Source organism: Paraburkholderia dipogonis (genome assembly GCF_046027395.1).
Taxonomy (GTDB): Bacteria; Pseudomonadota; Gammaproteobacteria; order Burkholderiales; family Burkholderiaceae; genus Paraburkholderia; species Paraburkholderia dipogonis_A.
This window is the reverse complement of record NZ_JAQQEG010000033.1, coordinates 54,536-109,572: the sequence shown is the minus strand read 5'-3', so window position 1 is coordinate 109,572 and position 55,037 is coordinate 54,536. Positions and strand designations below refer to the sequence as shown.

Annotated in this window: 69 protein-coding genes and 1 pseudogene (1 of these 70 cut by a window edge); 45 read left to right on the top strand and 25 right to left on the bottom strand. The window is 58.7% G+C overall.

Going from position 1 to position 55,037, the window contains the following annotated elements:
• The 18 genes from PQR32_RS29870 to PQR32_RS29785 all read left to right on the top strand — a co-directional run.
• A partial coding sequence (locus tag PQR32_RS29870; protein ID WP_408235534.1) for a hypothetical protein occupies positions 1-494 on the top strand: 494 nt, incomplete at its 5' end.
• Positions 491-1,036, top strand: a complete 546-nt coding sequence (locus tag PQR32_RS29865) for a hypothetical protein (RefSeq protein WP_408235531.1) — start codon at positions 491-493, stop codon at positions 1,034-1,036. The genes PQR32_RS29870 and PQR32_RS29865, both read left to right, overlap by 4 nt.
• 3 nt (positions 1,037-1,039) lie before the next feature.
• On the top strand, positions 1,040-1,921 hold the full coding sequence (locus PQR32_RS29860; RefSeq protein ID WP_408235528.1) for a hypothetical protein: 882 nt from the start codon (positions 1,040-1,042) through the stop codon (positions 1,919-1,921).
• On the top strand, positions 1,918-2,544 hold the full coding sequence (locus PQR32_RS29855) for a hypothetical protein (protein ID WP_408235525.1): 627 nt from the start codon (positions 1,918-1,920) through the stop codon (positions 2,542-2,544). The genes PQR32_RS29860 and PQR32_RS29855 overlap by 4 nt, the downstream gene beginning before the upstream one ends.
• Positions 2,545-2,553: 9 nt before the next feature.
• A complete protein-coding gene (locus PQR32_RS29850; protein ID WP_408235522.1) occupies positions 2,554-3,015 on the top strand; it encodes a defense against restriction DarA-related protein in 462 nt (153 codons plus the stop codon).
• Between the two features lie 329 nt (positions 3,016-3,344).
• Positions 3,345-5,021, top strand: a complete 1,677-nt coding sequence (locus PQR32_RS29845) for a hypothetical protein (protein WP_408235519.1) — start codon at positions 3,345-3,347, stop codon at positions 5,019-5,021.
• Between the two features lie 64 nt (positions 5,022-5,085).
• Complete coding sequence (locus PQR32_RS29840) at positions 5,086-5,538, top strand: hypothetical protein (protein WP_408235516.1); 453 nt, start codon at positions 5,086-5,088, stop codon at positions 5,536-5,538.
• 12 nt (positions 5,539-5,550) lie between these two features.
• A complete protein-coding gene (locus PQR32_RS29835; RefSeq protein WP_408235513.1) occupies positions 5,551-7,404 on the top strand; it encodes a hypothetical protein in 1,854 nt (617 codons plus the stop codon).
• 9 nt (positions 7,405-7,413) lie between these two features.
• Positions 7,414-8,070, top strand: coding sequence for a hypothetical protein (locus PQR32_RS29830; RefSeq protein WP_408235510.1), 657 nt, complete (start codon positions 7,414-7,416; stop codon positions 8,068-8,070).
• 61 nt (positions 8,071-8,131) lie between these two features.
• Positions 8,132-8,923 (top strand): hypothetical protein, encoded by a 792-nt coding sequence (locus PQR32_RS29825; protein ID WP_408235507.1) that lies wholly within the window; start codon positions 8,132-8,134, stop codon positions 8,921-8,923.
• Complete coding sequence (locus PQR32_RS29820) at positions 8,920-9,702, top strand: hypothetical protein (RefSeq protein ID WP_408235504.1); 783 nt, start codon at positions 8,920-8,922, stop codon at positions 9,700-9,702. The genes PQR32_RS29825 and PQR32_RS29820 overlap by 4 nt, the downstream gene beginning before the upstream one ends.
• The gene (locus PQR32_RS29815) at positions 9,674-9,886 is read left to right on the top strand and encodes a hypothetical protein (RefSeq protein ID WP_408235502.1); all 213 of its coding nucleotides are present in this window, start codon (positions 9,674-9,676) and stop codon (positions 9,884-9,886) included. The genes PQR32_RS29820 and PQR32_RS29815 overlap by 29 nt, the downstream gene beginning before the upstream one ends.
• A 36-nt stretch (positions 9,887-9,922) precedes the next feature.
• Positions 9,923-10,252 (top strand): hypothetical protein, encoded by a 330-nt coding sequence (locus PQR32_RS29810; RefSeq protein WP_408235499.1) that lies wholly within the window; start codon positions 9,923-9,925, stop codon positions 10,250-10,252.
• On the top strand, positions 10,249-10,479 hold the full coding sequence (locus tag PQR32_RS29805) for a DUF7940 domain-containing protein (RefSeq protein ID WP_408235496.1): 231 nt from the start codon (positions 10,249-10,251) through the stop codon (positions 10,477-10,479). The genes PQR32_RS29810 and PQR32_RS29805 overlap by 4 nt, the downstream gene beginning before the upstream one ends.
• Entirely contained in the window at positions 10,469-10,981 is a 513-nt protein-coding gene (locus PQR32_RS29800; protein WP_408235493.1) for a lysozyme, read from the top strand. Before PQR32_RS29805 ends, PQR32_RS29800 begins: the two co-directional genes overlap by 11 nt.
• A gap of 1 nt (position 10,982) precedes the next feature.
• Entirely contained in the window at positions 10,983-11,564 is a 582-nt protein-coding gene (locus PQR32_RS29795; protein ID WP_408235490.1) for a lysis system i-spanin subunit Rz, read from the top strand.
• A gap of 53 nt (positions 11,565-11,617) precedes the next feature.
• Positions 11,618-12,067 (top strand): hypothetical protein, encoded by a 450-nt coding sequence (locus PQR32_RS29790; RefSeq protein ID WP_408235487.1) that lies wholly within the window; start codon positions 11,618-11,620, stop codon positions 12,065-12,067.
• Between the two features lie 9 nt (positions 12,068-12,076).
• Positions 12,077-13,810, top strand: coding sequence for a hypothetical protein (locus PQR32_RS29785; RefSeq protein WP_408235484.1), 1,734 nt, complete (start codon positions 12,077-12,079; stop codon positions 13,808-13,810).
• Positions 13,811-13,842: 32 nt separating this feature from the next.
• Here PQR32_RS29785 and PQR32_RS29780 read toward each other — a convergent pair whose 3' ends face one another.
• The 17 genes and pseudogenes from PQR32_RS29780 to PQR32_RS29700 all read right to left on the bottom strand — a co-directional run bounded on the left by PQR32_RS29780 (position 13,843) and on the right by PQR32_RS29700 (position 24,441).
• Positions 13,843-13,968: a hypothetical protein gene (locus tag PQR32_RS29780; protein WP_408235481.1), complete on the bottom strand. Its 126-nt coding sequence runs from the start codon at positions 13,966-13,968 to the stop codon at positions 13,843-13,845.
• A gap of 6 nt (positions 13,969-13,974) precedes the next feature.
• Positions 13,975-14,400: a hypothetical protein gene (locus PQR32_RS29775; protein ID WP_408235478.1), complete on the bottom strand. Its 426-nt coding sequence runs from the start codon at positions 14,398-14,400 to the stop codon at positions 13,975-13,977.
• Positions 14,393-14,809: a hypothetical protein gene (locus PQR32_RS29770; RefSeq protein ID WP_408235475.1), complete on the bottom strand. Its 417-nt coding sequence runs from the start codon at positions 14,807-14,809 to the stop codon at positions 14,393-14,395. Before PQR32_RS29770 ends, PQR32_RS29775 begins: the two co-directional genes overlap by 8 nt.
• Before the next feature lie 58 nt (positions 14,810-14,867).
• Positions 14,868-15,455: a hypothetical protein gene (locus tag PQR32_RS29765; RefSeq protein ID WP_408235472.1), complete on the bottom strand. Its 588-nt coding sequence runs from the start codon at positions 15,453-15,455 to the stop codon at positions 14,868-14,870.
• The gene (locus PQR32_RS29760) at positions 15,452-16,051 is read right to left on the bottom strand and encodes a hypothetical protein (protein WP_408235469.1); all 600 of its coding nucleotides are present in this window, start codon (positions 16,049-16,051) and stop codon (positions 15,452-15,454) included. Before PQR32_RS29760 ends, PQR32_RS29765 begins: the two co-directional genes overlap by 4 nt.
• Before the next feature lie 334 nt (positions 16,052-16,385).
• A complete protein-coding gene (locus PQR32_RS29755; protein ID WP_408235466.1) occupies positions 16,386-17,378 on the bottom strand; it encodes a hypothetical protein in 993 nt (330 codons plus the stop codon).
• Positions 17,375-17,758: an ASCH domain-containing protein gene (locus tag PQR32_RS29750; RefSeq protein WP_408235463.1), complete on the bottom strand. Its 384-nt coding sequence runs from the start codon at positions 17,756-17,758 to the stop codon at positions 17,375-17,377. The genes PQR32_RS29755 and PQR32_RS29750 overlap by 4 nt, the downstream gene beginning before the upstream one ends.
• A gap of 92 nt (positions 17,759-17,850) precedes the next feature.
• The gene (locus tag PQR32_RS29745; RefSeq protein WP_408235460.1) at positions 17,851-18,525 is read right to left on the bottom strand and encodes a hypothetical protein; all 675 of its coding nucleotides are present in this window, start codon (positions 18,523-18,525) and stop codon (positions 17,851-17,853) included.
• Positions 18,526-18,578: 53 nt separating this feature from the next.
• Positions 18,579-18,749: a hypothetical protein gene (locus PQR32_RS29740; protein WP_408235457.1), complete on the bottom strand. Its 171-nt coding sequence runs from the start codon at positions 18,747-18,749 to the stop codon at positions 18,579-18,581.
• A complete protein-coding gene (locus PQR32_RS29735) occupies positions 18,736-19,116 on the bottom strand; it encodes a hypothetical protein (RefSeq protein WP_408235454.1) in 381 nt (126 codons plus the stop codon). The genes PQR32_RS29740 and PQR32_RS29735 overlap by 14 nt, the downstream gene beginning before the upstream one ends.
• Positions 19,113-19,571, bottom strand: a complete 459-nt coding sequence (locus PQR32_RS29730; protein WP_408235451.1) for an RNA methyltransferase — start codon at positions 19,569-19,571, stop codon at positions 19,113-19,115. The genes PQR32_RS29735 and PQR32_RS29730 overlap by 4 nt, the downstream gene beginning before the upstream one ends.
• Positions 19,568-19,858, bottom strand: coding sequence for a hypothetical protein (locus PQR32_RS29725; protein WP_408235448.1), 291 nt, complete (start codon positions 19,856-19,858; stop codon positions 19,568-19,570). Before PQR32_RS29725 ends, PQR32_RS29730 begins: the two co-directional genes overlap by 4 nt.
• On the bottom strand, positions 19,855-21,270 hold the full coding sequence (locus PQR32_RS29720) for a hypothetical protein (RefSeq protein WP_408235543.1): 1,416 nt from the start codon (positions 21,268-21,270) through the stop codon (positions 19,855-19,857). Before PQR32_RS29720 ends, PQR32_RS29725 begins: the two co-directional genes overlap by 4 nt.
• 123 nt (positions 21,271-21,393) lie before the next feature.
• A pseudogene (locus PQR32_RS29715) lies at positions 21,394-21,606 on the bottom strand (AAA family ATPase); the annotation flags it as partial.
• Between the two features lie 60 nt (positions 21,607-21,666).
• A complete protein-coding gene (locus tag PQR32_RS29710) occupies positions 21,667-22,758 on the bottom strand; it encodes a recombinase family protein (protein WP_408235445.1) in 1,092 nt (363 codons plus the stop codon).
• Between the two features lie 183 nt (positions 22,759-22,941).
• Positions 22,942-23,862, bottom strand: a complete 921-nt coding sequence (locus PQR32_RS29705; RefSeq protein WP_408235442.1) for a PD-(D/E)XK nuclease family protein — start codon at positions 23,860-23,862, stop codon at positions 22,942-22,944.
• Between the two features lie 114 nt (positions 23,863-23,976).
• Positions 23,977-24,441 (bottom strand): helix-turn-helix domain-containing protein, encoded by a 465-nt coding sequence (locus PQR32_RS29700; protein ID WP_408235439.1) that lies wholly within the window; start codon positions 24,439-24,441, stop codon positions 23,977-23,979.
• A gap of 611 nt (positions 24,442-25,052) precedes the next feature.
• Between PQR32_RS29700 and PQR32_RS29695 the strand changes: the two genes are divergently transcribed.
• The 6 genes from PQR32_RS29695 to PQR32_RS29670 all read left to right on the top strand — a co-directional run bounded on the left by PQR32_RS29695 (position 25,053) and on the right by PQR32_RS29670 (position 30,847).
• On the top strand, positions 25,053-25,385 hold the full coding sequence (locus tag PQR32_RS29695) for a hypothetical protein (RefSeq protein WP_408235436.1): 333 nt from the start codon (positions 25,053-25,055) through the stop codon (positions 25,383-25,385).
• A 417-nt stretch (positions 25,386-25,802) separates the two neighbouring features.
• The gene (locus PQR32_RS29690) at positions 25,803-27,059 is read left to right on the top strand and encodes a hypothetical protein (RefSeq protein WP_408235433.1); all 1,257 of its coding nucleotides are present in this window, start codon (positions 25,803-25,805) and stop codon (positions 27,057-27,059) included.
• Positions 27,060-27,113: 54 nt separating this feature from the next.
• The gene (locus tag PQR32_RS29685) at positions 27,114-27,926 is read left to right on the top strand and encodes a BRO family protein (protein WP_408235430.1); all 813 of its coding nucleotides are present in this window, start codon (positions 27,114-27,116) and stop codon (positions 27,924-27,926) included.
• A 172-nt stretch (positions 27,927-28,098) separates the two neighbouring features.
• Positions 28,099-28,404, top strand: a complete 306-nt coding sequence (locus PQR32_RS29680; protein ID WP_408235427.1) for a hypothetical protein — start codon at positions 28,099-28,101, stop codon at positions 28,402-28,404.
• Positions 28,404-28,685 (top strand): hypothetical protein, encoded by a 282-nt coding sequence (locus PQR32_RS29675; protein WP_408235425.1) that lies wholly within the window; start codon positions 28,404-28,406, stop codon positions 28,683-28,685. The genes PQR32_RS29680 and PQR32_RS29675 overlap by 1 nt, the downstream gene beginning before the upstream one ends.
• Positions 28,682-30,847, top strand: a complete 2,166-nt coding sequence (locus tag PQR32_RS29670) for a DNA cytosine methyltransferase (RefSeq protein WP_408235422.1) — start codon at positions 28,682-28,684, stop codon at positions 30,845-30,847. The genes PQR32_RS29675 and PQR32_RS29670 overlap by 4 nt, the downstream gene beginning before the upstream one ends.
• A gap of 11 nt (positions 30,848-30,858) precedes the next feature.
• Here the strand turns inward: PQR32_RS29670 and PQR32_RS29665 are convergent, their stop codons facing one another.
• Complete coding sequence (locus PQR32_RS29665) at positions 30,859-31,464, bottom strand: hypothetical protein (RefSeq protein WP_408235419.1); 606 nt, start codon at positions 31,462-31,464, stop codon at positions 30,859-30,861.
• Between the two features lie 31 nt (positions 31,465-31,495).
• Here PQR32_RS29665 and PQR32_RS29660 point away from each other — a divergent pair, with 31 nt between their 5' ends.
• From PQR32_RS29660 to PQR32_RS29605, 12 genes are all read left to right on the top strand, one after another.
• On the top strand, positions 31,496-31,810 hold the full coding sequence (locus PQR32_RS29660) for a hypothetical protein (protein WP_408235540.1): 315 nt from the start codon (positions 31,496-31,498) through the stop codon (positions 31,808-31,810).
• Positions 31,696-32,832, top strand: coding sequence for a DNA methyltransferase (locus tag PQR32_RS29655; protein WP_408235416.1), 1,137 nt, complete (start codon positions 31,696-31,698; stop codon positions 32,830-32,832). Before PQR32_RS29660 ends, PQR32_RS29655 begins: the two co-directional genes overlap by 115 nt.
• Positions 32,829-33,173, top strand: coding sequence for a hypothetical protein (locus PQR32_RS29650; protein ID WP_408235413.1), 345 nt, complete (start codon positions 32,829-32,831; stop codon positions 33,171-33,173). Before PQR32_RS29655 ends, PQR32_RS29650 begins: the two co-directional genes overlap by 4 nt.
• Positions 33,170-35,020: an SNF2-related protein gene (locus PQR32_RS29645; protein ID WP_408235410.1), complete on the top strand. Its 1,851-nt coding sequence runs from the start codon at positions 33,170-33,172 to the stop codon at positions 35,018-35,020. The genes PQR32_RS29650 and PQR32_RS29645 overlap by 4 nt, the downstream gene beginning before the upstream one ends.
• The gene (locus PQR32_RS29640; RefSeq protein WP_408235407.1) at positions 35,020-35,499 is read left to right on the top strand and encodes a hypothetical protein; all 480 of its coding nucleotides are present in this window, start codon (positions 35,020-35,022) and stop codon (positions 35,497-35,499) included. The genes PQR32_RS29645 and PQR32_RS29640 overlap by 1 nt, the downstream gene beginning before the upstream one ends.
• A 414-nt stretch (positions 35,500-35,913) precedes the next feature.
• Entirely contained in the window at positions 35,914-36,570 is a 657-nt protein-coding gene (locus tag PQR32_RS29635; RefSeq protein WP_408235404.1) for a helix-turn-helix domain-containing protein, read from the top strand.
• A gap of 25 nt (positions 36,571-36,595) precedes the next feature.
• Positions 36,596-36,847: an acyl carrier protein gene (locus PQR32_RS29630; RefSeq protein ID WP_408235401.1), complete on the top strand. Its 252-nt coding sequence runs from the start codon at positions 36,596-36,598 to the stop codon at positions 36,845-36,847.
• Between the two features lie 4 nt (positions 36,848-36,851).
• Entirely contained in the window at positions 36,852-37,208 is a 357-nt protein-coding gene (locus tag PQR32_RS29625; RefSeq protein ID WP_408235398.1) for a hypothetical protein, read from the top strand.
• Between the two features lie 196 nt (positions 37,209-37,404).
• A complete protein-coding gene (locus tag PQR32_RS29620; protein ID WP_408235395.1) occupies positions 37,405-37,764 on the top strand; it encodes a hypothetical protein in 360 nt (119 codons plus the stop codon).
• On the top strand, positions 37,761-37,982 hold the full coding sequence (locus PQR32_RS29615) for a hypothetical protein (protein ID WP_408235392.1): 222 nt from the start codon (positions 37,761-37,763) through the stop codon (positions 37,980-37,982). The genes PQR32_RS29620 and PQR32_RS29615 overlap by 4 nt, the downstream gene beginning before the upstream one ends.
• Positions 37,979-38,314 carry a hypothetical protein gene (locus PQR32_RS29610; RefSeq protein ID WP_408235389.1) on the top strand — a complete coding sequence of 112 codons (336 nt, stop codon included), beginning with the start codon at positions 37,979-37,981 and terminating at the stop codon, positions 38,312-38,314. The genes PQR32_RS29615 and PQR32_RS29610 overlap by 4 nt, the downstream gene beginning before the upstream one ends.
• The gene (locus PQR32_RS29605) at positions 38,311-38,835 is read left to right on the top strand and encodes a hypothetical protein (RefSeq protein WP_408235386.1); all 525 of its coding nucleotides are present in this window, start codon (positions 38,311-38,313) and stop codon (positions 38,833-38,835) included. Before PQR32_RS29610 ends, PQR32_RS29605 begins: the two co-directional genes overlap by 4 nt.
• A 545-nt stretch (positions 38,836-39,380) precedes the next feature.
• Here PQR32_RS29605 and PQR32_RS29600 read toward each other — a convergent pair.
• Entirely contained in the window at positions 39,381-40,901 is a 1,521-nt protein-coding gene (locus PQR32_RS29600) for a hypothetical protein (protein WP_408235383.1), read from the bottom strand.
• Between the two features lie 302 nt (positions 40,902-41,203).
• Here PQR32_RS29600 and PQR32_RS29595 point away from each other — a divergent pair, with 302 nt between their 5' ends.
• Both PQR32_RS29595 and PQR32_RS29590 read left to right on the top strand, forming a co-directional pair.
• Positions 41,204-42,292, top strand: a complete 1,089-nt coding sequence (locus tag PQR32_RS29595) for a terminase small subunit (RefSeq protein WP_408235380.1) — start codon at positions 41,204-41,206, stop codon at positions 42,290-42,292.
• Positions 42,293-42,301: 9 nt separating this feature from the next.
• Entirely contained in the window at positions 42,302-44,281 is a 1,980-nt protein-coding gene (locus tag PQR32_RS29590) for a Hint domain-containing homing endonuclease (RefSeq protein WP_408235377.1), read from the top strand.
• 71 nt (positions 44,282-44,352) lie between these two features.
• Here PQR32_RS29590 and PQR32_RS29585 read toward each other — a convergent pair whose 3' ends face one another.
• Both PQR32_RS29585 and PQR32_RS29580 read right to left on the bottom strand, forming a co-directional pair.
• Positions 44,353-45,333 carry a hypothetical protein gene (locus PQR32_RS29585; protein ID WP_408235374.1) on the bottom strand — a complete coding sequence of 327 codons (981 nt, stop codon included), beginning with the start codon at positions 45,331-45,333 and terminating at the stop codon, positions 44,353-44,355.
• Between the two features lie 368 nt (positions 45,334-45,701).
• Positions 45,702-46,007, bottom strand: a complete 306-nt coding sequence (locus PQR32_RS29580; RefSeq protein ID WP_408235371.1) for a hypothetical protein — start codon at positions 46,005-46,007, stop codon at positions 45,702-45,704.
• A 32-nt stretch (positions 46,008-46,039) separates the two neighbouring features.
• On the opposite strand from PQR32_RS29580, the gene PQR32_RS29575 reads away from it, so the two are divergent.
• Positions 46,040-46,408 (top strand): hypothetical protein, encoded by a 369-nt coding sequence (locus tag PQR32_RS29575; protein WP_408235368.1) that lies wholly within the window; start codon positions 46,040-46,042, stop codon positions 46,406-46,408.
• 112 nt (positions 46,409-46,520) lie between these two features.
• Positions 46,521-46,880, top strand: coding sequence for a hypothetical protein (locus PQR32_RS29570; protein ID WP_408235365.1), 360 nt, complete (start codon positions 46,521-46,523; stop codon positions 46,878-46,880).
• A gap of 343 nt (positions 46,881-47,223) precedes the next feature.
• Here PQR32_RS29570 and PQR32_RS29565 read toward each other — a convergent pair whose 3' ends face one another.
• Positions 47,224-47,862, bottom strand: a complete 639-nt coding sequence (locus PQR32_RS29565; protein ID WP_408235362.1) for a recombinase family protein — start codon at positions 47,860-47,862, stop codon at positions 47,224-47,226.
• An 11-nt stretch (positions 47,863-47,873) separates the two neighbouring features.
• On the bottom strand, positions 47,874-48,533 hold the full coding sequence (locus PQR32_RS29560; RefSeq protein WP_408235359.1) for a hypothetical protein: 660 nt from the start codon (positions 48,531-48,533) through the stop codon (positions 47,874-47,876).
• 692 nt (positions 48,534-49,225) lie between these two features.
• Between PQR32_RS29560 and PQR32_RS29555 the strand changes: the two genes are divergently transcribed.
• Positions 49,226-49,489, top strand: coding sequence for a KTSC domain-containing protein (locus PQR32_RS29555; protein WP_408235356.1), 264 nt, complete (start codon positions 49,226-49,228; stop codon positions 49,487-49,489).
• A 962-nt stretch (positions 49,490-50,451) separates the two neighbouring features.
• Here the strand turns inward: PQR32_RS29555 and PQR32_RS29550 are convergent.
• Positions 50,452-51,234 (bottom strand): eCIS core domain-containing protein, encoded by a 783-nt coding sequence (locus PQR32_RS29550; protein WP_408235353.1) that lies wholly within the window; start codon positions 51,232-51,234, stop codon positions 50,452-50,454.
• A 1,607-nt stretch (positions 51,235-52,841) separates the two neighbouring features.
• Between PQR32_RS29550 and PQR32_RS29545 the strand changes: the two genes are divergently transcribed.
• On the top strand, positions 52,842-53,462 hold the full coding sequence (locus PQR32_RS29545) for a hypothetical protein (RefSeq protein ID WP_408235350.1): 621 nt from the start codon (positions 52,842-52,844) through the stop codon (positions 53,460-53,462).
• Positions 53,463-54,017: 555 nt separating this feature from the next.
• Here PQR32_RS29545 and PQR32_RS29540 read toward each other — a convergent pair.
• On the bottom strand, positions 54,018-54,221 hold the full coding sequence (locus PQR32_RS29540) for a hypothetical protein (RefSeq protein WP_408235347.1): 204 nt from the start codon (positions 54,219-54,221) through the stop codon (positions 54,018-54,020).
• 151 nt (positions 54,222-54,372) lie between these two features.
• Here PQR32_RS29540 and PQR32_RS29535 point away from each other — a divergent pair, with 151 nt between their 5' ends.
• The 3 genes from PQR32_RS29535 to PQR32_RS29525 form a co-directional block, all read left to right on the top strand.
• Positions 54,373-54,591, top strand: a complete 219-nt coding sequence (locus tag PQR32_RS29535) for a hypothetical protein (protein ID WP_408235344.1) — start codon at positions 54,373-54,375, stop codon at positions 54,589-54,591.
• A gap of 161 nt (positions 54,592-54,752) precedes the next feature.
• Complete coding sequence (locus tag PQR32_RS29530) at positions 54,753-54,977, top strand: hypothetical protein (protein WP_408235341.1); 225 nt, start codon at positions 54,753-54,755, stop codon at positions 54,975-54,977.
• On the top strand, positions 54,950-55,037 hold the 5' portion of the coding sequence (locus tag PQR32_RS29525) for a hypothetical protein (RefSeq protein ID WP_408235338.1). Its footprint extends 359 nt past the window's final position; 88 of the gene's 447 nt are visible here — the first part of the coding sequence; the start codon lies at positions 54,950-54,952; its stop codon lies beyond the right edge, outside the window. The genes PQR32_RS29530 and PQR32_RS29525 overlap by 28 nt, the downstream gene beginning before the upstream one ends.

Below are 55,037 nucleotides of genomic sequence, written 5' to 3'. Positions count from 1 at the left end.
AGATGACCGTCTCAAACGCGACATACCTGAAACAGATTTACGACACGGCGAATGCGATCGGCCAGAAGGCCATTTCCAGCGACGCCATGATCGAGTTCGCTGGCTTCGAATCCATGGCGCTCATCGTCCAGGGCTTCCCGTGGCCGGTTCTGACCAGCGGCGGTGAAATCGAAGTGGCAATGCCGCTCGGCATCGCACAGCAGATCCCGCAACAGGCCAAGGTCAATCAACAGGGTGCGGTCACGATTCAGGAAACCGTCGCTGGCTCGGGTGCGAACATGCTGCTGCAGATGATCGCTGCCGGCGGCCGATTCAACGGCAAGGTGTACAACGGCACCACCGACCAGTATCGCTTCTACCTCAACATCGTGGACTGCTTCCTGTCGTGCGAGCCGGCGGAGCGGAACTGGGAGAACCGTGGGTCGATCCTCACGTTGTCCGGCACCCTCTTCTACCACTACTTCGGCGAAGTAGTGCCGGGGAACATCACGTGACGGATAAGACGCTCGCCACGCTGGCGAGCGAATTTCTCTCGACTGATCGCCCACTCGGCACCGTCCTCGATCCGGCGATCGTCACCCAGCAGGCGATTGTGGCCGCTCGCAAATACGCGGGCTACGGTCCAATTGCCAGCTTGCTGCCGCTCGACCCGCCCACGCCAACTCCACCTCCGAATTGCGAAGCGCCCAACTGGGGCGAGGACGCACCGGGGACGATCGACGAGTATTTCACGCCGGCCGTATATGGCCTGCCGTTCGGGTTCGGGCGCGTCGATCCCCCAATTGTGGCAGGCTCGCCACTCGCGCCGGTCGACTGGGTCGATGGAACGACAATCATCTCGCAGAGCGAGTGGTCGGTGATCCGCCCGCTCTTTCTGCTGTATGTCGAGCGCGAACAAGCGCTGTATCTGGAGGCGACACGCGCATTCGGGTCTGATGTCTATGGGCGATCGAGTTCCGAGATAGACGGCGATATCGAGCGGGCCGAACTCGCGCTTCCCGGAAACGCCTTCGTCCAGCCCGTCATCTCGGTGTAGACCGTGGATATCATCATCGGCGGGAAACTGGTGCGCGGCGACCTGATTGTGTCTGCCGTGATTCGAAGCTCCCTTGAGCCGGTTCCGATGACGCTCGAATGCACGCTGCGTGTGGATGCCTCCACCGCGGTCAAAGAGGGAGATACCGTTGTCGCCGGCCGTGACAACGTCGAGTTTCAGGTCATCAAAACGCACGACAACAATAATGTATCGGCGGTACAGGGTTCACGACCTTACGCGACGTCCTCCTTCATTGCAGCGATTAAGACGTGCGCCGGCGTCTGCTTTCAGCGTCAGACAGCCGTAATCATGTCCTCCACGTCGCTGAGCGCGATCTATCGCGCATGCGGCGCGGGCGTTCAGGTCAATGCCGATTTCACCATCGATCGATTTGCCTGCTACACGGGCAGTGTTCCGAGTTTTGCAATTGCGCAGGTGCTTCAGGAGGAAGGCGGCGTCGTCTTCTGGACCGGGCAGCAGTTGAAATTCATCCGCCTGGATGACCTGATGAAGCAGGCACCGGTAAAGAAGCTCATCACCGATACAACGACGGATCTGCAGAGCAGCTTCCTTCAGCGCCACGAAGTGCCGTTCTTCTACTCGACTGACGACACTGGCAATTTCGCCTATGGCAATCGCACCAAAGCGCGGGCGGCATTCTACATGCCGCGTCAGGACGTGCGAACTCTTGCCAACATGACAAAAGTCCTGATCATGCGAAGACAGTTCAAGTCGCCCTATGCCCCCGCGATCAATGCAGGACAGGTCATCACTGTTGTTGACACCCCTTTCGCAGTCGTTACCGCGGCGCACGTCTACCAGACTGGCTCGGACGGAAGCGGCGCCAATGCGTATTCGAAGTTTTGGCTCGGGGGTCTCCAATGAGGTTGCCCGAACGCGTCCCCGGCGTAGTCGCGAGTTACAACCCCGACACGCGGATATGTACTGTCGAGATACCAGGAATCACGGACGGCGCGACTCAGTTGCCAGAGGCCGAGATTGAATATCCGATCGGGGATAAGTCCGCGAACAGCGCGCACAACACTGAAATCGAGATCTTGGCCGGCGATCCCGTCTGGCTCGCATTCGAGAATGGCGACGCGCGGTACCCGATCATCACCGGCTATCGCAACCCGCGGTCTGGAAACCCGAGCGGAACTCGTCGTTGGCATCATGCCAACATCGAACTCAACGCAGATACGCAAGTTCATGTGATCGCAGGCGACAACATGGTGATCGATACGAAGACGCTCACGATCAATGCGTCGACGCAACTCATCGTGAACACGCCGGTTGCCAAATTCAGCGGCCAAGGAATCTTCCAAGGGCTTCTGTCGTTCCTGTCCGGGATGTTCGGATCGGGTACCGGCGGCGGATCAACGAACACATCCGATATCGACGGCGACGTTGGATTCACTGGCGCATTGAAGAACAACGGCGTCAACGTCGGTTCGACACACAAGCACAAGGAAAACGGTACAGGAAGCCTTACCGACGATCCGCAATAAGGAACCCTCATGGGCACTCTCATATTTAACTTCGAAGACCTCGACAGCAGTGCTGCCGAACAAGCGCTTTCACTCTATTTCAAAGGCGCCGGCGAGCAAGTCGTGCAGACGACAGTCGATCCGCAGATCCGGACATCGTCTGACATTGCCTACAAGACGATTGACGTCACTTTCGCCGACGGCCAGAAACTTACTCTGCTCGTCAAGGAAAGCGGCGACATATTCTCGGTGCTGCTGAACGGCAAGGCCCTGCCTCTCAAGGCCCAAGACGACCAAGAGGCCGCAATGGCCGAGATGGTCAAGGCCATGGACGACGGGCGCGCCGCGTTTCAGGACGCGTTGACCAAGACGCAGGCAGTTGTCCCCGCCACCATTCGCATGGCTGCGCCGAAAGTCGAGGCCGCATTGCGGGCCAGACTGGCGTCGCTCAATGAGTCGATCGCGATGGCTAAACAGGAGTTGGAAGCCTGATGCCAGACCTAGGAGATCAAGCCGAGGGGCTCACCGAGCTCACGCTCGAGTGCGCCCTCTCGCGCCAACGCTCAGTGCCAAAGCTACCCGATAGCAAGGGCATGTGTCTCAATGAGTGCGGCGAGTCCATCGCACTCTCTCATCACTTTTGCTGCATTGAATGCCGCGACGATTACGAACGCATTCAAGCTGCAAAACGCCGAAACGGCACCCGCTAGGAATCGGAAAAAGCGCGCAAGTAAGGCATGTCGCACTGCTGACAATGGTCTGGCAGAACGCGCGGGTAACGCCTGCGCTATAGGCGAACCCACCTTCCATAGAGGAACGACATGCCACGCGCAATTTACAGCAATGACGCCACCCGCAAGATCGAAGACTTCGTCGACGGTTTGCGCGGAACGCAGAAGGGCCCGACCTTCGACTCGGCCGCAGCGGATGAATTCGTTGCTGGTGCAAAGAGTGAATCGGGTCGCGAAGTCCCGAAATCGCTCGGTGCGATTTTCGATGAACTCCCGAAAGAGACAGAAGGCGCATTGCTGCGCGGCATTCTCGACGGTTGCAACTCCTACGAACGCCAGCACGGCGTCGCGCCGACGGCCGATGTGATCGAGTGGGCCTTGCATCAAGGCTACGCCACGACGGACGCCGCTGCCAAGAAATACAGCCTCGACTCGGCATCGTCCGTCCGCGGCGATCCGCTCTCCCTGCAGCCGAACCGCGCCGTGATCGCAATCACGGCAGCGATCGCCGAAGCGATTCCGGTCGCGAACTATCTGCCGACAGACATTGGGTCGAACGAAGCGAAGCTCATCATCGTTTCGCACTCGGCCGGTCAGACGTACGGCCAGTACGCGGCCAACGCCAACATGGACGGTATCAACAGCGGCGGCATGTACGCATCCGCACAACGCGTCCACACCCTCACGCTGGAAACGTCCGGTGCGAACTCAGGTTCGTATGATGGCCTTCTCACGACGGTTCAGACGGATTCGGAACACTGCAATCAGGCTTCCCCGGCTGCAACGTTGCTGCGCGGTCGCATCATCGGTTACGTGAATGGTCTGCCGTGCGTTTCCGAGATGCCAGTGGACGGAACCCCGGCGACAGGTACGCTCGTGGGCTCGGTGACCATCGCTGGCACGACCTACAACCTGACCGGTTCGATCACGTACGCGACCGGCGCCGTCATCATCACACCGAGCGCCGCGCTCCCCGCGAATACGCCCGTGGTCGTCGAAGGGTTCATGGACTATGAACTTGCGCCGGACCTCGTGCCGTACATCAACACGAATGCAACGGCGTTCAAGCTGTACGCCAGCCCTTGGCGCGTCCTGACGCAACAGTCGGTCGATAGCCGTACGCAGTTCGCAAACGAACTGGGACTCGACCCGGCTGCGGAATCCCTGATGGCGGTCCGCAACCAGGCGGCAAACGAGCGGCACTACAACGTGTTGCTCAAGGCCATGCGCATCGCGTCGCAGCTGACGCCGTACACGTTCAACTTCTCATGGACCACGTTCGGCGAGCAGAAGACCCGCGCGCAAGTCTGGCAAGACTTCTCCGCGGTCCTCGGAGCAGCCGACCAGGACATGGCGAACAACACGATCGACCATGGCATCACGCACATCTACGTGCCGACCAACGTGATGGCGCAGATCATCGCCCTTCCGCGCGAACTGTTTGAGCCGTCGGGCATCGTCGCCAAGCCGGGCATCTATCGCCTCGGTCGCCTGTTCGGCAAGTACGAAGTCTATTACGCACCGAAGGTTGTCGCAGGCGCTGCCGGTTCGCCGACCGCGCAAATCCTGTGTATCGGTCGCTCGACGCAAGTCGCGCGCTGCCCGTTTGTTCTGGGCGACGCCGTACCGCCGACGGTGATCCCCACCGCCTTCACGAAGCAATACGTGTCGGGTAACGCGTACTACGCGCGCAGCTTTACCAGCGTGAACCCGCATGGCCCGTCGTCCCTGGGTGTTGCGCTGATCACGGTCTCCAACCTGTTCTAACCGTCATCGGCGAAGTGGCCCGGTCGCAGTCAGGCCGGGCATACGTACACCATTTGGAGCAGATATGTCCCGTACCAAATCCGTGAAGATTGGCACGACCACGCAGAACGCGACGCCCGATGCGACCGCCGATCGCGACGCGGTCGAAGCTCTTTCGTTCCCGCGCAAGCTGCGCGTGACCAACCAGATGCCGATCGCACTTGTCTTCGCAGAGCTCGGCATGTACCTGATCGGTAACACGCGCGTACCGAAAGATGGTGAGAAGAACTCCGACGAATTCAAGTTCGCAAACGAAGACCAACTGAAGCGGCTGGAAGCAGACGCCGAGGCCCTCGCGAACATCCACAAGTACAACCCGGCGGTCCTGATCGAAGAGATCAGCGAAGACGCGGCACCTGCAGTCGTCGAAGCGGCGACAGCAGCCGGCGAAAAGCAGACAGAAGATCCGGCGCAAGACTCGGCGCCGGTGCCGCCTGCAAATGAAAACACTGCGGGCGCTCAGTCGCCGGCGGCATAAGGAGAGGATCACATGGCCGCACCCTTCGTCCGCCAGCTTGGCGCACAACCGGGAATTCAACTCAACCCGGTCCTCGACAATTCCGACGGCTTCGCGCCCACCAACACGGACCAGATCTTCGGTACCGTGATGCGCGCCACGCGCGGCCGGATCGACAAGCCGTTCTATGTCGACGCCGGTACCGTCAGCGCAAAACTGGGCCCGGGTGAGTCGATGCGTGTCACGCCTCTGAACGAGGCATACGTCCATGTTGTCGAAGCCCTGAACAATGGCGCTACGCGGGCGGCAATCCAGCGTTTGGTGCCGGCATCTGCAGTTCTCCAGATGATGGTTGCTGTCACCGCCGCAGTAGGTTCTGGTGCCGTCCTCGTCGCGACGATCGCTGCGGGTGCCGTCACCGGTGGGACTGTTACAAACGGCGGCACGAACTATCCGGCAAACACCACCATTCAGATCGGTGGGCCGGGTACGGGCGCTGTGCTCAAAGCGACGGTCGTGGCAGGCGTCATTACTGCGTTGACGCTCATCGCCGCCGGTACTGGCTATACGTCAGCGCCGCCGCTAACGGCAGTCGGCGGCACGACTACGACGTATTCGGTCGCCGCGACAGAGCCGGGCAGCTTCCTGTTCTCCGTCAGCCATCTCGAATGCTACAACGACGGCGCGAAGATTTCGTACCACGCCGACGAGTTGACGGACGACAACGGGAACCCGATCGCGAATCCGTCGATCACGTTTCGGCTGCTCGATCCGAACGACGTCAATATCTTCGGCGACATTCAAGCGTCGCTGGACCCGACGGCAGTCGACGACTTTGGCAACAGCCTCTACCTGCCGGACGTGGTTACGGCGTTGACTGACGCCATGGTGATCGTCGTCGGTGCCGGCGCAACCGTTGTACCCAATTCAGACGCTTATGGCCGGGACGTCAACGGACTAGACCAGTGGTCCACGTCGGACGTGCTGGAGTACTTCAACGAGGGCGGCTTCACGTATGCGACGTCTGACTATACGAAAGCTGTGAACGCCCTGCAGTTCACGCCACTCGATTACGGCTACATCGCATCGTGCGGCTCCCAGGCGGTCGCTCTGCTCTCGCAGTTGAGCAATCTTGCGTACAACGTGAACACTTGCTTCAAACTCGACGTTCCGGGCACCCTGACGCCGGCGCAGGCAATTGCGTGGGTTGCACAGTTGAGTCTTGTCGGGACGAAAGACTACTACTGCCATGTGTACTGGTCGCCGATCAAAAGCGCAGACCCGACCGGAATCAACGGAAATTCGGTATTTGGCACCTCGACGTTCAATATTGCCCGCTCGTGCGCTCGCAACGCACAGACGGACGCGAACGGCTTCGCGCCCAAGAACTATCCGATCGCGGGCAAGGCATGGCCGCTGAATCGCACGAACATGTCGCAGATCTATACGCCGAGCAACAACGAACTGAGCGACCTCGCAGCCGCGAAGATCAATCCGGTCCTGTTCACGAAGTACAACGGCGGCGGACTGTATGTCTTCACCGATTCGTTGACCTCCGCGACGACGACCGTGTCGTACAAGAAGCTGATCTCGGTCGCTGAAATGTCTTCGAGCATCGACGAAGACGTCGTAATGGCCGGCCGGGAGTTCATCCAGCTTCCGATGGCGATCTGTATCAAGAAATACAACGACTATCTGAAGGCGAAGTTCGAAAATGCCCAGACGGCCGGCTGGTTGAAGCCGAGTGCTGCCATGAACGGTGCCGCCTTCCAGTACTCAGTGGTTCCGAACGCGCTCAAGCCGGCCGACGACGTCGACGTGAAATACACGCTTCGCTATGACGGCGTCGCACGCCAGATCACGGTTACGCAAACCATCTCTAAGTAAGGCGAGATCATGCACGAAATGACTGACTTCATTCGGGGCCTTGCCAAACCAAAGGCAGCCCCGACGCTCGACGACGCAACAGTCGTCGACGAAGACGCCCAGAACTATGCCCTGACCAACCTCGCGATCAATGTCGCCGCCGCAATTCAAGAATGGGCTACGACCGACGACAGCGACCTTGACGATGGCGAGACGCTCGCGACACGGTTGCTTGGTCTTCTGATCGGCCTATCGAATCCTGACGTTGACGATGAAGAACTCACCGGCGACGAGCAGGACACGATGGATCTCGCGCTCGAGGCCACATGGGACTATCTGACCGACAAGGGCGTCTCCGACGAAGACGCGAGCGCGCTCCTGAACGACTGGGACAACGATGCGGCTATCCGCATTCGCGACCTTTCGGCATCGACGCTGGCGGAAGTCGACCCGGTCGAAGATATCGACGACTTTGCATTTGACAGCGCCGGGACGTTCGACGCCGTGTATCGGATGAAGAGTGTGATCCGGGACGGCAAGAAGACCCGCGTCAACAAGCGCGTGTCTGGCAAGGTCAAGCTGACGGCCAAGCAGAAGCTCGCGCTGCGCAAGGCATCGAAGAAGGCGCATACGGCGTCGGCCACGATGAAACGGGTGAAGTCTCAACACAAGGCCGCGGCCCTGTAAAACAGCAGCCCAACTCGACGTACAGGGCCGCAGATTCGCGGCCCTTTTTTACAGGCGCGCAATGAACCCCGGTAACGGCACAATCCTCACGTCCCAATGGGGAGGTCTCAGCGACTTCCTCATCGCGAAGTTCTACGCGGTCGATGAGAAAGGCACTCGCTTGCCCGACGAGACGACTGAGGTACACGCGCCCATCAGCGATGGCCATCGGGACATGACTTTGAACTGGCAGTCGCCGTTCGAAGCAGCAAGCCCGGACACGAAGGCGCCGGCACTCGCCGCGATGCTCCAGTCTGGAGCGCTGGCGACGGTTCTCTCAGACCTGACGTCCGCCGTGGCTGGTCAAAAGCCTTCGAGCGCCCAGAACAATCAAAGTCCGAGCGCACTTCAGAATGCCCTTGAGGATTTGAAGGGGCGAACCGGGATTACGAAACTCAACAGCACGCAGATATTCACCGGAATGGCACCTATCCGGTTCACGTTCAACGTGCATTTCCGTGCGCTCGCCGATCCGTACAGCGAGGTAGAGGCGCCGGTCAACCAACTCATGTACTGGTCAGTACCGAAAAAGTTGAGCACTGACTCGATCGTGAAGCGTGCGACCACCGCCGACGGAGTGACCGGCTATCTCAAGGCGCTTCTGCCGTCGCTTGCACCGACGATGATCGCCTTTCAGTACAAAACTTACACGTACGCCCCACTCGTCATTGAGTCGATTGGCGACCCGATCACCGCTCCGATCGCCAGCAACGGTTACCACACCGAAAAAGTTATCCCGATCACCATCTGTTCGCTGACTGCGCTCGACCGCGATGACCTTAAAGCCATCTTTTCTCCCGGAGCTTCCAATTGATTGAATTCCGCCCTCTGCGCACCAAGCGCCTCGCGCTCACGCTGCAAGAAATCGCGATCGGCGATGCAATCAGCCTGGCAAAAATTCCCCCATCAATGTATGAGGCACAGACCACGCGGTTCCTAAGCAGCGTCATCAAGGTGGCCGAGGCCGCTACGCCGGCGCACGTAACGGATCCGCGAGCAATGACGGTTCAGGAACGCGGGTTCACTGTCGCCCATTACATGGCGCACGTGGCCGAGAGCGCGCCTGACTTCATGATCGGCGACGGCAGATTTTCGAATTACCTCGTCGGCCAGCAGCAGCATGTTGTTCCGACGTTCTCGGCCGGCAATGTCGGGGGAGATGTGTGGTCTCTCGTGCCGCTTGTCGGCGCCGCCGCGGAAGCCATTGAGGAACTCCACGGTGATCTGCAGGGCATCGAGGGCGAATACCACTGGATGCTAGGTTGCATGGCATCGCAACTGCGCAAGAAAGACGACGTCGCGCCTGACCCTGTTACCGATACGGCTTATGGAGACTGGTTGCGCGAACGCATGCTGGTGCTCTCACGTTATCCAGAATCGGACTTCGTCCAGATGCTGGTCATGTACCGCCAGGCCGCGCGCGCGACGCGCCATTTCTTCAACGTGGACATCAACGACGACGGGATTGTCTTTCTCGAAGAAGTCGAAAAGGAGGCGGTGGCGAAGTTGCCGCCGGCGCGATTTCCCGTTAGCTCCTGCCTCTCGGACTTCGCGATTCGAATGGGTGGAAAAACTCCAGCAGTTAGCCAATAACCTCACTCTATATTCACCCACATCACTCGCTGAAGCCAAACGCACACCGGTGAGCGAAGCAGAAGGATTTTTCGCATCAAAGGCCTTTCAAGATTTTCAGAAAGGTCGCGAAGCCGAGCTAAAACTGCAACTTGCGCTGGTCAATCGGCTGGACGCCATTCACAAGGTGCTTGCACGACGTTGACGCGACACCGTGAGACCATTTTATTTCGGGGAATGGATGGATGCCCATAAAGAAGTAATCGCCGCGATCGGTAGCCTCAAGTCGGATCTCGACCAGCGTCATGGCGAGAACCTTCTTGCCCAGTCGGTCACCGACGCAAAGGTGGTAGAGGCGATCCGGGGTATTGATGAACTTCGAAAGGCTTTTCCGGATGGCGATCCGGACGGGCATCGCCGATATCACGAATCGATTATCCGCAGAAACGAAGCGCGCGAGAAGTTCTATCAAGAATTGACGTCGCATCTTGTTAAGGGCGGGGCGTGGGCATTAATCGTTTTTTTGGCGTGGGCAAGTTGGCAGGCAATCAAAGCCAAGGTGACCCAATGAGACTGGTTTCGTACTGGCGCAGAGCGCATAAGCGCAATTCCGTGCGCGCGCTGATCGTCGGCACGGTCGCGCCGCTGATAACCGGCATCTGGTCCGCGCTGCCCGGCGCGTTCGTCGATCGCCTGCCGCTCTGGGTGGTGCTGCTGATTAGCGCTGGTATCTCGGCGATCGGCCTGGCCGGCGCTTACACCTCGCAGCCGTCGCTGCAGGAGAAGAATGATGACTGACGTTCGCCAGCCGCCGCGCAAGCGAACGCTAGCGGCGGTAATCGGCGCCGCCGCGGCGAGCGCACTGATTGGCCTCACCGCATCGCAGGAGGGCGTCAGGCTCACGCCATACAACGACGCGCTCGCGCACGACGTGCAGACGGTTTGCTTCGGCGACACCACCGTCAAGATGCGCCCGTACACGCTCAATGAATGCAAGGCGATGCTGAGTGACCGGCTTGCCGATTATGCCGAAGCGGTGCGCAGCAACACGCCGGGATTCGACACGTTAACCGATGGCCAGAAGGTGGCAGTTATCGACGGCGTTTACAACTTTGGCCTTGAGAATTTCAAAGGCTCGACGCTGCGCCGCATGTACATCGCGAAACAATTCCCGGCCGCGTGCCAGCAGTTCTATCGCTGGCGATTCGTGGCCGGCAAGGACTGCGCGGTCGCGGCGAACCGGTGCGGAGGCATCGTCACGCGCCGCAACCTCGAGCGGGCTGCGTGCTTAGGAGAATGACATGGCACCTTATCTGATCACCGGCCTCGCCGCCGCGCTGCTAGGTATTGCGATCGGCGCCTGCGGCACGCACGCGCTCGACTCAAATCACTATGGCGCGCAGCTGGCCACCGAGCGGGCCGAGCACGCGCACGACAACGAGCAGCACGCCAACGATCTCAACCTGATGTCGAAAGCCGCGCTCGACGCCGAGAACCGGGCTATCGAAGCGCATACCGTCGCGGAGGGCAAGATTGCCACGCTCGACGATCAACTCACAAAGGAGAAAGAAGCTCATGAAGCCGACAACTCTCGTAACCGCGCTGCTATTGCTGATGGCACTCGCCGGCTGCGCATCGCAGTGTCAAACATCCATCCAACCAGTGGCGACCAAACAGGTGGCAGCGCCGGCGCCCCCAGCGTGGATGATGGCACCAGTGGCACAGCCGAGTTACCACGACCGTTTGGAGTCGCTCTTTTCGGGATCGTCGACAACGCTGACGACGACGCCCGCGCAAAAGCCATCGGACTCCAAGGGTATGTCTGCATCCTCCAGCAACAAGGAATAGTCGCCGGCACTTGCGAGACTGCCGCGCCTAACTGACGACGCCCTTTTCAGCTTGACTCTGGCAGGCCAGCCAGATACCGGTAACGAGCATGACAACACCACAAGATCAGATTAATCAGTTCGTCACCGACACGGGGCTTGCGCATCAGATCGTGCATGGGGACGCCAATACGGTCGTTACGACCGCTGGTGGTCCTGTACGTTCGTTAGCGAAGTTGGTCGCTGACAACCAGGCGCTGATTGATGCAGCGCTCACGCTGAACCAGAGCTTGCTGCAATGGGCCTACGCGAGTGCCTTCCGGCTCGTATCGGCAACGCGCGACGCAAACGCGGCCATCGTGACCGCGAGTATTGTCTGGCCTGATGGCGCAACCGGAACATTCACGACCGACACAGCAAGCACAGCGTTTCCTGGTGCCATCGATGCGTGGCATGCGACGTATATCAATGGCGTTATTAGCCATACGGTTACGCAAACCGCCGTCACCCGCGACGCTACCGGTGCCGTGACCGCTCAACCCGCAATCACGATCTCGTAAGGTAATCCAGTGGGAATTCTTGATGCGCCTGGACTTCTGAACCGCGACCTCCCGGGGGCGAATGCGGCTCGGGCAGGCATTGACTGCACCGGTGCGACCGATGCAACGACCGCGCTATACAACCTGCTCTATCTGACCAAGAACGTCTACTTCACAGGCACGATCAAGGTGAATGGCGTGGCGGGTACCGGCTTCACGCCCCCTAACGGGTGCAAACTGTCAGGCATTCGCCCGACGTTCACCATGAACGGCACGGGTGGCGGCACGTTTTCTGGCGGCTCGGTCATCAATGGGCTGATCAATCTGGCGGGGTGCTCGGGTGTTATGCTGGCGCGGTTCGGCGTCAACAACCCAAGCGGCAACGCGATACAGGCAGTCGGAGGCTTCAGCGACATCCTGTGCGACGGCTTGATCACCAACGCAAACAATCACAACTATCTGTTCGAACAGTTCGACGCAGATAACACCGGCGCTGCGCAGCGAGGCGTCCATATTTACGGCGCAGAGATGCACGGTGGCCCGAACGGAATGGCGTTTAAATGCCGCGACGTGTGGGTCGAGGATGCTATCGCCCACGATATCGCGGTGCAGTGCTATGTCGCCGTGTCGGATAACATCGAAGCGGCTGCAACGTATAACCGCGCGCAGAATGTGACGTTCATGAACTGCCGCGTCGGTCTGCGCTGCGCGCAATATGGTGGCCGGGTGTACAGCCGTGACTGCTGGAGCATCACAAACGCGAACGGTGTGCAACCTGCAGTGAATATCCGATTCCTCGGTGGCGACTACTCCGGCGCTGGCAATCACGGGATCATGATTGGCGACGAAGTCACGCTTGAGACGACCCCTATCTCGGGATCGTCGGCAGCAGGGCAAACTCGACTGCTCTCCGACGTCATCATTGACGCGAATTGCCAAAGCAATGGCTGGAATGGCATTCGGATTGCGTCTTGCGGAAGCGTGCGGATTCGCGGATCTGTAGGGAATAATGGCACCGCCGGGACTGTTGGCGGCGTCACCTACACGAACAACAATATCAGCGCCGACGCGAGCGGTAGCCTGCAGCAGGGCGGCTTCGCCGTACAGGACATGCAGATCAGCCCCGATCTCGTGATTAAGGGTGCGGCAGTCGGGCTGGAAATTCAGACCCTGACAATTCCCGCCGCCACCGCGACGGTCAATGTATCGGCCCGCGCGCAGGTGTACAAGACTTCCAACACGGGCGCGTTCAACCTGACGGCAGTCACGGGCGCGAAGTTGGGTCAGGAGTTCTGGATTCAGATCGCGGACAATTTCTCGATCGTGCAGCTTGCCGCCAATACGCCGCAGTTCATGGGCAAAGACTCATGGGTTAAATATCGGTGCATCGATACGTCCGGCACGATTGCGCTCATTGGTGGTTCTGAACCACTCGGCGCGCGCGAGGTAAATCGTGGCTACAACGCATCGTTCAGCCTTAACTACACCATCGGGCAACAGGCTCAGTACGTCAATCTGACTGGCGATATCACGGCGATTACCCTCTTTCAGCCGCTCGTTCCGCTCGGCCATGATGGCTTCTCGCTTCGCCTGATCGCGGGAGCGTCAACGCGCGCACTCTCTGGATGGCCAAGTAGCATCAAGTTCCCGGCCGCCCAGTTTCCGAGCGGCGCGCCATCGTCAGTTGCGGCGAATACCACGCTGCTAATTACGTTCTATTGGGATGGGACTTATATGGTGGCCAAAGGCTCCTGGATCTACTGAGCATAGGGCGCCCTCGGGCGGTTTCTGTCCTTTCAAAAGACATGGGTGATGGCGGCCGGCCGATATTGCCCGAACAGCGCCACGACAAGCGGGTCGCGCCGGATCAACTCGCCGCGCGCCTCAATCTCCCTAAGCCGCTGCTTCGCCTCTGCAATCATTGCGGCCTACGGATCACCGCGATTCTCGACAGTCGCAACTCCGTCCTGCGCTACCGCATCTTCACCAGCACCTAGCCTCCACATGCCCGTGCGGCGGAGAGCGCGCGGCGATACAAAGACCCAGTCCGCAATGTGAAGTTCGGCCCGATGCCGATCCAGTACGCGCCTGAGCGTGTCGTCTGTCATGCCCGTTTCCTTCGCCAACTGTTTGCGGGACTTATCGCCGGATTCAAGCGCTGTCTTCACCGCTGCCCATTGCGCTGTACGCTTCTCGATCGCGGGCTTGTACTTGACCAGCAAGCCGATGCGATATGCCCGCTTGCGGATATCCGAATTCTTGCGGTCGGGAACGACCACCTCACCAATGGCGATACCCTTTTTGAGTTGCCGCGCAATCCGATTGTCCTCGGTCTTTGTCCAGCGCTTAGACATTGCATGTCTCCTCGTTTTGCCGGGGCGCGAGCCCTGCGCCGTTGATCTTGTTTTCGACTGTCCGCACGGCCTTCGACATCTCGCCTTGGGTGCATAGGCCAAGCTGAATCCGATATAGCTCCGTCGCCTCACGAATCAACGCGAGCTCGGGCGCGCGGCATGTAGACGAGCCACCGGCACGAAGGCGGCCGCCGACCTCATCCAGTGCCATCCTGCCAGCCCGTACCGAATCAGCAAGGTTGTTCCCAATGTTGAGGCCAATGAGCGCTTCAGACAGCCGCAAGCAGTTGTCGATGGTGTACCACTGCTCCATCGACGCTATGCCCTGCCGAAGCGCATCAAAGGCCTGCGAGACCGGCTCAAACAACTCCGTGCGTCTTGCCGCAGGTAACAGATGCGCGCCAGCCATCGCCCACTCCATCGCGTTTGCCGACACGGTCTTCGGAGCGTATTTTTTCCCGCGGTTCTTACTTCTTGGCATAGCTTGGCTCGCAGGTTGCCGGTTCTGTGGCGATGAGATCGGCGACGGCGTGGCCCCTGTTCGAATGCACGCTCGCCGCAGCCCTACCCGTCAAAGTGTTGTGCCAGTTGTTAATCAACGCGGCCGTTGTCACGAGATGGTGCTTAGCCTTCTCGCGGTCGCCTTCGCCCGACTTGCACGCGGCGAGTGCCTTACCTAGCAGATATCCCGTGACCCAAAACCACTGGTGCCAATCGAAACGCGCCTCAGTGGCGTCGATGCCGTGAAGCTGCCGTTGATACTCCGCTTCGATCGAAACGCCCTTCAGGAACTCACCAGACTCCGGCGTGTGGATGATGGCGTTGAGTTCGGCCACGCGGGCCTCAAGCTGTTTCGCGTACGCGCTAATGCCTCGCGCTGTCCAGCCGCCGTCGATAGCATCCTGCGGTAGGCCGTCGAGGATCCGTTCGAACTCGGCGATGCGGCGGTTCGCGACTTCCAGAGCGTCGGCGGCTTCGTCGGTCAACAGTTCGATTGCGTGCGGCTTGGCGTCTACCGTTTCCTGGGAGCGCAGGCGCTTGATCAAGTCACTCATGCATTGTCTCCGCTTGCTGGCTGCGCGGCGGTCAGAGGTCGTAGCGTCTTGTGTACGTTTCGCACTCGCGGGTCACCGCTCAAGCCAATCAGGCTCAGCGCGATAGCGATGGCCTCACGCTGTTCATCCGTCAGACTCGGCTCGGCAGTCTGCTCCACAGGTTGCGGGGATGCGGCGCGTGCTTCGTAATCACAAGTTTCGCCATCGTCGTTCACAGAAACAGTTTTGTGTGTGACGACGCCAGATACGATGCATTCCACGTCCGGAGACCATTCACCGTCGCTAATCGATTCCTTCCGATATTCAGCGACGGCTTCGGCGTGTGCCTCTGCGCGTTGCGCGTCCGTTTCATAGAATTCGACATGCCCACCGTTCGGGTCATAAACGAAGTATTCGCTGGGCGGAGCCCGCTCATCGTCCAATACCACGGCAGTCAGGGATGGCTGCGGGGAAGCGGCGCTGGAGAATTCCGCGTAGACCTTTTCGATGTGGTTCATTATCGCGATGATTCCAAGCTGAGTCGGAATTGGGAACGCGTCAAAATGGGCGTGCAGCGACTCTTTAAATCTAGCCAGTTCCTTATTGACGTCGGTCATTCCGAACCCCTTTTATTAGCAGCGGCACGATCGAGGCGTTCGATCTCGGCAAGGATTAGCGCACCGGCTTTTACAAGATTGCGGCGCGGGGTGGACGGCTTCCACCATTGGCTAGGAAACGGCCAGAGCAGAGGCATTTCATACTTACTGAGCGTGCTAACGGCGTAAATTTCTGCCGCGTATGCTAATTCCCTCTTCGTGTACTGGTCGTCGTGTTCTGGCGTCCAGCCTTCTGCAGTCACTTGGCGGTTGCGCTCAGCCAGGACGTCGCATGCAGCATCCGTCAGCGCGCGCGTCTGCTCCCGTTCGTCGGATGTACAACGGCAGCGGTAGTTTACAAATCCGCATTGCTCGCACGGTGCGACCTCGGCCAGTTGTGCGGCAAGTTGATTGCGCCGGCGTCGCCACTTTTTGCTGCCGCAGACAAAAGCGATATAGCAAATGCATTGATGGGCACGTCGGTTTTCGTCGATTGCGCTGGCGCGGCGGGGGACTGCCCATTTCCAGCCAGGTACGTCGCAACGGCGGCGTCCAGTGCGGCAAGGTCGTCGGGGTGCTCGGACCCCATCGGAGCGTCAAACCGGTCGGACCAATGTCTTTCACCATCTTTCACGGGATGCGCGGCAGGGGGTGCGGCGCGGGTAACGAAGTCGTAAGCGTCGATTGCCCACGCGTTCAGCTTGTCCACGTCATCCGGCCCGTAGTTGCTCATATTCAGTTCGATGTAATCGGCCAGCAGAGCCGCCCGCTCATCGTCCAGCACCACGGCAGTCGGAGAGGGCTGCGGAGCGGCGTAGAGCGGAATCACCGTCCCATCGCCGTGCTCATCTGACAGACGCTGCGCGGAACCCTTGTTGCGCACGATGGGAGCAACTAGACCCGCTCCAGCCGCCCACGCCACCGGCTTCCCCGATTGCGCTGGCGTGGCAGCGTGGCGCATGCCAGCGGCGATGATTGCGTCCCATACAGGCTCGTACCACCCGTCGAAGGCGTCAGATTCGGAATAGTCGTCGCCGACATGGTTCTGCATGGCAAAGTCGGCCTCGTCGCGCATATGGTCAGTCATTATCTTCGGCACCAGCACGAACCCTTCGGGCACGGCAGGCTTGCTTGCAGATAGCAGAGAGCGCAACCGCTCAATCTCGATCTCTGCATCGGCTAGAACGCAATCGGGATCAGTCGGGTCAACAGGGACGCGCATAAGCGCGTGACCATCCTGCAGCCGCTCTTTCGCACCTTTAATGCGCTCGAGAATATCCGGCGAAGATATGATTGGGCTTCGCGTAATCTGCGCTACTGCTACGATTTCGTTAGTCGGTTCGGTCATGGGGTTGCCTTTGCATGTATCTGACGCAATGTCTCGGCGACGTCTTCCGGGATATCGAAGAAGCCGAGCGCGCCCTTGCACTCGACAAACGGCAACGGCTTTGCGTCTGCGATTTGAAAGCCGAACGCGCCGTCGATGTGCCATGGCGACCGCTGACGTGCAGATGACACGCAGTCCGTGATCGTTACAATTCCGACGATGCCGCCGCGCGCAAGTGCCTCGCGGGGTGGCAGTCGGATCTCAGGTGGGATGCCGAGACCCATGAAAATGAAGTCTTTGACATCCTCGTATTCCGCACGCGTCATGCCCTTGCTCGCATGAATCAGTACGCGACCGCGGAACTTCGTCGGCCAACTGCGGTTTTCGACGTCCTTGATCAAACCGCTCGCGTATGCGTGCAGGCGCGCTTCGTCACCGATAATGTCCGGCCGCATGATGAGCCACGCCCAAGGTTGACGAATCGAGATAGCTTTCATGCGACCACCGCGGCTTCGGCTTGCGTCGGGGTTGCCTTCGATTCGTCGTATTTCTTGACACCCCACGCGATCGCATACGCGCACCAGATGAAATGAAAGGTGTATTCCGTGTTATCGACCTCGTAGAAGTCCTGGAAGTTGAACCCATCGTGCTCGAAGTCGTATGCGGCCTGCGCTGCTTGGTGTTCGTTGCCCGAGTGATAGAGCACGTCCGATACGATCTGCGACCAGATTGCCTCGCGCCGAGCCTTGCGCTGGGCCACATTTTTGGCTCGCTGTTCAGCGTCCTCTTCATAGTCCCAATCCGCTTCGTCGGTCGACGCGTCGTTCTCGATTTCTCCTTCGAAGCGATCGTCGAACCAACGTTTGATGTTGGCTTCAAACGTCTCTCTTGAGAATCTCTTTGCCGCACCACCGCGTGAGCCACTGCAGTCCGTCGCGATCAGTTTCTCGGACCAGTATTGCGGATTGAGGTACAAATCGTCTTTCGACTTACGATCCGCTCGAAAGAACTGGAACATGTCGTGCAACCGCAGGAACAGGAACGAGCCACAGTCACCGGTGATCAACAGGTGGCCACCCCATGTGATCAGATCGAAACCGTAGCAACTGGTACCAGGTTTGCGGAATCGCAGATGCCGGTCGACACCATCGTCACGTAGTACAGTCATTTCGTGTTCGCCGACGTCACGCAGAAACTGCTCTTTCGGGCATGCGTATTCCCTCATTGCGCACCTCCACCAAGGCGAATGAGCACCAAGCGTTCTTCATCCGTTACCGGTCGGACAACGCCGGCGTGCATGTGGTCGACGAGCGGCGTGACGATTACGCGATCCGCCTCGGCGAGCGACAGCAACTTCGGTGCGAGCTTGTCCAGAATTTCACTCAGATCCATTTGATTGGCTCCCCTGTATGTTGGCTTTGCCAGTGCCGTGGCACTTCAAGCATTCGCGGTATTTCGCTCCTTCCGTTGCAGACCAGCCAGCCACGACCTTGCAGGAACCTTCACACTCGGCGCAGATCCCCGTCTCTGCTTCGTACTTCGCCATGGCGGCGTCAACCTCGGCTTGAGTGACGGCGACTTGACTGTGCATTCCGTCCCATTTGCGTTGTCCTTTGTTCGGCCCGCGCGTGAGCACCCGGGGAATACCACCCGTCATAATCGTGTCGCTCTTGCCGATGAGTTCATATCGAAACGGCACCCAGCCTTCGATGCCAGACTTCTCGATGGCGATGGCATCGCGAAATGTGGCCGCGCTCATGCCACCCTCGCTTGCGCGTGGACCCATTCGCCGCGCTTCATCATTCGGTCATAGAGAACCGTGCTTGCCGTCATCGAAAGATTCAGGCAATACTCGGTCGGGATGTACACCACGTCGTCGCACCGCGCGAGCACGTCGCCCGGCAATGAGCCGTCTTCCGGGCCGAACATGTACATTGCTCGCTCCGGATGAGTCAGCGTTGGCAGCGGACGCGCACTCTTGATGAACTCCACGGCGACGACTCGGCAACCGACAGGCAGCACCGAAAAGAGGTCTTCCGTTTCGATCACCGGGATATGACGGTGCGCCTTCTGCGTGTCGGTGCTCGCCTGCGCGAAGCGCGCGCCCTGCAGAGCAACCAGCGACGCCCCATAGCAACCGGCCGAGCGCATCACAGCACCGAGATTCTTCGGGTCCTTCGGGCGATATAGCCCGATTGCGGCATAGCCCCTCATGCGCCACCTCGCCGTTTCGCTGCCTTCCGTGCCCGCTTTGCCATGGCTGCATCGATGCGCGCGTGCGCGTCGCCGTCGAGCCGCGTCGGTATCGGCGCCTTGAACGTGACGGCCGGCTCCTTGCGATCACCTCGGTGTGACTGATGCACGGCCTGAATGACCGCAGCCGTCAGGTTGAGATTCGGTTGCGGCTTCGGCTTGTCCGCAATCACGTAGATGCCGTTCGGCTGCTTTACGATCTCCATCTCGAATGTGCCGGGCTGCGTCGGTTTCGCTTTGGTCGTCATGCCGCGACTCCGATATGCCCGTCGCTGATCCACTCCGTCTGGAAAGCCGGCGGTAGACCCGACGGCATAGACGTCGCGCTGCCCATGACAATGACGGTGTCGATCTCGGCTTTAGCGACGATTTCTTGTAGCCAGTCGATCAGGTCGCCGCGCCCCTGCCCGACTAGCACGTCGTACCGGTCCAGGCACATGATCCGCGCGCCAGAGAAGTGCGAGATGGCCTCCGTGAGGAGCGCATTGGCCCGCCACTGATACGACTCCGATTCCATGTGGTGCGGCTTGCCATCGACCGTGAGGCTCATATCCGTCTCTATCTGCACGACAGGCCAGAAGGCTGTTTCAGCACTGGCACGCAACCGCGCATTGAACGGTGCGAGCGCATCGGTCATGAGTTCCGCCGGGATGCCGGTCGGCGAGAGAGCCTCCGCGATCGCAAGCCATGCCGCGACCGATTCATGGTGCGCAAGGGCGTCGGAGGTTTTTTGCTCAGCCGACTCGGCGGCCGTCTTGAGAACTTGCGCGGCGTCGAGCTGCGTTCGAGCGGCCCTCCCTTCACCGGTGATCCGTTCGACTGCCGCGCGCGCAGCGTCCAAATCAGCCCTGCTGGGCTGTTCCATGTCGCTCAATGCTGCCAGCGATGCCACAGCGGCTTCGGCGTTGGCGAGGTCGCGCTTGTCGTTGGCGACGGAAGTCTCCATCGTTTCCAATGCCTTTTTGTACTTCGGCAGATTGGCGATCGCCTCCGCGTCGGCGACCTTCGACACCTGAACGAATTCCACCAGCTTGCCGTCGTGCAGTTCGCTGAGCGCAGCGCAGTGCGGGCAGACGAGCGGAGTCTTTTCCTTTCCGCCCTCGGCGAGCGCTTGCGTTTCCGCGACCTTCTGAATCCAATTCGCCAGTTCGGCTTCGTCGGTCGCCAGCTTCGCCTTTACGGAATCGATGCGGCCGGCCTTGAGCGTCAGGGCTTCCCGTTGTTGCGCAGCCTCGTTGTACGCACGCGCTTTCTCATTGAGAACACCGAGCGCCTGATTCGCTTCGCCATACTCGGCGGTTTTTTGCTCGACGAGCGCGGTCGCTGCCGCAATGTCGTCATCGCTGAACGCCGGTGCCACGGCCTTCCACTCGGGGGCCTTCTCGCTGCCCCACGTCTCACCAGTGAGTGCCTTCCACGCGGCCTTTGCATCGCGCGCCTTCGCCTTTGCCTCGTCGCATGCTTCGCCGAAGCTCGCGGCCACCAGCGGCGCGACCATCTTTACGCGCTCCTCTGCGTGACCCTTCGCCAGCAGACGCTGCGATACAGCTTTCGCACCGGTGTCGACCTTGGTCAATTCGAACAGGTAAGTCCGACGCTCGTCGGCCGTCGCCCGCGCAAATCGCTCCGGGTCCATGACATACGGCATGGCGGCTTGCATCGCCTGCATCTGACGCATAGACAGGTCGTCCATGCTGAAGGTGCGCGTCCCCTTGGGCAGCGTCAGCGACGCGGAGCCGCCCTCGAAGGCGATTCGGACAGCGCCGAGTTTCTCGCCCCAATGAACAAAGTTGATGAATTCGTTCTTCTTGAGTTGCTCGGCATCCTTCTCGCCCCCGCGGGTGACGCGGTTTGCAAGTGTGTGCTTCAAGACTTCGGCGAGCGAACTCTTGCCCTGCCCATTCTCGCCGCTGATCCAGACGATTGCCCGATTTACTTCGATCGAAACGTGTTTCAGCTTGAGCACGTTCTCGACCTCGATTTGCGTAATACGCATGAAGAAACCTCTTAGCGTGAATGTTATTAGCCGTATACGGCTACACGTGATCGCGCGAAATCAAACGTTGTACGAACGGCGCGGGCGCTCAGTCGGTGCTTGCTTCTTCGCTGACTGCGCGACCTCGTCCTTATGGCTTTGAATCGCCGCGTCGATGCGTTTCTTCATCTGTTCGGGCAAATTCAGTTTCAGGTCGAGCGCCGAGTCGTAGTCGCCCTTGCTGGCGAATTCGATCGCCATCTCGAGCGTGTCTTGGTCGGTATATTGCGGCCCGCTACCAGCAAACAGTTCTCCCGCGTGCGCCGGACGATCAAATTCCGTGCCGATGGCGGACGCTGGCGTTTGCGCGACCGGCGATGGGGTAGGAGTGGGTGCAGGTGCCGGCGCTGGCGTCGGGGCGGCTGACGCAGGAGCGCTCTTCGACTCCGCGGGAGGAATATCCTTCGATTCGACCGTGGTCGCACCTTGGGTGTCTTTTCGAGCGCGTGCAGGCTCTTCTCCCGCTGGACGTTGAGCCTCGGCCTGCTGCCGCAGCACGTCTACGTCGGCCGCATATTTGCCATCCGGTTGCTTCTCGACGTCGATGATCGTGTCTTCGAGTTCCTCGACGGCCGGCAGGCCCATCAGCAGCTCAGGAGCGTAGATGCGGCCGAAGAAGGCGGCCGAACGATACCGAAGCATCTGGTCCGGCATCGTCTTCCATTTCGAGCCATTCTTGGTGTACCAGCCTTCCATCACCGCCAGCCCGATCGATATCGGGCTGGACTCTAGCCGCTCGCCTGAGCCCTTCTCGATAACCCATGCTATACATTGCACATCTTGGATTTCGACCGAAGTCTTAACTTCATGCCTCTGCCTGTTGCCCTGAGGCCCGCTCCATTCAAATGAGACATGCTCGACGACACGCGTGCCGAGCTGCTTCATTTCAAAGCGCAGCGGCGAGAAGCGTCCGCAATTGTTGATCTGAGCGATGATCCACGGCGACGACCACGACGGGCGCCCTTCGATGATATGCAGGTTCTGCATCACCATCACCGGGTCCGCGTTCATGCGAATCGCCATATTCAACGCGACAACACAATTCGAAAGCGCGGCGGGATTTTCGCGGCTCTCCGTCACATTGCCATAGCGATCATACTTTTCGATGACCAACCGATACGCCGACGGCACCAGCGTTCCAGACGCGAGTAGGCGCGCTCCACGCTGCATCAGTTCGAATGATTCGAGTGTGCCGAAGCCAGGTATGACGGGTGCAAGTTGCTGCGAAGTCGGCGGACGCCGAGTCTGCTCAAGAGTTGTTGCTGTCATGGGGAGAGCCTTTGGGAATTGAGAAGGTCAAGCGTGGTACGGGCATCGATTCCACCCGGAGCAATAAAGCGGAGAACACATGACGGTGCCCGGCGCGGGCCGGAAATCCCCGTCTTTCAACATCTTCGCTGCTAGTTCGATCATGCCGGGACGCTCTTCTGTGCCGAGCAATGCGGTTCGCACGTCGCGAATATCGCTCACCGCGATGTCGCCTGACTTGCCCGTGGAAATCCCGCAGATCTCGGCCGGCGCGTCCATCGGACGCTGGAGCTCGACTTCGGTCATGATGGTGTAGATGCCGACCTGCAAGTGGTGCGCACCAATCGTGGCTACGCGGCCGCCTTCGTCGTCATAGCCGACGGCTTGCAAGCCCGTCTTGATATCGCGGACATTCTCGCGAAAGACAACTGGCTTGGAGTCTTGGCGGTCGGCAGCATGCATGAAGTCCGTCAACGTACCGTCGTCTTCGACGAGGTACATGCGCTCCCGCACCCGGTCAATCGTGCCGGTCGTGACGATCGTGCCGTACTTGGTATTGATGTGCAGATCTTCGCAGCGCGCTTCGACGGCTGTATAGGTCACCTTCGGAGCGATCTCGTGGCAGTAGCGATTGACGGAGCGTGCGACGATGGCTTCGGCTGCCTTGAACTGGGCGCTCGAGTCCCAATTCACTTCTGCATCGTCGTCGTAAAGGACTGCGATCGCACCCTCCACGGCCTCTTCAACGCTTATCGAATCGCCTCGAAGGCGTGGGCCGTCAAAGAGCGCGGTCCCGGCGTGAATGGCCGTACCAATTTGGGCTATGCCTGAGGATGCACTGCGGATCTTCTCGACGTTGGCGTAGTACCAACTAAGGGGACATGAGAACAACGTCTTCCACGACGACGCGCGGACGACTCCCAAGACTTCAGGTGACGATGCTGCGCGGAAGTTGGAGAACTCTGACACTGTATGAGCCTTTGGAAGGGGCGCACACAGCGCCGTATAGGGCTATTATTAGCCATATACGCATACTAACGCAAGAGTTTTTCTTTGAAGGTGACATGCGTGCTTACTACCGGGTTAACGAGGCGTCTTCTTTTTTGGCTCTTCAGTCGGCGGGTGCTCGTACTCTGTAAGGACATGCTTGATGAAGGCCTCGATACGGACCTTCTCATAATCTGGGAGGCGCGCGAACTTCGTTAGATCGTATTGAACCTTGACGTCAGAATTATTGGTAAGCAGGTCGCCCGGATCACGTCGGAACGCTTTGGCGATCGCATCAAGAATGTCTGCTGTTGCTGGCGTAGTGCCGAGCAGGATGCGGCTCACCGTCGTCTGAGCCACTCCCGAGGCTTTCGAGACTTTCACCTGAGTATCAAGATTGGGGTCAGCTCTCATCCAATTTTTCAAATTTGCTGCCACATGCTTACGAATAGCGGGTGAAACGGACGTCTTCTTGGGACGTTCTACTTTCGGCGCGGCGGCCTTCTTTGCCGCCGGCGTGGCTGATGCCGCCGTCGATTTCTTTGGCGTTGGCTTGTTCATGGTACTACCCTAGTTAAGGAACTATTGAAATTTTGTTAGATGTTTAAAAGTAGCCATACATGGCGAACTATAAACGGCTTCTTTTGGGGTTGCAATGGACTGAGGGTGCCAACTGTACGCAAGCGAACGAGGTTTGGACTTGCAGACGTAGCCGTACATGCATATACTTGACTGACAATTTTGTATCTTTTGACTATCGAGGCGAAGCAAATTGCCCACAGAAAGCCAGTATGACTTCGTCATGCGGACCCATGAGAAGCACTTCCGGCGCCGGCGGCGAGAACTGTCGGAGTTGTCGGGGATATCGCTTGACACACTGAACAAGGTTTTCCAGCGCCAAACGAAGAACCCGAAAGCGTCGACTGTCCAGGCAATCCACGACGTGCTGATTGTGCGCGAACGGGATGCCGGATCCGTGCCAAGAAACGAGCCAGAAGATGCTCTGCGGCCAACGCCCTTGGAGCCGGTCTTCGCATGAATAACACGCCAGAAGCGACTGTCAAATTTCAGCAAACGACCGGCCGCATGGTCGTCTACAACCATGCCCAGCGATATTGTAGCCTCTGCCGCCGGTGCCGATCCGTAGGCCAGTTCAAGCCCGGGAGCGCAGTATGTCTGAAGCATTAGACCGTGCCGCGATCATCGAAGCTATGTGCCTGACATGGCGGCATGATTTTGGCCTTGATCGGATCAACAATGCCCTCCTCGTCGGCTGCGGGATGTCCGAGGGCGAAAGGGATTTTCTCCGTCGGGAAATGGGGCAGCTGTTCGATCACCACTTCGCACCCGCGCTCGCCACCACGCTCGAACTTGAACGCCAGCGATGGCTTGAGATAGTTAAGTCTCATGGATCGACACATCCCAAGATCCAGTTTGTCGTTGCTGAGCTAGAAAAGCGTTACGGCGACCTGGGTCAGCGTGAATCTATGTCGCCCGAAGCTTAGTTTTAACTTGCGTTAGCCGTATATGCATACTTGAATCTACATTGAATCTTTGTAACAAGCTGTGTGGAAGTAATACTCGGTATTCCAAAAGCTCCATTCGTTGTCGCCGGCGGATGGAATTTGCTCACGCTAGAGCGCAAAAGGAAGGGGCGGCCTACCCGCAAGGGCGCCACGTTGGATCTAGCCCGACGCGCGACTCCCCTTCTTCCTTTTGCGCAGGACCGTCACCTATGGCCTGCTCCCCCGCTTCGTAGTCGACCTCCCTATTCTGGGAACCCTCCATATTCCCCCCTGCTCGATCGACCTACGTCGACCAGCGGTAATCGTTCGCCCGTTCGAGACACACATGGCAATAGTTAAATCGCCGATACCCCAATCTTTTTACGGCGCCTGTTGGAACCGAATCAGGGAGCAATAATGAAGCGCCCCTCGTTTCAGTTCTATCCAGGCGACTGGCAGGCGAACAGCAACCTCCGTCGTTGCACGCGCGTCGAAAAGAGCGTGTGGCTCGACGTGCTTTGCCTCATGCATGACCAAGAGGAGTACGGCGTTCTGCGCTGGACTCTGAAAGAGATGGCCGAGGCCGCGCACTGCAAAGTATCCGAGCTCAAAGCGTTACGCGACAAAGGTGTCCTTAAGGGTGCCGACAAGGGAGAAGCATGTGCAGCGCACATCTACATACCCCGTTCCGGTCGAAAGGACGGGCCGCCGGTTACGCTGATACATGAACAGGCGGGCCCCCTGTGGTATTCGTCACGGATGGTAGAGGACGAGTACAAACGAAAGCACAGCGGCGGTAATACGCGGTTTGGTGCGGGTGACCGTGATACAGAAGGTGAGCAAAAAACGGCCAAACCGGACTCACCAAGCCGTGGGCATGGTGAAGACCAAAGTGAAGTCCGAGGTGAAGATCAAGGTGCACCGCATGGTGATGAACCATCCGCACGGCCCGGGGATGGCGCTTCATCTTCATCTTCATCTTCACCTTCGGTAAACACCAAAAGCATTGTCGAGCTCGCGCTCGACGGCGGGGGTGCTGGAGAGAAGCCGTTAACCGAGGCGGAGAAAATCGACGGCATCTTCGCCTATTGGCAGCGCGCGACCGGAGCAACGAAAGCCCGCCTCGGCGAGAAACGCATCAAGACCATCCGCGCCGCGCTCCGCTGGGGTTATCCGCCGCGAGACTTGTGTCGCGCGATCCAAGGTTGCGCCCTGACCCCTCACAACCAAGGAAAGAACGAGCGTGGGCAGAAGTATCTCGGGCTGCACGTCTGCCTTGGGAGCGAAGACAACATCGATCGCTTCATGGCGAACAGCAAAGCACCTCCTGTCGCGCCAGAGAAGAAAACATCGAACGTCATCCCAGGCTGGTGGCAGTCTGATGCGCTGGCGCTGCAGCAGGCTAATCTCGTCGGCGTCGGGCCCGCGTACGCTAGTGATACCCGCGACACGTGGCACGGACGCATACGTGCCGCCATCGAAAACGGTGGTCGGCCGCCAGCGCCGGCCGCGCTCACCATCGCACCACCGATCGCCGCGCCGGAAGCTCCAAGGGCCGCACAAACACCCGAGCAGATCGCTGAACGTCGCGCCGCGCTTCTTGCGGTCACGCCCGGCTTAAAGTTCGGCAAGAGCGTGGAAGCCGAAGGTCAGCTGCAAAAACCAGTTGCGTGAATATGCATACATGGCTAGTATTTCCCTAATTCGTTCAATTGCACGGAGTGCCCGATGAGCGTCCCGATGATATTCAAGTTCCACCAGGTTGCGCCCGGCACCGAAACTTCATCGGCAGTGCGCGTTGTGGACGTCAGCGGTGAGCCATGGTTTGTGGCGGCGGATATCTGCGCGGCGCTCGATTTGAACAACACGTCGATGGCAGTGGCCGGTCTGGATGACGATGAACGGGGGATCAGCGAAGTTGACACCCGTGGTGGGAAGCAATCTGCGACGGTCATTAGCGAATCCGGGCTCTACTCCCTGGTGCTTCGCTCCCGCAAGCCTGAGGCGAAGCAGTTCAAGCGCTGGATAACGCACGACGTGCTGCCGGCCATACGCAAGACCGGCTCCTACGGTTCCGGCATCCCTGCTCTCCCAAATTTCGATGATCCGGCGGCAGCCGCGCGCGCATGGGCTGATGAAGTCGATGCGAAACGCACCGCGCAGCTTGCGCTCGAGCAGGCAAAGCCGGCTATCGAGTTTGTCGCAAAGTACGCCGAGGCGCCGTCTGGCAACAAGACATTCCGCCAAGTCAGCAAGTTACTTGGTGCCAACGAGAACCGGTTCCGCGAGTTCCTGGTTGAGCGCTCGGTGATCTATTACCTCAACGGCGAGATGACGCCGCGCGCACAACATCTGGACGCTGGCCGATTCAGCGTGAAGGCTGGAGTGTCTAACCATAGCGACCACGTCTACAACCGGATGATGTTCACCCCCAAGGGAGTGACTTGGATCGCCGGCGAATGGGGGAAGCACCTCGCCGAGTTGAATCTGCAGGCAACTCAGCAACGCCCGGCAGATGCGCTTTCGCATGCCCATCAATAGCCGTACATGCATTTTCTGAGCCATGACAAAGAACAGGTTGCGGATGACCGAGGAGGAACTGGCTGCGCATCACGCGAAGCGAGGCTCTCTTGCACCAGCGCGGGTTCCGGTTCCCGCGAAGCAAACATTGACCGAGGTGCATCAAGCAAAGGGGCGGCTCAAGGCGGACGAAATGACGAAGCTCGAGGGTCGCTATGCAGCCTATCTCGATCAGCAAAAGCTCGCTGGCGCAATCAAGTGGTGGGCGTTCGAACGCGTGAAAATCAAGATCGCAAAAAACACGCACATCACGCTCGACTTCTTCGTGCTGACCGACCTTGACGAGTTGCAAGCGCGTGACACAAAGGCGCACCGCGAAGCCGTCACAGACGACGCGCTCGCCAAAACAAAGGTAGCCGCCGAGTTATGCCCGTGGCGTTTCTTCTACGTCTATCCGCGCGAGGACGGCGGCTGGGATATGGAACAGGTGGGCCGCTGATGAGTGCCCCCGTTCGCACCTTCGGCGGAATCCCGCGCAAAGGCTCCGAGATCAAGACCGCAAAGCTTCGTGAAGTCGACGTTGTCGAGATCAAGCGACAACTCTCGGTCGCGCTTGTGGATGACGGCACCGCCGCACGCCTCGCGCGCGCATTCAACGTAAGCGATTCAACCATCGCCAGCATCAAAGCCGGCCGTACATGGGGCTGGCTCGAAGTCAGAAAACCCATCGATCTGCGGCAAACAGACATGTTTTCTGAATCACCACAAGGACAAAAATGAAGCGCGACGCTATATCCCTTTCGCTCGATCTCGGCAGCGAACTCATCATCGATAACTTCGCCGGCGGCGGTGGCGCGTCGGAAGGCATGGAACAGGCATTTGGCCGGTCGGTGGACATTGCCATCAATCACGACGGCGAAGCTCTCGCGATGCACGCCGCGAATCACCCCGGCACCAAGCACTATTGCGAAGACGTCTTTCAGGTTGACCCGATCGAGGCGACGAAGAACCAGCCAGTTGGGCTCGTTTGGCTATCCCCGGATTGCAAACATCACTCGAAGGCGAAAGGCGGAAAGCCGGTCGACAAGAAGATCCGCGGGCTCGCGTGGATCGGCCGAAAGTGGGCCGGGAAGTCGATGCCGCGCGCGCTCATGCTCGAGAACGTCGAAGAAATCCAATCGTGGACAGGCTTGGTGGCGAAGCGTGATAAGGCGACCGGTCGCGTCGTCAAGCTCGACGGTTCGGTGGCGCAGCCTGGTGAGCAGGTGCCCGTTCGGGAACAGCATCTGGTTGCGAACCCCAAAACGAAAGGCAGTCACTTCCGGAAATTCGTGCGCTCGCTCGAAGACATGGGATATCGCGTCGAGCATTGCGAACTGCGCGCATGCGACTACGGCGCGCCGACCATTCGCAAGCGCCTCTATCTGATCGCGCGACGGGATCACTTGCCGATCGTGTGGCCGGCGCCGACGCATGGCGACCCGAAGAGCACCGCGGTGCAGGCCGGGAAGCTGAAGCCATGGCGCACCGCGGCCGAATGCATCGACTGGTCAATCCCCTGCCCATCGATCTTCGAGCGCGAGCGGCCGCTGAAAGATGCGACGCTGAGCCGCATTGCCAAGGGCATCATGAAATTCGTGGTGAACAGCGCAGACCCATTCATCGTCAAGTTCTCCGAGAACAGCACTGGGCAGGAAACGGGCGAGCCGTTGCACACGGTGATGGCCGGCGCGCCGCGGTTCGGCGTCGTTGCGCCGACACTCATGCACGTGACGCATCAAGGCACCGATCGTAACGCGAACGTCGACGCACCGATGGCGACCGTTACAGGCGCCAACCGCGGCGAACAGGCACTCGTAACTGCGCACATCACCAAGATGCGCACGGGCAGCGTCGGCAGCGACTTAGGTGATCCACTCCATACCGTTACCGCAGGCGGCAAGCAGGCACGCCCCGGTACCGGCAACGCCATGGGCATCATCGCCGCAACGCTCGTGAAACAGAACTTCGGCGACGCCCCACATCAGTCCGTAGAGGCTCCCCTTCATACGGTCACCACGCAGGGCAACCGTTTTGGCGTTGTCAGCGCCACCTTGATCCAGACCGGCTACGGCGAGCGCCCCGCGCGATGGCGCTGCAACGACTGTGGTCATGTTCATGACGTTGAGCCAGTATGCGGTTGCACCGCCTGCGGCTCCGAGAACGATTTGACAGCAGTTGGTGCGCAGCAGCCGCGCGTGCCGGGGCTCGATAAACCGCTCGGCACCGCGGTGGCCGGCGGCGTCAAGCATGCAGTCGTCTCGGCGTTCCTCGCGAAACACTACGGCGGGGTCGTTGGAACTGGCGTAGATGTTCCGACCGGTACTGTGACGACGTCTGATCACCATTCAGTGGTCACCGCTCAACTGGTTGGATGCGGTGGCCGTGCCGGGCAATCGCGTCCGCGCGATGCCGGCGAGCCGCTCGCAACAATCACTGCCAAGGCTGATACGGCTGTCGTCACTTCGCATCTGTTGAAACTGCGCAACAACCAGTTCGGTCAAGACGTTCGCGAGCCTATCCCCACCCTCACCGCCGGGGGCGGCCATGTCGGCGAAGTGCGCGCGTTCCTCATCAAGTACTACGGCAACGACAAAGACGGCGCGAACCTGCGGTCGCCGCTTGGCACCATTCCGACACATGACCGCTTCGGGCTTGTGACGATCCACGGCGAGGACTACGTCATCGTCGACATTGGCATGCGGATGTTGACACCGCGCGAGCTCGCGACCGCCCAAGGCTTCCCAAGTACCTACATTCTCGATCCGATCGTCAACTGTAAGCCTCTTTCGAAGTCGGCGCAGGTGCGCATGATCGGGAACAGCGTTTGTCCGGATGTTGCGACGGCGCTGATTCTCGCGAACTTCGCACACGAAAAGCAGATGGCGGGAGCTGCGGCATGACAATCAGTTTCTCAAGACATTTTGAACATGTGGCGTTGCAGGTTAACAGTCGCATCGTCCAAGTGCTTACGTATCTGCTCGATGCTCTCATCGACCCGGCTCATGCGCTGAGTCAGGAGCGTGTTCGTCAGTTCATCAACTGTTGGCCCGTTTTCATCAAGTCGGACGCGCACATCGCGGATCGTGAGGGTGATCTGACGATTAACGCGCAGCAGCCTGCCAGCAATAAACGGATCCATATTAGGGGTAATCGAAGCCTGCAACATTTCCTTCGCGCTTTCGAGTCGATCCGTCGTGTGGCGAAATATGCGGTCATTAGCGTAGCTCTCAAAATACGTTTGAGCCCCCTGCAAAGCAAATCTCGCATCTTTTGCCAATTCGAAGGCAAGTGCCGACGTTTGAACATCGCCTCTAAGCTTCGCCTCGGTATCGCGCAACCTGTGGATTCGACGGTCGTTGGCAGGTATCCAGATGGCGATGCTAATAGCAACCACCGAGCCAATCGCCTGAACCCACGCAGCCCAGTCGGACTTGCTGAGGTCCCACATATCTTGCGCCGTGGCAATGACACCAGCCGCAAATATGAGTCCCGCACTGCCCCAAAGCCACCGCGTCATGGCGTCTCCTTTGTTTAACGGCGATCCTAGCATGAGCAATCGATACATTCTTCACCTTGGTGACTGCATCGAAGTGATGCGCACCATGGCGGATAGTTCGGTCGACTCCATAGTCACAGACCCGCCATATCACCTGACGCAGGTTTCACGCGGCCCTCACGCAGCGAACGCGAACCCGGAGACGCCACACGCCCGCGCACGCATTGGTGACAAGGGCTTCATGGGGAAAACATGGGACGGCGGCGACATTGCGCACCGCGTCGAAATGTGGCGGAATGCCTGCGAGTACTCAAGCCCGGCGGCCACCTTCTGGCGTTCGCCGGATCGCGGACCTATCACCGCATGACCTGCGCGATCGAGGATGCCGGTTTCGAAGTGCGCGATCAAATCATGTGGATCTACGGCAGCGGCTTCCCGAAGTCGAAGAACCTGCATGGCGAGCACGCTGGCTGGGGATCGGCGCTCAAGCCGTCGCACGAACCCATCTGTATGGCGCGCAAGCCGCTGATCGGCACCGTCGCTGCGAATGTCGAACTGCACGGTACCGGCGCATTGAATATTGATGCCTGCCGGGTGCACGCCGACGATGCTCAAGGCGGCGAATACGTCGTGAAGCGCTTTGCGCCGGGCGCGTCGGTTGTTGCCGATGGCAACTGGAAACAGGACGTCGAGTTCCGCGGCGAGATGAAGGTAGGCCGCTGGCCAGCGAACGTGATCCACGACGGTTCGCCCGAAGTACTCGAGCAATTCCCGGACGCACCCGGCCAGATGGCCGATGCAAGTCTCATTCCTGCGGCGCGCGCTGGTCAGAATGTCTACGGCGCACTGCGGGCAGGTCGAAGCGACGAAGCGAGCGCCGATCGCGTATATGCGAATGTTGGCGGGACGAACTTCGCCATGAAGCCTGGTGCTCGCCGTCTGGACTCTGGATCAGCTGCTCGCTTCTTCTACTGCGCTAAGGCCTCGCGCGCCGACCGAAACGAAGGCATCGGTGGAAACGATGCGCCGGCCGTCGCGACAGAAGCAACCATGCGCGATCGCGAGATGGCCGACTGGCCCCAGCGCAACGGCAACCACCACCCTACGGTCAAGCCCACGGAATTGATGCGCTATCTCGTGCGCTTGGTCACGCCGCCGGGTGGCACCGTACTGGATCAGTTCATGGGATCGGGCTCGACGGGGAAGGCCTGCATGTTCGAGGGCTTCGATTTCTTCGGCATCGACATGACGCCCGAGTACGTCCACATCGCCGATGTGCGCATCGCGTTCGCTCTGAAAAAATCGCTCATGCCTAAGGACGGCCGCGGCGACGCCGTTATGCCTAAGCCCATCGACGAGCGCCAACACGACATGTTTGGAATCGAATGATGCACTTCATCAAAGCCATCATAGAGCAGCACCGGCTGCCGCTGAACGACGAGAAGGTAACTCAAGCCGCGATCGCGAATGCTCTTGAGCTCGCTGGCGTCGCCTTCGAGCGGGAGGTTCGCCTGTCAGATGCCGATATCGTTGACTTCATGGCCGGCACCATCGCTATCGAAGTGAAGATCAAAGGCGCGAAGGCTGCGATCTACCGCCAGTTAGAACGGTACGCAGAGCATGACTGCGTCACGTCGATACTGCTCGTCACATCGCGCTCGATGCACCTCCCTGCCCTCATTAATGGCAAGCCTACGCTCGTGGCATCCCTCTCGCGGGGGTGGATGTGAAACGCACCTACGGCAATCTGGCGCTCACCACCGACCGGACCAAATGGCAGTTCACCAAGCTTGAGCCGCACGTCGCGATCAAGCTCAAGCAGATTTTCGCGTCGATCCCCAAAACCGAGTCGACGCTGTTTCAGGTGAAGAACACGCAGATCATCTGCGCGGACATTGACTGGTTCACCAGCCGATACGGCATGGTGATGACGGAAGCCGATCGCACAGCACTGACGGCTGGCCGCAGCGCATTCGACGAATGCCAGGCGGAACTCGGTCGTATCTTCGCGCCGAACTATCAGCCCTCGATGACCGCTGGATGGCGCCCGGGCAAAGCGGCGCGGAATTACCAGTCGCTCTACGCGGACCTTGCGCACGCGCGCAAGAGCGTCTTGAATGGGGATGACGTCGGCTTAGGCAAGACAGTGCAGCACATAGCCCTCTGCCTCAAGCCCGGCACGCTGCCGGCCGCCGTGGTTGTCAAAACCCACCTCCAGCAGCAATGGGCCGAGAAATATCTCGAATTCACATCGCTGCGCGTGCACAAGATCAAGACGCGCAAGGCCTATTCGCTCCCGCCGGCGGACGTCTACCTGTATCGCTATACCCAGTTGTCTGGCTGGGTGGATTTCTTCGCCACAGGATTCTTCAAGTCCGTTGGATACGATGAAGTTCAGGAGCTGCGGACCGGCAGCGCCAGCGAAAAAGGCCAAGCCGCCTACGTTTTGACCGAGAACACCGAGTACCACGCGGGCTACAGCGCCACACCGATCTACGGATATGGCGCAGAGATCTTCAACATCATGCGCGCAGTCGATTCATCCGTGCTGGGCGACATCGAGGAGTTTTACCGCGAGTGGTGCGACGGCGACAAGGTCAAGAATCCTGATGCCCTTGGCACCTACCTGCGCGAGCAAAACGTCTTCCTGCGACGCACAAAAAAGGATGTCGGCATGGAGATGCCGCCTGTCAACACGATCATCGAGACGGTCGAGTCCGACAGCAAGGAATCCGACAAGGTCTACGAACTCGCGCGGAAGCTAGCGCTGCGCACCATTTCCGGCTCGTTCATGGAGCGCGGCAGTGCGGCCCGCGAGCTTGACCTGATGGTGCGGCAGGCGACTGGCGTCGGTAAAGCAAAGCCGGTCGCGGCCTACGTGCGGATCCTGCTCGAGAACGGCATCCCGGTCTTGCTCTGCGGCTGGCACCGCGCGGTCTACGACATCTGGCTCGAAGAATTGGCCGAGTTCAACCCGGTGATGTACACGGGCTCCGAAAGCACGGCACAAAAGGCTGAGTCAAAGCGCAAGTTCCAGAGCGGCGCGTCGAATCTGATGATCATCTCGCACCTGTCCGGCGACGGTCTCGACGGGATGCAGCACCGTTGCTCGACGATCGTATTCGGCGAATTGTCCTGGAGCAGCGGGCGCCACTACCAGTTGATCGGGCGGCTCGACCGCGACGGACAGCCAGACTCCGTGACTGCAATCTACCTTGTAAGCGATGACGGATCCGATCCGCCGATGATGGACATTATTGGCCTAAAGGCTTCCCAATCGTCCGGCATTGTCGACCCCGGCGTCGCCGTCAAAAACTCCTACTCGGATAACAGCCGCCTGAAGTTGCTGGCGCAGCAATACCTCACGAAAAACGAGATCGCGGCCGCGGCGAAAGAAGCCCCCTCAGACGGAGCGGAAGCTGGATTGCCCTCGGAGGACATCACCGGCGCGCCAGTGACAGACTGGCCGACTGACATTGAGAGCATACCGCCGGCAATTAAAGAGTTGCCGGCCGCCACGATCACCGATACCGAAGTGGCAGCTCGAAACCTTCTTCCTCAGCCGGAACTCTTCTGATGCCATGGATCGAATTTGTGGTGCATCGGCAGTCAGGCGGCGCCGTGCTGGTGCCGTCGACTGCGAGCGACATACAGACTGTCTCGCGCGCCCGCTGGAAGCACGGTGACATTGTCGCCTCCGAGTTCAAGCGGCCGCGCAACGGGCCGCACCATCGCCGCGTGTTTGGGCTGCTGCGGTTCCTGTTCGAGTCCCAGGAGCGGTTTGAGACGCATGAGGCGCTTCGCTGCTATCTGACGCTCCAAACTACGTATGTGACGGAAGGCGTCGATCATGCGACCGGTGCGGTGTTCCGGTTCCCGCGCAGTTGGTCATACAGCGAGATGGATGAAATCGAGTTTGATGATCTTCACTCCCAGCTGATCAATATCGCCCTGCGCGAGTTCATCCCGGGCGCGACGCCGGACGACCTTCAATGGTCGGTCGACCAGCAAGCGTTCATTGACGGCGTCATGTCGTTTTCAAATCAAAATCTTTAGCCATATACGCATATTTAACGTACTATACGGCTATTAAGATTTTGAGGCCGACATGTCAAAGGCAATGACCGCAGCAGAGCAGCGATATGTAGACGCGTGTGTTCGCACTGGTTGCGTTCTATGCCGCTTCCTGAGGCTGGGTGAGACAAATTGTTTGTGGCATCACCAGCGTACGGGGCAAGGAAAGATGCGCGCAAAACACACGCATGGATGTGGCCTTTGTCCACAGCATCATCAGTTCAGTGGGTTTGGCGTTCACGACATTGGCCGAAAGCAATTCTTTGAACTTTATGGGATCTCCGAGGTTGGTCTTATCAATCTCACGCGGCGCGAATTTGCGCGTTTGCTGCCCGCCAGCGAACGTGGCCAGATCGAATTACCCGATTGGATTGGTGGCGATGAGGATGACGCGTCATGAGTAATCTAGAAGCGATAACGCTCTTCTCCCGCTCGCCATCGCGGCCGCGCCGGCGCCTCGCGGATGACGCCGAAACCGAAAAGCTGATGCGCGAGCGCCTCATAGTGGCTCGCAATCTCAATTCGTTGGATCAGAAGGAAGCCGCCGCGAAGCTTGGCTATAAGAATTCGAGCCAACTCTCCAAGGTCGAAAGCGGCGACGCGCCGCTCCCGAAGTCCCTGCTGCGCAAAGCGTCCCTTGCCTATGGCGTTTCATCGGATTGGCTATTGGGCTTGTCGAACGAACCAGAGCGCGATCCGCAGATTGCCGGGCAGATGGCCGTGATGCGCGCAGTCCATGCGGGCGTCGTGGAGCATACCCAGAACGTCACAGCAGTGATGTTGCGTCTCGCGAGCGACCAACTACCCCTCGAAGCCCAATTGCGCACCCTCCTCGACTCGGCACGGCGCGCTACACAGTCCTTCGAAAAGATTTGCCGCCTCAACTCCACATTCAACGAAGACATCCGCGGCGGCGCCACGCTGCAGCACGATATCGATGATCTGCTCGAAGTGATGGTAAATATCGACCGGTTCCTGACCCGTCGCGCCAACCTCAACGAAGTTCGTAAGCCGGCGGCCTCAATGCCGCTTTTTGATGACCAGAAGGATTGATAAATCCACCAGACGGGAGTTCTCCATGATCGAAACCAAGATTCAGAAGGCGATCGCTGAGCAATTTGGCTTGGGCGACGCGACGGTCAATCTTGATTCACCGTTTTCAGAATATGACGCTGACAGCCTCGACTTGGTCGAGCTCGTCATGTCGATCGAAGATGAATTGGATGTCGAAATTCCGGATGATGCGCTCGACTTGCTTGGCTTCGGCAGCGACGCCAGGAAGGTGACCGGCCGTCAACTGGTCGAACTCGTGACCAAGCTCAAGGGCTGAAGCCGTGCCGGCGAAGCGTGTCTGCGATTTGCTGGTGCTGAAGGTGCTTTTGGAGCACGGCCCGCTCACGGCCGCGCAGCTTGCCGTCAAGGGCGGCCTCAAGCGAGCGGCTGTAAATGAAGGACTGCGACACCTCCGCGAGGCGAAGCGCGTCTACGTAAGCGGATTCGACGATACGTACGGACAAGGGCGTGAGCGTCAGATTTATGCCGTCGGTAACGAGCCGGACGCGGTCTTTGTTCCCAAGACAGGCGCCGAGTACAACGCCCGCTACGCGGCTCGCCACTCCGAGGAAATCCGGACGCGCGACCGCAAGCGCCGGAACGGCTGGAACAAGCCTCTGAGCGGATGTGCGTCATGACCGCCATGCAATTCGTCCCGCTGATCTTCGAGAACGGGCACGTGTTCGTGCCGTCGCGAGCGCGCGGGCTTGACGAAGACTGGTGGTGCTGCACGCGTTGCGGGATCGTTCGCCGTCGCGATGGGCAGAACGAGCCGTGCCGCGGGTGCGTGCGAGTCACTCTGCGCGCGCCCGACACAGCTACACAGGAGGTTTGATGGACGACCGTACCTTCCCTATTCATTCGAGCGATCGCAGGGAGCTCCCGCTTGCGCCGCAGTCGATTCCATATTGGATCGTCGAGCAGCACGAAGCGCAGGCAAAGCGCAATCACTACCAGACGGTGCAGCGCCTCAAGGAGCGCCATGGCTGTAGTTGGCTCGAGCTTCTGGCCATCTTGACCGATCGGCCCTATCAGGACGTGCAAGCGATGTCCCACAGCGCTGCGATGGTCGAGGTCGTATCGATCGTCGGTAAGGCAGATCCAGAGTGGATGGAAAAGTGGCGCTCCGTTTGTGCGGAGCGCGCTAACAAGCGCTCGCCTAAGGCTGCGCCCTTTGAGATAGCGAAATCATGACGATACCCACCATAAAGAATTGCCGAATCGTGGTCACGTACGAAGCCGGGAGTGGCTACACCTCCCAGCAAACATTTGCCGGCGACGGCCACGCTGACATGCTCGCTGCGTTCCGCGAGATGGGGCGCATTCTGAGTATCGCTGGCCATGGCGTCGCGGTATTGGAAACCGCTGCCGAAGTGAAGTCCGCAATAGAACGGGACATTGGCCGGTCATGACTAGAACCATCAACATCCACACGGCGAAGCTTAAGACCCGCAGGCAGATGGAGAAGGACATCCCACGTCATCTGTTGGGCTGGTGGCATGACGTATGTCCCGGGCAAACGCTGACCATGCGCGACGCCACTGCATCGGATCTGGCGCGCTGCATTCGCAACAAGGAGGCGTCGAGCGATCCCGCCGATTACCTATGCGAGCTGCCTGCCGACGGCTCTCTCGTGAGCAAGGCGGCGATCCAGCATATGCGAACTGTCGCTGTGCCTGTCCCGTCGATGACCGCCGTGCCCGTCTCTCCGGAAACCCAGCCAGAACAAGCGAGTGCGATATGACTGCAAGACGATATGAGGGCGGCCGCCTGGTCGACGAGAAGCGCGTGGTGACCCCGACGCTTGGGTGGGGCAAGAAGGATGATGAGTCGCTTGCTGCGATGCCTGTGCCGCAAGCTGACGCCGCCGGAGCCGAGGCTTCTGAGGAGCCCAGCGCGCGTCTGGCGCCGGCGAAGGTCGTGCGTCGCCCGCCGCCTGTCGTTGTGGCCGAGCACGCGCCGGTCGCTGCACTCCCGGTAGCGCCCAAGGAACCGACGCACCCTGCCCCGCCACCGGCTGCTAAGCCGCCAGTGGACGACGAACAGATCGAAGACACGTCAGATATGCGCAAGTTTCTGCTCAAGCAGATGGTGCGCGCGGCGAATGGCGCGATCTCGACTGAGACCGTGAAGAACATCGTCACGCTGTCGCAACAGGTCTACAACGCAACCAGCCTTGAACTGAAGGCCGCTGCGATTCTGAAGAACACAGACAAGTCGATTCGCGCCCTCGAACTGGTGAGCCCACAAGACCGTGTCGAGTAACGAATGGGATGGCCCTCCGCTGATGCCCGTCAGCACATACCGCGTCGTGGAGAATTACCAGATTGTGCGCGGGGTTGAATGGGAGGGCCCCGCGAGCAATCGGCCAGTGGTCATGCGCGGCGCACTTCACTGCCGGATAGAGAGTCGCTGCGGCGGCCGGAGCACGGCACGCCGCTACGCCACGGCAGTCCTCGAACGCTACGTTCGCCGCCTGAGGATCACCGAGACAGACCCCGTGCGATGGTACGCATGGATGCACCGCCACCTGATACGCGTCGCGCGCAGGCGCCCATGGTGGTCCTCGCGCTGGCAGGGTGCGGTAGAGAATGATCTGCGCTGGCTCGTGTGTAATTTCAGCGTGCTGATAGACGGCGAACGGTACGACGTCTACGAGCCGGAGCACATGCGGAACGTGCGGAAGCTCGCTCGCACCGCGCGCAAATACATCGTTCCGCTTCCACAACTTCCCGCTAGGTTGGGATAGAGCGCCACCTCTTGAACCTTGCCGAAGGCGTCAAGCACGCTCCATGTCTGAACGAGAACTATCAGCTAAACAGCAGACGCCACAGTCCTGTCGCTATGTAATCGAGAAGGAAAGTCCCTCCAGTAACAATTGAAATGGCCAACGCCATGGTTGTAAAGATAGCGCGGTCCCAATCGAACGACGGTGCCATCCTTCCAGCCATACCCACCACAACCTTACGGACAGAAGCGAGGCCAACCGCAAGCAGGTAGACAAAGAAAAAAATCGAACTAGCCAAGGATGACGCGACCATTGGTGAAAACGGCACGTGGAGCGCCCGCTTCTCCTCATATTGCTGATTGGGGAAAATTGCGAAGAGTTTAGCTCTATCAGGATCCGGCGTCCCTGCTCCGAACAGTGTGACCCCACTCTCGGCCCGAAGCGTGTTCACATACATCCAGAGGCTATCGTACGGATCGAAGCTGATATACGGTGACAACTTGAAGCCAATGACCACATAAAAATCGAACATCGTTCGCTCCATGGCTGCGACAAACGAGTTAGTTGGACCGGCTAACGCGACCACGTCCGACGGAGACATTCGTCGCTCAACTGTCAGCGTGCTTAATTGCTTCTTCTCGCCCTCCGGACCAGCCACGGTTCCAGCGGCCATGTCAAGCATGAAATGTTTCTGTTTCTCCAGAGCGGCATGTTTCTCTTGATCGTTGTTAGCGACCTCTTTTGCTATCGCGTCCAGTAGTTGGTTCGTACTGTTCCAAGCAGAGTAGTAGTCGAGAGGGGCGATCGAGTAATCAAGATGCCCCAATTTCGCGTTGTAGCTCACGAACTTCGCTAGCTTCTTGTTTTTCAGCGTGCTCAACTCATTTGTTTTGGTGACATTGGCCAAATCGGACAAATCCTTCTGCGATTTTGCCTGGGCGATGCTGAATGCATATTGAAAGTTTGGAGTCGATGTGTCCCATTTCGCAGGCGGCGGAGGCAACGCTGCACCGAGAGCCGGCGCAGCGTATGTCGTACGGGTTGTGAGATCCCCTGTCGGCGTAAGCTGGATAACCAGCATGTACGCAATTGTCTTGGCAATCGAAAACGAGAAAAAGAAGAGGCTAAGGCTCGTAACGATGTCTGCGACAATCAGCCCTGCCGAAACAACCACGTGTTTATGCTGGTCAACTGCACGGACGAATAAGCGCGTTTGGGCATACGATGCAATGTCGCCTAATGCAGCGAAACATATAAACAGTAAGAAGATGCCCCCGTCGAACCACGTAAAACCACGTGGAAACACTGCAATCATCGACTGCCCCTCGTCCGCTGTGGACATAACGGCAAACAGATACGAGAGAGCAATCGAGACCAGCGACAAGACCACGTAAATTGACATGGCGCGAACAGAGAACAGCTTCTTACCGAAGATCCTGTCCAAAAAACTGGTGCCCGCGTAACCGAAACCTGAATTTCTCGCGGCAGCACGAACGACCCACGCCGAAATAGCGTTTTTGACTTGCTCCTTTACCGAAAAATCGAGCGCAGCCGCGATAGCTAGCAGCAAGCCAAGCACTCCGCATAGATCGATAGCAGACATCGACTATTCCCCGTTCTGTTGAAGCGCGTCGAAGCCCTTTGTGTGCCTATCGCCGTGCATGTTTAATTTGGAAATGGCAGTTTAAACGCAAACGCGTCTATGCAGGAATGGCTAGTAGAAGTCAATTCGTCCGTCGCCTGTGACTCGGCCGCACTAAGTGCCGCGCGACTCTTCCGGATAGAACATGTTCGCGTCCAAGTCAGGAAATTGCCCGGAACCCAAGCCAGGTAAGGCATGCATCATAGCGCGTACATGTCCGAGACGGAAAAAACAGCGCTTGAACATGTTCAGATGCAGAGAACATGTCCGTCATGGACACTCCAGCAGGCAGCGAATCCACGGAAGGAAAAGGCGCTCGATATCCGGACGAGATATGGGAGCTGATCAAGCTTGCCTGGGCATCCGCCGGGGGTATCTCCTATCAGAAAGCTTTGGACATGGTTGCGGCCACGACAAAGGCCAAGCTTCCCTCCAAAGGCGCCGTCGCCACGTACGCAAAACGTAACAATTGGCAGCGTGGGTATGCGCCGGTTCAGGCCAAGCCAATCGCACCTCGCGACCAAAGCGACCGACGACTCCCCAAGATCGAGCCCGCGTGGGAGGTCGACAGTCTCAGTCCGCTCGAGGCGAGGTTCGTCGAGGAATACGTCATCGACCGGAACGCGACCGGCTCCGCTCGACGCGCCGGTTACAGCGATACCACCGCGGCGAAGGAAGCGCACAAGCTCCTGAGCCGGCCGGACGTGCGCAAGGCAATCCAGCTGTCCGAGAAAGCCATGATGGAGCGCCTGCACATCACTCAGGACATGGTCCTCAAATACTGGTGGGACATCGCCACCTGTGACCCCAATGAGATCGTCCAATACCGGCGCGACAACTGCCGGCACTGCTGGGGAGAGGCGCACGCCTATCAATGGGTTGATAGCGAGGAATACATGGCTGCGGTGCTGCGTCACACGCGCGCTGAAGAGAAGGCACGTGCGCAGGGGGAGAGATTCGACCGCGAGCCGCCCGATGGCGCCGGCGGCTTCGGCTTCATCAAGAGTCGCGAGCCGAATCAGGCTTGCCCGAAATGCCACGGCGACGGCCATGGATACACCCACATCAACGATACACGCCGGCTGTCCCCTGCCGCGCGGCGCCTCTACGCCGGGATGAAAGAGGGCAAGGAAGGCATCCAGGCGTTGTTGCACGACCAAAAGGCGGCGATGGACAACATCGCGAAGTTCATTGGCATGTTCAAGGAACGCGTCGAGATTGACGTGACGGTAGCCAACCTTGGCGAACTGAACACGGTGTACGAGCAAAAGCTCGCGGAGATGAAGGCCAAGCGGGAGCAGGTCGTGGGGCGCGGCGAGCGGCTACGTCTCATCGCAAACGACAGCAAGTAAAGGCGCGCAGTGGCCAGCAAGATCAGCCTCACGGAAGACCCGCGCTATAAGGCATTCGTCGAGCGGTATTGCTTCGACCCGGTGCGATTCTGCATCGAGGTCGTGGGCATCACGCCAACCTGGCAGCAGGTAGAGCTGCTTGAGGAAGTCGCCATTCCGGGCGCGCGCGTTTCCGTTTCGTCGGGGCACGGCTGCTTTGCCGCTGGGACGCTAGTCCAACGTGCTGACGGCTCCGCCGTGCCTGTCGAGGACGTTAAGGCCGGCGACGCACTCATGGGGTTGGACGGCACCAGTGCGCGCTCGGTGGTGTCGCTCGCACGCGGCCGCGAAGAGATGTATCGCTTCACCTACGGCGATGGCACCAGCCACACGTTCAACCGCTCGCACATTCTCTGCGTGGTCGGCCGCAATGGTCGGTTGGATAAAGTCAGTGTCGGGCGCTGGCTGAAATGGAGCGAATCCCAGCGCAAGGGATATCAGGTATATCGGCTAAAGTCGCCAGCCGTTGACGGGCAAGCAGCGCGGTACCGGCTCGTCTCGATCAGTACTGTTGAGCCCCTTGGTGAAGGCGACTACTTCGGTTTCACGCTCGATGGCGACGGGATGTTCCTCGGTGCCGACGGCACAGTTCTGAGCAATACCGGCAAGACGAACATGTTCGGCCTCATTGGGTTGTGGCATCTGTGCGTCTATGCAAAGTCGAACTGCATCATCACGGCGCCGCGGCTCGCCACCGTGCACGATGGCGTCTGGAAAGAGTTTGCAGGGCACCACGCGGCGATCAAGGCAGGCCCGCACAAGTGGATCGGCGACTACATCAAGGTCGAGCACGAGAAAGTCTACATCGAGGGCTCGAAGCTCGATTGGTGGATCACAGCGAAGACGGCGCCGGTCGGCCGGCCAGAAAACATCGCCGGCGCGCACAACAAGTGGCTACTTTGGCTCTGCGACGAGGCGAGTGGCATTCCTGACGAGAACTTCGGGGTCATCGGTGGTTCGCTGACGGACGAGAACAACCGGATGGTGCTGGCGTCGCAACCGACGCGTACGGCGGGTTTCTTCCGCGAAACGCATCATTCCATGTCGCGCGAGAACGGAGGGCCGTGGGTCGCCCTCACGTTCAACAGCGAGGATTCGCCGCTCGTCTCCGACCAGTTCATTCTGGATAAGCTCCTTGAATACGGTGGCGAGAACTCGCCCGAGTATCAGATCAAGGTTCAAGGCAAGTTCCCGGAATTCAGCGACAAGTACCTGCTCAGCCGGAAGATGATCGAGCGGCTCGTCATGCCGAAGGTGCGCGCGATCGCGGAAGACGAGCCTTACGGCAACTTCCTCATTATCGACGTGGCGGCCGGCGTGTTCCGCGACAAGACCGTTGGCACGCACATGCGCGTCACGGGCTACGGCGACAGGCTCGACCCGAACCCGCGGCGCGCAGACGTAATTGATGTCCCGATCTTCACCAGTTCGCTCGACTGGCAGGAGGTCGCCGGCCGGGCCCACGATATCGCTGCAGGGCTATCGAATTGCACCGTTCTCGTCGACGTTGGCGGCCAAGGCGTGCAGTTTGCCAAAATGCTCGAAAAACTGGATACCCCGAACGTCATCAAGGTGAACTGGGGCAATACGAACTTCCTCGACCGCCTGAAAAAGCGCTTCGTCAACCAGCGCGCGCAATGCTCGGTCGCCGCGGCAGACGCCGTAAAAGACGGCCGCATCACTTTCACCGACAAGTACAAGAAAGAGTTGCTGGATCAGGGCTCGCGCATCCCGTTCTTTTTCGACGAGAAAGGCCGCTGGCAGATCATGAGCAAGGTGGACATGAAGCAGAAGGAAGGCATTCCCTCCCCTGACTTGTGGGACACGATCTGTATGGCGTTCCTAGAGGATGCACACTACATCACCGACGAGTCGTCTGGTCAGTACTCGTCCGATGACCGCGTCAAGACGGCGCGCGCGGCGGCTGATGACGAATTCGCCGACGCGTAACCGGAAGGATCCGTACGTATCCGCGCCAACTGCGGTGGACAGGCGCCCGCAGGTCGAGCAGACATGCCAAGCTATCGATAGCGGTTGATATGGCAGATTCCGATGATACTGCCCTTGGCGAGCAAGTTGGAATTGTTGACTACTTCGTCCATGACTGCGGGGGTAGCGGCCATCTGAAAGATGTTTGGCTCATACCCTCGGGCAACCTTTGCAAAGCAAAAACATTGTTCTTCGGTGAGAACTTTGGCCATCGTACAAGTGCGCATGAACTTGGACGGCCCACCCTGCGCGTCATGCATATTCGCCGACACAGACTTATTGAGCCCAAGTAGAAAGTTCACTGCGTCGCGCGAACACGCCATGTTCTTACCGACACTAGCACCCGTGAGGTAAACGGTAGTCTCCTGCGTTTGCCGTTTGACCGAATCAACGGCATTGGTCGCATAATCGCCCATTGCCGATATTGTGTGCCCCGCGACCACATATTCCGATACCACCGGTAACACTGGCAGTTGCGCCGCGCACTCTTTTTGGATTACGGCGGCCACGCCGGATATAAAAGACGCATTGTTACGGGTCGCCTCGAATGGTAGACCCGCGAAGGCCAGGGAGAATGGGAGTTGATACGATGGCGGGACGCCGGCGGCGACGGCACGGGGATCAATGGGTATCACCGACGGCACGATATTCTGGTACACCGCAAAGAAGGTGCCATGCAGTTTCCAGTTCTGATTAGAGAATGCGCTCCCCTTGAATACGGTCCTGCTGCCGGTGGTCGCGTAGACCCAAATCCCACGTACAAGCGGGCACTTCGGCCTGGCGTTGTCGAGCGCCCATGCCGTCGCCTGTTCGACAACCTGCGGCCGGTCCGGCGACGCCTGAATGTTTGGCGGAATTTCGATATCGGCCTGGAATACCAACTGGCAATCAGTGCTCACCTTAACCGTGACGCCTTCATATCCGGGAAGCTGCCCTGAAAGTAGTTCGACGGTCGCCGCCCTTGCGTTCAGCGCGACTAGAAGCAGAATAAATGCACATACTCGGGAAATCATGGCGCTCTCCAGAGCAGGGTAAGTTGTTCTAGTTCGAATGCTGCTCAATCGCCCCATGAATTGCCCTCCTGCCTGTCATCGGCATCATGTCGTGCATCTGTTAAGAATAGATACCGTGCATTGTTTTCGACCGCCAAATAACCCCTTCTCAAACGCCAAACTTTACAAACGCACCTGACGTTCGATGATGTTCGCATTAACCTTTGCCCCCGCCAGCGATCGCAATTCATCATGGGCCGCTTGCCGCTGTATGCGTATGTGGCTATTATAAGCATACGCATTAGCCTGTAAGGGACGTTAATGAGCCCAGAAGACAACCGGCTGGCCGAGCCGCTGCCCGCCATCGAGCAGGGAGCGCTTTTCTAATGTCACAAGAGCAAGAGGCTCGCGAACGTGCGAAGGTCGTTTCTCGTTCGCTGCGAAAACACGCCGATACCGGCAGTGAACCACACGCCGAAATGCTTACAGAAGCCGCGGCAATGATCGAGGGCCATCTGGAAGCATTCGCCGTAGTTGTGCACGACAAGGCCGGCCTGCAGGCTGCGCTTAAGCATGCTCAGCACTGCCACCAGAACACTCTGGAAATCGTGGGCCGCTGGCGCGAACTGCTCGACGTCCTCGCACAGGAAGCGCCTGATGATATCCGTCTCAAGCGAGCGCGTATGGGCGAGCATCCATTGCGGCCTGCCGCGTGGGAGCGAGGCTAATGCGACCCAAGCCGCCGAAGTGCTTCTACTGCTCCAATCCGTCGACGCTGCTGTGCGACTATGTCTTCGGCTGGACCGAGTGCGGCGACCGGCTGCACACGTGTGACATGCCGACGTGCCGCGATCATGCCGAGTACCGCGGTTGGATACACATTAAGGGCCCACCCGGTGTTGGCGGCTTTGATTCGCGTGACTACTGCCCGGAACATTGCGGGCAGGACGATAGCCGCAGTGGCGGCACAATCACTGACGACGAAGCCGAGCGTCTGCGCCGCACCGTGCGCGCACTTGCAGAGCGTCGTCTGATGCGCGAACGAGGTGTATTGCGGTCGCCCGCACCTCTGCCTGAACAGGGCAAGCTCTTCTAGTCCCCCACAGCCTCCGAGGGCCAACGGGCGTACTCAAAAACCCACACATGCGCCATGCGTCCGCGTTTTCCTTATAATCCGCCTACACAAGAACTAGTCGTACGGGGGAAAAATGCTAGCGAAATGCGGAGAGTGTGAAAAACTGATCAGCACCGAAGCGCAATCCTGTCCGGGCTGCGGCGCGCCGAACAGGGTGCAAACTGAAGATGACCCTCAACAAGGTATGAGTCGTGGCGTGAAAATCGCGTTATGGGTCGTCGGAGTACCAGTAGCGTTTCTCGGTTTCCTAGCCTTTATTGGCTCGAACCTAAGTCCAGAGGAGCAGGAGCGTCAGCGGGCCGGGGCCGCAATTGACTATTGCGACAAGCAGACCGAAAGGAAATCGCTGTCCCCCAGCGAAATCAGGTTTATCGCGGCCGCATGCGAAAAGCTACGCGGCGACTACCGGGCGAAGTACGGGCACGACTACTGATCGTGCAAGCTAGACGAAAAACCAATCAGGCGAGCCGGGGCGTCACAGACAAATACAGCTGGCATCTTCGGTGACGTTTCTGCCGTCGCGGGGCGTCTGATGGGTGACGGGAATCAGTTCTGCGAGTCGATGGGCAAGGAATTTGAACTGGTCACGCAACAGACCACTCAGAATATTCCTGGCGTACGGCTTGGAGGCGCGTCGATTACGTTCAAGTGCGTTGCGCACGCAAATAGTCCGGTTATGCGTCCTGACAACGGCGTTACAACTGTCAACTAGGGCGGTGGTCGCAGAAGACCCGGCGTCGTGTCCGGGCTTCTCCGATCAGCCCCTATCCGTAACTTCAAGTTTGAGCCGGCTGCTCATGCGCCAGCGCCCAAATGCGCTTCACCTGGCTTTCGCTGCATCGAGCGAGCCGCGCTGTCTCCGCGATGCTCCTGCCGCTCTGCCTAAGCGCAATAATGCGCTCATGCGTAGCGACGTCGGCCTTGCGGCCAGCGTACTTGCCGGCCGCGCGCGCCAGATAAATGCCTTGACGCTGACGCTCGCGCCGGTCCTCGTAGTCATCGCGCGCTACCTGCAGGGCGACCTTCAGTAGCATCTCCTGCACCGACTCCAGCACGACTTTTGAGACGCCCTTCGCGTCGACAGCGAGTTCGGACAGATCCACGATACCCGGCACTGCCAGGCGCGCGCCCTTCTCACGAATCGATGCAACCAGCCGTTCGGCTTCGGCGAGAGGTAAGCGACTGATGCGGTCGATCTTTTCCGCAACGACAACCTCGCCCGGCTGCAGGTCCCCGATCATGCGCACCAATTCGGGACGGTCAGGGCGTGCGCCGGATGCCTTCTCGCGATAGGTGCCGGCCACGTAGTAGCCCGCAGCCTTCGCGCTTTCCACGATTGCTTCCTGACGTGCGATGTCCTGTTCTTCGGTACTCACGCGCAAGTACACGCGCGCGACACGGATGGTCTGTGTCATAGCTTGTCCAACTAGCCCTGCGTCCCGGACCAAACGGGGCCGGGACCAATGGGGAATTTCCATTCACGCCCAGTCTTGTCTTTCAGTCGACCAAGTGTCTTTTGCAGGCGTTTATACATATATCCATCAAGGAACGTGACGAGTTCCTCCCACTCGTTCCTGCCACCCCAATGAAACCCTAGGTTTATCTCCAATGCGATCCGGCATTCTGTTTCATCGAAGTCGATGTGCATGCCAGTGCGGATTGACTTGTGGTCGTCATCGTGGGCGTAACGCTTGTTACGGATTTCGATCAAGTCGTCGTGAACTTCGCGCAGATGCGCGGGTAGATGTGTCCTCGAAACACCACTTCTGCCGGAAACCACTCGTGAGTAGGTCACGACAAACGCTGTTGTCAGCAGTTCGTGTTCAAAGAACGTTTCTGTCGTCGCCTCGAACTTCAAAGCTCTAAGGCGTCGATGGTTATATTGAAGGCTGGTGAGCGCCTGAAAAGTGCCGCCCAACCTGACGAAGCGTTGCAGGTCGTCATCGACTATCCGTAGCAGGTTGGACCCCTCTTCCTTGCGCGCTTGCGCGGCTGCGCGAAATTCCTCCGGCAAGAGTTCGAAAAGTTCTTCGGGGACGTACACATATTTGTCGTCTTCCCAGATCGTCGGGGCGAATTTTTCCATACCTGATGATTTTCGAGATTCCGGCATTGGTCAAGTTGGGTATACCCAAAACGGCCATGCTATCCGGCCATAGCCAAAAAGTAAATGACCGATTCAAAATGCCCTAGGTGAATTTGGCTGCTCTTCGTGACCACGTTGCGGCCCCGCTCGCACCATTGCGCTCCACTCTGATTCCGGCCAAACAACTTTTTACATTCTGCTCTTGCAAATATATGCATACATGGCTATTCTTACTCCCGTAGACGCAGTGCGACACTGGAGCGAGCCATGTCAGCCATAGCGAAAGATCTTTTGGAGTTGATGTATCTCCTATCACGTGGCTGGCCGGTTGAGCCGATGCTCCGCGCCTACGCTTTGAATTTGATTGGACCTGGTGTCGCAGATATGCGACTGGGTTGTTGAACAGACTTCCGGGCCCGATGCGCTGACCGAGGGGGAATCAAAGCCCGTGCGACAGCGCCGAGTAGCGAAAGCTGGGCAAGTTGGCGCCCCTCAGCCGTAAGCGGAAAGCCAGTCGTTGTAATGCCCTACGGCGGGCGTGATCCGGAAGCCGTTTTTGTTGTACCGGACAGAGGGGTGAAAAGTCCCTGATGCAAGTTGGACTCGCGGTGTATCGCTGCGAACAACCGACCTCTGCGAGCGAAAAGCCATACCGGTGGAAGGCCGGCCGAATTCAACCAACCGGAGCTGCTGTGGAAACGAATCACATCACGCTGGACAGCGTCGAGTCGTCGCAAATTGAAGGCATCGGGCACGATCCGATGACGAACACGCTCGCGATGCAGTTCAAGGCCAAGAAGGACGCGCCGGTTTACCACTATGCCAACGTCGATGCGGCGATGTTCGAAGCGCTGAAGACGGCGGGATCGATCGGAAAGCACTTCGCGGCGCACATTAAAGCTTTTCCCGAGAAGTACCCTTGCACGCGCATTCCCGCGCCTGAAGTCGAAGTTTAACCCTCACGTAAACCTCAACTGGAGTTCCAAATGATCCGGCTTTCGAAGGACATAATATCGCGTCGTTCCATGCCCAGGCGCGCAACGGCTCTTGCAAAGCGTCGTATCACGCGTCCCGTAAAGGCTCACCAAGGAACGGCAACCATGCAAGACCATGTGAAGATACCGGCTCGCCGATCGTGGCAGCACTGCCAAGACGAGAGGTTCCAGAGCCATGCGTCACACATCGCTCTGGACCGGATCACGATCGGCGACACCGGCTCCGCACAGGAGACTTCTCCGCAGTGACGCTCGGCTGAATCGAGCGTTTCACAGCCCGCTTCGCGCGGGCTTTTTTTACGCCGGACGCCTGACAATCCTTAACATCACGCGGTATTTCATCGACGTATGCTTCGCGCACGAAAATTGAGGACCGCATGAAATATGGTTACGCCTTCATCTTCGCCGGCATTCTCATGGCGCTGGCACTCGGGTGCTTGGGTGCTTGGGTGCTCTCGTCTTGGCGTAACGCGCTCGACTGCGAGGTTACCGAATTCGTGAGACACGCCGGAATTGTGGCGCGAAATAATTGGACTGGCCGGACGGTGCAATCGGCCCGCGTTGCTCCGGTGGCGTGTCGCTGCGTGCGGCCACTTTGAGACATTCGCAGTCGTTGTCTAGATCGTCGACAACTGCGATGTTTGGCCATTCTTTCGGCTAAGGTCAAAGGTGCTTGGACAGCTCAGCAAGATTAGTCCGGTATGGGAATCCTACTTACCTTCGAGCCTCAATGGCGCGATTACAGCGCGCGCTGGAACTTCGATTTTCCCTCCAGGGCCCGGCCCTAGCTTTGCACCACAGACTAGTTTCTACGCGAGACGATATAAACTTTCGATCTCCAACAGCCCTTGGAGAAACGCACTGAAGGCCTTACGGCTTTCCGAAAGGCTTTCCATTCGCTCGACCTTATGCAAATCCTGGCGTCAATTTGAAACCTGACCAAATGATCGCCCTTGCGGTCCGTCGTGGTAGCACGCGCTTCCGATTGGGTTGAATGGTCCGGGCCCATAGCGCCCCAATGGAGTCGAGCAGAAATTACCCGTGGCTGGGGGCGGAGGCGGCGGAAAACGCGCCGGGGCAGGAACTGGCGTGTTGTGCGCTGCCTGCCAAGTCTTGAAAGCGTTCTGCGCTGCGTAGGCAGGGTTCTCGACGTCGTTGTAATTCCGCGCGTATTGAATGGCGAAGCTGTGGACGCCCCATTCCATGTATTGCTTGACGTGTGTCAACTCGTGAGCCCATAAAGCCACATCCTCCACGTCTTGCGCGTTGTCAAACACGATTACATCGATGGCCGTCAGGGCACGGGCGTCGCCGTAGCGGGTGCTGATGCCCGGCAAACTCACGAAGCCTGTATCGCCGATCTTGTACCGCGCGACGTTGAGGACGGCATCGGGAATGTATCCGGTCAGCTGTTGCCGGATGTTCGGCGGGATCGGCTGCGACGTACCGATGGACGAATTGCGTGAATCTTGGATCCATTCCTGGAGGGCAGCGCCTGCCTGCTGTACCAGTTGCTCGTGCGGGTTCAATATCGGCGGGGTGCCAGGGGGCACTGGAGGAATTGGGAAACGCGATTGATCTGGGATACGCGTTGGATCTGGCAGGCACCCAAACCCGACGCTAATCTCCCCGTCAGAGCAGGCGAATGCCGGACTGACGAGAAGCAACGCACCTGCAATCAGGTAAACACCGACGACAGTTTTCATTGTCCACTCCTCATTGAGGACCCAAATCGAAGACTGACTGCTGCAACGTCGCGTTTGAACGGCATAGATCGCACATGTGACGCTTAAAGCATGGTGTTGCAGACCCGACGGTGACAGAACGTTATGTGCTTAGACATCTGAGGCAAAGAGGTGTCGGTGCCATTGCCCTGAATTGCAAGCAGCAGTGGGAAGTGGAGTTCACGACAACTTGTACTCCGACCTGCTTTCTTGGTGAGCCATTGCCATAGCTGGCGCCGTCATTTTTAAAATGGCATCGGCAGCCGACCGGGAGCAACTGCGCACTTATGGCTTTCACGAGCCGCTTGCAGAAACTCGGGGTGGACGGTTATGAACTTAACCGTCGCTTTGAAGGACGTCCCCGCGCCGAATGCTCTGGGGTCTCGGTAAAGTCGCCACATGAACCGCCCGCTTCTATCGTTCAGTTCCGTAAAACCGTAGTGGGGAGTTCTTTTGCCTGAAGGGGGATTCGCGGTGTCCACCTTTATCGAGGTATTGCACAAAAGATAGTCCTTGTGTTCTGGTGGCGGCGCCAAATCGACGGCGAACGTAAGCTTGCCTTCTTGCTTGTACGCTTTGTCCACCACATACCCTATGCCGGGCACCAGCTTCCAGGTCTCAACGACGGCCTGCGTAGGCAGGTCAAGCAGATGTTTACCCCTCTTGGCGGCATATATGGGATACACACTGACGGCGAAACGGCACGCAGGGCCCGTAGACGAGTTGAAAGTTCCGGCCCATTCGTCGCCCGGACACTCCAACGCGCTGGCCCTAGTCCCAAAGCAAGTCAGAAATCCCACACACGACACTCGCAATAAAACCGCCAGTCTCATTTCGCACTCCTACCGTACTGGACATTGCTGGACTGCACGAAAAACTAACGGCCATGTCCTCTTGGTGGACATCCGTCAGCCTAATTGTCGAAGGGGCCGGGCTCCTAGCGTCGACGAAGTTAGTCTTGGATCGGAGCAGAGAAAGGAGGATGAAAACTATTTGTCGAGGGGTCGTTAGATGATAGGAGACGAGATGCAATCTACTACTCAGGTCTTCACCTAGCTTAACGTTGTGAGATTGGTGACCTATCGAACAGACTGGCAGAAGTAAATATGCACCACGAAGCTGACGATGGACATGTGAATGTCCGCTGTCTCGCCAGACAGCGGACCGCTTCGGGTCGAAATTTGCCTATCGACTGGGCGATTTCAGGAGTTCCAAACGTATCTTCGCAGGGCAGGCCCGAAGCTCGCAAGTCTTGGTTCCCAACGAAAAAAACGTCCAATTCCACATAATTGTGGCTTTCATACCCTTCGTTTCCGGACGCCTGGGTTACTTTTTTTGACTCCCACTAGCGCAACGGAACTCTACTGGCAGTGAGACCCCGCCGACCGTTGATTACACAAACATGAAAAGGGACCACGTTTGGTTTGTCAGGCCTATGCTGGACAGCCTGCTGCGTTTCAATCAAGCCGCGCAAGGCGCCCCTTAGCCCAGTATTGCGAAGTGCGCTCCCACGAACTAGGCTTGTCGGATAGACCGGCCCTCGCAAGCATTTCTCAACGCTTTGGCCGTCACTACCCCGGGGGGAAGCCATGGAGTTCCTGACGAGTGCGCTGAAAGCCATTCCGGCCATTTCCACCAGCCCTCTGGCGCTGATCGGTTTTGCGCTCACTCTGGCTGCCTGGGTCCTCGCGGTCTTCCGTGCAAAACGTATGAAACTCTTGTTGCAGCGCCTCGCTGACATCCCAGAGGCAGACCGCGCGAGGGTTATCCAACTTGAACTTGGGGAGATATTGCCGGCCCGGATTTCAGCCCAGCAATGGATACGCGCACGCAGCCACCGCTACTACCTGGTCGCGTTCCTCGCCCTGCTCGTTACTGTTAGCGTGATTGGGACCATTGCCATGGTCCAAGGGGCTGAAAATGCAAGAATCGCGGAGCAGGAGCGCAGTCGCCAGGCTCAGCTTGAGGAAAAACGCCAGGTCGTACAGCGCAAGCGGGACGGCCTTGAGAGTCGACTCCAAAGCATCGACCAGAATATCGCCGTTCAGGAAGATGAGTATCGACGTGGAGCGGCCGGCCTACAGTACGCCCCAATCGATCAAAAAGAGCTGGCGCTCCAAATCATGCGCAACGCGGCCAAAACAATTGCAGATCTCAAGGCCGAAAGACAGGAACTCCAAAAGCAAATCGACGCGCTCCCTACTATCTAGAGGGAGACGACGCATGCAGTCCGACTGATAGGCCGCGGCAATCTTTTAATGGGACGGAGGTATCGGATATTGCTCGCTAGGGTCGGCTATTCGGTTCGAAATTCACTGGTCCAAGGCATAGGCACGCGCGCATTCCGATGCAATCTGTGAAAGCTACACAGAGGCAATCGACGGTCAATTATGTGGACGTTGGTCGCCTCGATCTTTGCGGAAAATGTCCGCTCTGGAGCTATTGCAATGTCCGCTTCGGGTCGCCTGCTGCACTTCTCGGCTGATCTCATACTTCAGTAAGATCTGCGCGCTCCGGCTGGTCTCGCCGACCAAACTCCAAGGCTCCGCAGCGTCCAGACGCTTTCATACTCCCCGGTTCTCCAGTCACACGAAAGTGACCCCGCCCCACTCACATTTTCGGCTTCCCTACTTTAGGCAAAGCTGGACGGGCGGATACCGCAAGACGCAACCACCCATCCGGGCAGTCTCACTAGTTCGGTAAATCCGGTCTCACGGATAGCGCCCCAGTTTCACTAATTCGATTTCCCTGCACGACGCACTGATCTACCCCGAATAACGCCTAGTGAAGCCTTCGCGCCAAATCGTCGCTCCCACTGACGTAAGAAGCGCGAAATCATCGTCGGTCAGACGCGGCCGCGCCTCGGCAAGCCACCCCGCGAAGCCCGCGCACGCCTTATCAAGCGGAATATCCGCTCTCCCCTCGACGTTTAGCCTCTCGAAGATTGTGATCACATCATCTGGCGTCATGGCAGTTCTCCATTTGATCAAATCAGTCTAGGCGATAGCTCGCGGCGCATGACAAGTTTTGTCGCCGCGACGGCCGGTGTATCGCAAATTTCGCCTTGCTAGTTATATGCATGTACGGCTATTATCAGTCATGCCAAACCCGAGCACCAACATGGATTCGCTTGTCATCAAGACACCGTCTGAGCCAGCCGCTCCCCCTGCTCTTCTGGAGCAGTTCGAGCTCTGGGCGCGCACGGATCAAGGTCTTCAAGAATCAATGATGAGGAAGCATCCGCTACCCGACGAGGCGCTTTACCTCGACCGGATAGTCGACGCCTTATGGCGCGGGTTCAAGGGATATAGCGAGCTCGTCCAGCGCGGCGACGCTTAACAGCAATCGAGCCTGCTGCGGCAGGCAAAACTTGGAGACAAGCATGGCAAACATGGCCCCGCTTTTTGCCTTCTGGGCTTTCGCCGCGGTTCTCTTTCTTGCCTTTAACCGTGAGGCACATCGTGGCTGACATATCAAAACCTGCAGGCGAGGGTCGAGTGATGAAGAGCCCTAACCCCTATAAAGAGATCCACGACTTCAATGCGGTCGTGAAGGTGGGCGACGCAGTCGAATTTTTGGAGGTCGTTGGCATGGGTGAGCCAGTTCGCTATCAAACTGAAACTGAAGCCGAAGTGCTCGGTGAGCACACGGCAGTCGTCTGGCTGAAGGGCAAGCGCGGCTGCGTGAAGCTCTCTCATTGCAAGCCGATCGCTGTAGGTGCGTGATGCGATTTGACACCGAAGAGGCCTTCTTCAAGGCCGTCTACGCGGCGGCCGGTTCATCGC

Bases quoted from the DNA above. Each gene is read 5' to 3' on its own strand.
- PQR32_RS29855 (WP_408235525.1), top strand. From the start codon at position 1,918: ATGAGGTTGCCCGAACGCGTCCCCGGCGTAGTCGCGAGTTACAACCCC.
- PQR32_RS29850 (WP_408235522.1), top strand. From the start codon at position 2,554: ATGGGCACTCTCATATTTAACTTCGAAGACCTCGACAGCAGTGCTGCC.
- PQR32_RS29845 (WP_408235519.1), top strand. From the start codon at position 3,345: ATGCCACGCGCAATTTACAGCAATGACGCCACCCGCAAGATCGAAGAC.
- PQR32_RS29840 (WP_408235516.1), top strand. From the start codon at position 5,086: ATGTCCCGTACCAAATCCGTGAAGATTGGCACGACCACGCAGAACGCG.
- PQR32_RS29835 (WP_408235513.1), top strand. From the start codon at position 5,551: ATGGCCGCACCCTTCGTCCGCCAGCTTGGCGCACAACCGGGAATTCAA.
- PQR32_RS29830 (WP_408235510.1), top strand. From the start codon at position 7,414: ATGCACGAAATGACTGACTTCATTCGGGGCCTTGCCAAACCAAAGGCA.
- PQR32_RS29825 (WP_408235507.1), top strand. From the start codon at position 8,132: ATGAACCCCGGTAACGGCACAATCCTCACGTCCCAATGGGGAGGTCTC.
- PQR32_RS29810 (WP_408235499.1), top strand. From the start codon at position 9,923: ATGGATGCCCATAAAGAAGTAATCGCCGCGATCGGTAGCCTCAAGTCG.
- PQR32_RS29805 (WP_408235496.1), top strand. From the start codon at position 10,249: ATGAGACTGGTTTCGTACTGGCGCAGAGCGCATAAGCGCAATTCCGTG.
- PQR32_RS29800 (WP_408235493.1), top strand. From the start codon at position 10,469: ATGATGACTGACGTTCGCCAGCCGCCGCGCAAGCGAACGCTAGCGGCG.
- PQR32_RS29795 (WP_408235490.1), top strand. From the start codon at position 10,983: ATGGCACCTTATCTGATCACCGGCCTCGCCGCCGCGCTGCTAGGTATT.
- PQR32_RS29790 (WP_408235487.1), top strand. From the start codon at position 11,618: ATGACAACACCACAAGATCAGATTAATCAGTTCGTCACCGACACGGGG.
- PQR32_RS29780 (WP_408235481.1), bottom strand. From the start codon at position 13,968: ATGATTGCAGAGGCGAAGCAGCGGCTTAGGGAGATTGAGGCGCGCGGC.
- PQR32_RS29775 (WP_408235478.1), bottom strand. From the start codon at position 14,400: ATGTCTAAGCGCTGGACAAAGACCGAGGACAATCGGATTGCGCGGCAA.
- PQR32_RS29770 (WP_408235475.1), bottom strand. From the start codon at position 14,809: ATGGCTGGCGCGCATCTGTTACCTGCGGCAAGACGCACGGAGTTGTTT.
- PQR32_RS29765 (WP_408235472.1), bottom strand. From the start codon at position 15,455: ATGAGTGACTTGATCAAGCGCCTGCGCTCCCAGGAAACGGTAGACGCC.
- PQR32_RS29760 (WP_408235469.1), bottom strand. From the start codon at position 16,051: ATGACCGACGTCAATAAGGAACTGGCTAGATTTAAAGAGTCGCTGCAC.
- PQR32_RS29755 (WP_408235466.1), bottom strand. From the start codon at position 17,378: ATGACCGAACCGACTAACGAAATCGTAGCAGTAGCGCAGATTACGCGA.
- PQR32_RS29745 (WP_408235460.1), bottom strand. From the start codon at position 18,525: ATGACTGTACTACGTGACGATGGTGTCGACCGGCATCTGCGATTCCGC.
- PQR32_RS29740 (WP_408235457.1), bottom strand. From the start codon at position 18,749: ATGGATCTGAGTGAAATTCTGGACAAGCTCGCACCGAAGTTGCTGTCG.
- PQR32_RS29735 (WP_408235454.1), bottom strand. From the start codon at position 19,116: ATGAGCGCGGCCACATTTCGCGATGCCATCGCCATCGAGAAGTCTGGC.
- PQR32_RS29730 (WP_408235451.1), bottom strand. From the start codon at position 19,571: ATGAGGGGCTATGCCGCAATCGGGCTATATCGCCCGAAGGACCCGAAG.
- PQR32_RS29725 (WP_408235448.1), bottom strand. From the start codon at position 19,858: ATGACGACCAAAGCGAAACCGACGCAGCCCGGCACATTCGAGATGGAG.
- PQR32_RS29720 (WP_408235543.1), bottom strand. From the start codon at position 21,270: ATGCAAGCCGCCATGCCGTATGTCATGGACCCGGAGCGATTTGCGCGG.
- PQR32_RS29700 (WP_408235439.1), bottom strand. From the start codon at position 24,441: ATGAACAAGCCAACGCCAAAGAAATCGACGGCGGCATCAGCCACGCCG.
- PQR32_RS29695 (WP_408235436.1), top strand. From the start codon at position 25,053: ATGTCTGAAGCATTAGACCGTGCCGCGATCATCGAAGCTATGTGCCTG.
- PQR32_RS29690 (WP_408235433.1), top strand. From the start codon at position 25,803: ATGAAGCGCCCCTCGTTTCAGTTCTATCCAGGCGACTGGCAGGCGAAC.
- PQR32_RS29685 (WP_408235430.1), top strand. From the start codon at position 27,114: ATGAGCGTCCCGATGATATTCAAGTTCCACCAGGTTGCGCCCGGCACC.
- PQR32_RS29680 (WP_408235427.1), top strand. From the start codon at position 28,099: ATGACGAAGCTCGAGGGTCGCTATGCAGCCTATCTCGATCAGCAAAAG.
- PQR32_RS29675 (WP_408235425.1), top strand. From the start codon at position 28,404: ATGAGTGCCCCCGTTCGCACCTTCGGCGGAATCCCGCGCAAAGGCTCC.
- PQR32_RS29670 (WP_408235422.1), top strand. From the start codon at position 28,682: ATGAAGCGCGACGCTATATCCCTTTCGCTCGATCTCGGCAGCGAACTC.
- PQR32_RS29665 (WP_408235419.1), bottom strand. From the start codon at position 31,464: ATGACGCGGTGGCTTTGGGGCAGTGCGGGACTCATATTTGCGGCTGGT.
- PQR32_RS29660 (WP_408235540.1), top strand. From the start codon at position 31,496: ATGAGCAATCGATACATTCTTCACCTTGGTGACTGCATCGAAGTGATG.
- PQR32_RS29655 (WP_408235416.1), top strand. From the start codon at position 31,696: ATGGGACGGCGGCGACATTGCGCACCGCGTCGAAATGTGGCGGAATGC.
- PQR32_RS29650 (WP_408235413.1), top strand. From the start codon at position 32,829: ATGATGCACTTCATCAAAGCCATCATAGAGCAGCACCGGCTGCCGCTG.
- PQR32_RS29640 (WP_408235407.1), top strand. From the start codon at position 35,020: ATGCCATGGATCGAATTTGTGGTGCATCGGCAGTCAGGCGGCGCCGTG.
- PQR32_RS29635 (WP_408235404.1), top strand. From the start codon at position 35,914: ATGAGTAATCTAGAAGCGATAACGCTCTTCTCCCGCTCGCCATCGCGG.
- PQR32_RS29630 (WP_408235401.1), top strand. From the start codon at position 36,596: ATGATCGAAACCAAGATTCAGAAGGCGATCGCTGAGCAATTTGGCTTG.
- PQR32_RS29620 (WP_408235395.1), top strand. From the start codon at position 37,405: ATGGACGACCGTACCTTCCCTATTCATTCGAGCGATCGCAGGGAGCTC.
- PQR32_RS29615 (WP_408235392.1), top strand. From the start codon at position 37,761: ATGACGATACCCACCATAAAGAATTGCCGAATCGTGGTCACGTACGAA.
- PQR32_RS29610 (WP_408235389.1), top strand. From the start codon at position 37,979: ATGACTAGAACCATCAACATCCACACGGCGAAGCTTAAGACCCGCAGG.
- PQR32_RS29605 (WP_408235386.1), top strand. From the start codon at position 38,311: ATGACTGCAAGACGATATGAGGGCGGCCGCCTGGTCGACGAGAAGCGC.
- PQR32_RS29600 (WP_408235383.1), bottom strand. From the start codon at position 40,901: ATGTCTGCTATCGATCTATGCGGAGTGCTTGGCTTGCTGCTAGCTATC.
- PQR32_RS29595 (WP_408235380.1), top strand. From the start codon at position 41,204: ATGTCCGTCATGGACACTCCAGCAGGCAGCGAATCCACGGAAGGAAAA.
- PQR32_RS29585 (WP_408235374.1), bottom strand. From the start codon at position 45,333: ATGATTTCCCGAGTATGTGCATTTATTCTGCTTCTAGTCGCGCTGAAC.
- PQR32_RS29580 (WP_408235371.1), bottom strand. From the start codon at position 46,007: ATGCTCGCCCATACGCGCTCGCTTGAGACGGATATCATCAGGCGCTTC.
- PQR32_RS29575 (WP_408235368.1), top strand. From the start codon at position 46,040: ATGCGACCCAAGCCGCCGAAGTGCTTCTACTGCTCCAATCCGTCGACG.
- PQR32_RS29570 (WP_408235365.1), top strand. From the start codon at position 46,521: ATGCTAGCGAAATGCGGAGAGTGTGAAAAACTGATCAGCACCGAAGCG.
- PQR32_RS29565 (WP_408235362.1), bottom strand. From the start codon at position 47,862: ATGACACAGACCATCCGTGTCGCGCGCGTGTACTTGCGCGTGAGTACC.
- PQR32_RS29560 (WP_408235359.1), bottom strand. From the start codon at position 48,533: ATGGAAAAATTCGCCCCGACGATCTGGGAAGACGACAAATATGTGTAC.
- PQR32_RS29550 (WP_408235353.1), bottom strand. From the start codon at position 51,234: ATGAAAACTGTCGTCGGTGTTTACCTGATTGCAGGTGCGTTGCTTCTC.
- PQR32_RS29545 (WP_408235350.1), top strand. From the start codon at position 52,842: ATGGAGTTCCTGACGAGTGCGCTGAAAGCCATTCCGGCCATTTCCACC.
- PQR32_RS29540 (WP_408235347.1), bottom strand. From the start codon at position 54,221: ATGACGCCAGATGATGTGATCACAATCTTCGAGAGGCTAAACGTCGAG.
- PQR32_RS29535 (WP_408235344.1), top strand. From the start codon at position 54,373: ATGGATTCGCTTGTCATCAAGACACCGTCTGAGCCAGCCGCTCCCCCT.
- PQR32_RS29530 (WP_408235341.1), top strand. From the start codon at position 54,753: ATGAAGAGCCCTAACCCCTATAAAGAGATCCACGACTTCAATGCGGTC.